This window comes from Amycolatopsis azurea DSM 43854 (assembly GCF_001995215.1).
Classification (GTDB): Bacteria; Actinomycetota; Actinomycetes; order Mycobacteriales; family Pseudonocardiaceae; genus Amycolatopsis; species Amycolatopsis azurea.
The window spans coordinates 71,334-126,180 of the sequence record NZ_MUXN01000008.1 but is presented as its reverse complement, the minus strand read 5'-3'; the positions used below and the strand labels follow the sequence as shown (position 1 = coordinate 126,180).

56 protein-coding genes (2 of these 56 only partly in view) are annotated in these 54,847 nt (G+C 68.1%); 25 read left to right on the top strand and 31 right to left on the bottom strand.

The window, feature by feature from the left end:
* From B0293_RS12410 to B0293_RS12395, 4 genes are all read right to left on the bottom strand, one after another.
* Nucleotides 1-940: the 5' portion of a hypothetical protein gene (locus B0293_RS12410; RefSeq protein ID WP_005165510.1), read on the bottom strand. 338 nt of this gene lie to the left of the window's left edge; the window shows 940 of its 1,278 coding nt (coding positions 1-940); its start codon is at nt 938-940; its stop codon lies off the left edge, out of view.
* Nucleotides 937-1,530, bottom strand: coding sequence for an RNA polymerase sigma factor (locus B0293_RS12405; RefSeq protein ID WP_005165511.1), 594 nt, complete (start codon nt 1,528-1,530; stop codon nt 937-939). The genes B0293_RS12410 and B0293_RS12405 overlap by 4 nt, the downstream gene beginning before the upstream one ends.
* A gap of 145 nt (nt 1,531-1,675) precedes the next feature.
* Nucleotides 1,676-2,299, bottom strand: coding sequence for a uracil phosphoribosyltransferase (gene upp / locus B0293_RS12400; RefSeq protein WP_005165512.1), 624 nt, complete (start codon nt 2,297-2,299; stop codon nt 1,676-1,678).
* A gap of 18 nt (nt 2,300-2,317) precedes the next feature.
* The gene (locus tag B0293_RS12395) at nt 2,318-2,761 is read right to left on the bottom strand and encodes a protein-tyrosine phosphatase family protein (protein WP_052014582.1); all 444 of its coding nucleotides are present in this window, start codon (nt 2,759-2,761) and stop codon (nt 2,318-2,320) included.
* 105 nt (nt 2,762-2,866) lie between these two features.
* Here B0293_RS12395 and B0293_RS12390 point away from each other — a divergent pair, with 105 nt between their 5' ends.
* From B0293_RS12390 to B0293_RS12370, 5 genes are read left to right on the top strand one after another with little or no spacing between them, the layout of a single operon-like run.
* Complete coding sequence (locus tag B0293_RS12390; protein ID WP_005165514.1) at nt 2,867-3,478, top strand: DUF1707 SHOCT-like domain-containing protein; 612 nt, start codon at nt 2,867-2,869, stop codon at nt 3,476-3,478.
* A 22-nt stretch (nt 3,479-3,500) separates the two neighbouring features.
* Nucleotides 3,501-4,664 (top strand): serine hydrolase domain-containing protein, encoded by a 1,164-nt coding sequence (locus tag B0293_RS12385; RefSeq protein WP_005165516.1) that lies wholly within the window; start codon nt 3,501-3,503, stop codon nt 4,662-4,664.
* A 19-nt stretch (nt 4,665-4,683) separates the two neighbouring features.
* Nucleotides 4,684-5,658 (top strand): deoxyribose-phosphate aldolase, encoded by a 975-nt coding sequence (gene deoC / locus B0293_RS12380; protein ID WP_005165517.1) that lies wholly within the window; start codon nt 4,684-4,686, stop codon nt 5,656-5,658.
* A gap of 3 nt (nt 5,659-5,661) precedes the next feature.
* Nucleotides 5,662-7,095, top strand: a complete 1,434-nt coding sequence (locus B0293_RS12375) for an aldehyde dehydrogenase family protein (protein ID WP_005165518.1) — start codon at nt 5,662-5,664, stop codon at nt 7,093-7,095.
* Nucleotides 7,088-7,954 carry an aldehyde dehydrogenase family protein gene (locus tag B0293_RS12370; RefSeq protein ID WP_039919423.1) on the top strand — a complete coding sequence of 289 codons (867 nt, stop codon included), beginning with the start codon at nt 7,088-7,090 and terminating at the stop codon, nt 7,952-7,954. The genes B0293_RS12375 and B0293_RS12370 overlap by 8 nt, the downstream gene beginning before the upstream one ends.
* Before the next feature lie 73 nt (nt 7,955-8,027).
* On the opposite strand, the gene B0293_RS12365 is transcribed toward B0293_RS12370, so the two are convergent.
* Complete coding sequence (locus B0293_RS12365; RefSeq protein ID WP_005165519.1) at nt 8,028-8,663, bottom strand: TetR/AcrR family transcriptional regulator; 636 nt, start codon at nt 8,661-8,663, stop codon at nt 8,028-8,030.
* 218 nt (nt 8,664-8,881) lie between these two features.
* Between B0293_RS12365 and B0293_RS12360 the strand changes: the two genes are divergently transcribed.
* A complete protein-coding gene (locus B0293_RS12360; protein ID WP_005165520.1) occupies nt 8,882-10,096 on the top strand; it encodes a cytochrome P450 in 1,215 nt (404 codons plus the stop codon).
* Between the two features lie 8 nt (nt 10,097-10,104).
* The gene (locus B0293_RS12355) at nt 10,105-10,299 is read left to right on the top strand and encodes a ferredoxin (protein ID WP_005165521.1); all 195 of its coding nucleotides are present in this window, start codon (nt 10,105-10,107) and stop codon (nt 10,297-10,299) included.
* Nucleotides 10,300-10,372: 73 nt separating this feature from the next.
* Here B0293_RS12355 and B0293_RS12350 read toward each other — a convergent pair whose 3' ends face one another.
* The 4 genes from B0293_RS12350 to B0293_RS12335 are packed head-to-tail and all read right to left on the bottom strand — an operon-like array spanning nt 10,373 to nt 14,457.
* The gene (locus B0293_RS12350; protein WP_005165522.1) at nt 10,373-11,188 is read right to left on the bottom strand and encodes a carbohydrate ABC transporter permease; all 816 of its coding nucleotides are present in this window, start codon (nt 11,186-11,188) and stop codon (nt 10,373-10,375) included.
* Nucleotides 11,185-12,120, bottom strand: a complete 936-nt coding sequence (locus B0293_RS12345; protein ID WP_039919425.1) for a carbohydrate ABC transporter permease — start codon at nt 12,118-12,120, stop codon at nt 11,185-11,187. The genes B0293_RS12350 and B0293_RS12345 overlap by 4 nt, the downstream gene beginning before the upstream one ends.
* Nucleotides 12,120-13,460, bottom strand: a complete 1,341-nt coding sequence (locus B0293_RS12340; RefSeq protein WP_005165524.1) for an ABC transporter substrate-binding protein — start codon at nt 13,458-13,460, stop codon at nt 12,120-12,122. The genes B0293_RS12345 and B0293_RS12340 overlap by 1 nt, the downstream gene beginning before the upstream one ends.
* The gene (locus B0293_RS12335; RefSeq protein ID WP_005165525.1) at nt 13,453-14,457 is read right to left on the bottom strand and encodes a zinc-dependent alcohol dehydrogenase family protein; all 1,005 of its coding nucleotides are present in this window, start codon (nt 14,455-14,457) and stop codon (nt 13,453-13,455) included. The genes B0293_RS12340 and B0293_RS12335 overlap by 8 nt, the downstream gene beginning before the upstream one ends.
* Nucleotides 14,458-14,588: 131 nt before the next feature.
* On the opposite strand from B0293_RS12335, the gene B0293_RS12330 reads away from it, so the two are divergent.
* On the top strand, nt 14,589-15,572 hold the full coding sequence (locus B0293_RS12330) for a sugar-binding transcriptional regulator (RefSeq protein WP_005165526.1): 984 nt from the start codon (nt 14,589-14,591) through the stop codon (nt 15,570-15,572).
* Between the two features lie 75 nt (nt 15,573-15,647).
* On the opposite strand, the gene B0293_RS12325 is transcribed toward B0293_RS12330, so the two are convergent.
* Nucleotides 15,648-15,992: a winged helix-turn-helix transcriptional regulator gene (locus B0293_RS12325; RefSeq protein ID WP_005165527.1), complete on the bottom strand. Its 345-nt coding sequence runs from the start codon at nt 15,990-15,992 to the stop codon at nt 15,648-15,650.
* Nucleotides 15,993-16,069: 77 nt separating this feature from the next.
* On the opposite strand from B0293_RS12325, the gene B0293_RS12320 reads away from it, so the two are divergent.
* A complete protein-coding gene (locus tag B0293_RS12320; protein ID WP_005165528.1) occupies nt 16,070-16,666 on the top strand; it encodes an NADPH-dependent F420 reductase in 597 nt (198 codons plus the stop codon).
* 54 nt (nt 16,667-16,720) lie between these two features.
* Complete coding sequence (locus B0293_RS12315; protein ID WP_005165529.1) at nt 16,721-17,365, top strand: hypothetical protein; 645 nt, start codon at nt 16,721-16,723, stop codon at nt 17,363-17,365.
* Between the two features lie 79 nt (nt 17,366-17,444).
* On the opposite strand, the gene B0293_RS12310 is transcribed toward B0293_RS12315, so the two are convergent.
* Nucleotides 17,445-19,949, bottom strand: a complete 2,505-nt coding sequence (locus B0293_RS12310) for a DEAD/DEAH box helicase (protein WP_005165530.1) — start codon at nt 19,947-19,949, stop codon at nt 17,445-17,447.
* Between the two features lie 153 nt (nt 19,950-20,102).
* Between B0293_RS12310 and B0293_RS12305 the strand changes: the two genes are divergently transcribed.
* A complete protein-coding gene (locus B0293_RS12305) occupies nt 20,103-21,347 on the top strand; it encodes a hypothetical protein (RefSeq protein ID WP_005165531.1) in 1,245 nt (414 codons plus the stop codon).
* A gap of 21 nt (nt 21,348-21,368) precedes the next feature.
* Here B0293_RS12305 and B0293_RS12300 read toward each other — a convergent pair whose 3' ends face one another.
* Both B0293_RS12300 and B0293_RS12295 read right to left on the bottom strand, forming a co-directional pair.
* Nucleotides 21,369-22,595, bottom strand: coding sequence for an MFS transporter (locus B0293_RS12300; protein WP_052014584.1), 1,227 nt, complete (start codon nt 22,593-22,595; stop codon nt 21,369-21,371).
* Nucleotides 22,596-22,660: 65 nt separating this feature from the next.
* Nucleotides 22,661-23,761, bottom strand: a complete 1,101-nt coding sequence (locus B0293_RS12295; RefSeq protein ID WP_005165534.1) for an adenosine deaminase — start codon at nt 23,759-23,761, stop codon at nt 22,661-22,663.
* Nucleotides 23,762-23,970: 209 nt separating this feature from the next.
* Between B0293_RS12295 and B0293_RS12290 the strand changes: the two genes are divergently transcribed.
* On the top strand, nt 23,971-25,059 hold the full coding sequence (locus B0293_RS12290) for a hypothetical protein (RefSeq protein ID WP_005165536.1): 1,089 nt from the start codon (nt 23,971-23,973) through the stop codon (nt 25,057-25,059).
* 312 nt (nt 25,060-25,371) lie between these two features.
* Here B0293_RS12290 and B0293_RS12285 read toward each other — a convergent pair whose 3' ends face one another.
* From B0293_RS12285 to B0293_RS12260, 6 genes are all read right to left on the bottom strand, one after another.
* Entirely contained in the window at nt 25,372-26,652 is a 1,281-nt protein-coding gene (locus tag B0293_RS12285; protein WP_005165539.1) for a thymidine phosphorylase, read from the bottom strand.
* A complete protein-coding gene (locus tag B0293_RS12280; RefSeq protein ID WP_005165541.1) occupies nt 26,649-27,038 on the bottom strand; it encodes a cytidine deaminase in 390 nt (129 codons plus the stop codon). The genes B0293_RS12285 and B0293_RS12280 overlap by 4 nt, the downstream gene beginning before the upstream one ends.
* Before the next feature lies 1 nt (nt 27,039).
* Entirely contained in the window at nt 27,040-28,314 is a 1,275-nt protein-coding gene (locus B0293_RS12275; RefSeq protein WP_005165543.1) for an ABC transporter permease, read from the bottom strand.
* The gene (locus B0293_RS12270; RefSeq protein WP_005165544.1) at nt 28,311-29,399 is read right to left on the bottom strand and encodes an ABC transporter permease; all 1,089 of its coding nucleotides are present in this window, start codon (nt 29,397-29,399) and stop codon (nt 28,311-28,313) included. The genes B0293_RS12275 and B0293_RS12270 overlap by 4 nt, the downstream gene beginning before the upstream one ends.
* Nucleotides 29,396-30,976, bottom strand: a complete 1,581-nt coding sequence (locus B0293_RS12265; protein ID WP_005165546.1) for an ABC transporter ATP-binding protein — start codon at nt 30,974-30,976, stop codon at nt 29,396-29,398. Before B0293_RS12265 ends, B0293_RS12270 begins: the two co-directional genes overlap by 4 nt.
* A gap of 78 nt (nt 30,977-31,054) precedes the next feature.
* Nucleotides 31,055-32,194, bottom strand: a complete 1,140-nt coding sequence (locus tag B0293_RS12260) for a BMP family lipoprotein (protein WP_039919428.1) — start codon at nt 32,192-32,194, stop codon at nt 31,055-31,057.
* Nucleotides 32,195-32,749: 555 nt separating this feature from the next.
* On the opposite strand from B0293_RS12260, the gene sdhC reads away from it, so the two are divergent.
* The 5 genes from sdhC to B0293_RS12235 all read left to right on the top strand — a co-directional run bounded on the left by sdhC (nt 32,750) and on the right by B0293_RS12235 (nt 37,291).
* A complete protein-coding gene (sdhC, locus tag B0293_RS12255; RefSeq protein WP_073847418.1) occupies nt 32,750-33,193 on the top strand; it encodes a succinate dehydrogenase, cytochrome b556 subunit in 444 nt (147 codons plus the stop codon).
* 2 nt (nt 33,194-33,195) lie between these two features.
* Nucleotides 33,196-33,609 carry a succinate dehydrogenase hydrophobic membrane anchor subunit gene (locus B0293_RS12250; RefSeq protein ID WP_005165555.1) on the top strand — a complete coding sequence of 138 codons (414 nt, stop codon included), beginning with the start codon at nt 33,196-33,198 and terminating at the stop codon, nt 33,607-33,609.
* A gap of 29 nt (nt 33,610-33,638) precedes the next feature.
* Nucleotides 33,639-35,393: a succinate dehydrogenase flavoprotein subunit gene (gene sdhA, locus B0293_RS12245; protein ID WP_005165557.1), complete on the top strand. Its 1,755-nt coding sequence runs from the start codon at nt 33,639-33,641 to the stop codon at nt 35,391-35,393.
* A complete protein-coding gene (locus tag B0293_RS12240; RefSeq protein ID WP_005165560.1) occupies nt 35,393-36,163 on the top strand; it encodes a succinate dehydrogenase iron-sulfur subunit in 771 nt (256 codons plus the stop codon). The genes sdhA and B0293_RS12240 overlap by 1 nt, the downstream gene beginning before the upstream one ends.
* 156 nt (nt 36,164-36,319) lie before the next feature.
* Nucleotides 36,320-37,291, top strand: coding sequence for a hypothetical protein (locus B0293_RS12235; protein ID WP_052014607.1), 972 nt, complete (start codon nt 36,320-36,322; stop codon nt 37,289-37,291).
* 65 nt (nt 37,292-37,356) lie between these two features.
* Here B0293_RS12235 and B0293_RS12230 read toward each other — a convergent pair whose 3' ends face one another.
* Together B0293_RS12230 and B0293_RS12225 are read right to left on the bottom strand one after the other, a co-directional pair.
* A complete protein-coding gene (locus tag B0293_RS12230) occupies nt 37,357-38,769 on the bottom strand; it encodes a S8 family peptidase (protein WP_005166462.1) in 1,413 nt (470 codons plus the stop codon).
* Between the two features lie 78 nt (nt 38,770-38,847).
* Nucleotides 38,848-39,102: an SCO4848 family membrane protein gene (locus B0293_RS12225; protein ID WP_026467335.1), complete on the bottom strand. Its 255-nt coding sequence runs from the start codon at nt 39,100-39,102 to the stop codon at nt 38,848-38,850.
* 43 nt (nt 39,103-39,145) lie between these two features.
* Between B0293_RS12225 and B0293_RS12220 the strand changes: the two genes are divergently transcribed.
* The gene (locus tag B0293_RS12220; RefSeq protein ID WP_039919616.1) at nt 39,146-40,384 is read left to right on the top strand and encodes a D-alanyl-D-alanine carboxypeptidase family protein; all 1,239 of its coding nucleotides are present in this window, start codon (nt 39,146-39,148) and stop codon (nt 40,382-40,384) included.
* A gap of 4 nt (nt 40,385-40,388) precedes the next feature.
* Here B0293_RS12220 and B0293_RS12215 read toward each other — a convergent pair whose 3' ends face one another.
* Complete coding sequence (locus tag B0293_RS12215) at nt 40,389-41,414, bottom strand: YhjD/YihY/BrkB family envelope integrity protein (protein ID WP_005166469.1); 1,026 nt, start codon at nt 41,412-41,414, stop codon at nt 40,389-40,391.
* Between the two features lie 38 nt (nt 41,415-41,452).
* Complete coding sequence (gene trpS, locus B0293_RS12210) at nt 41,453-42,472, bottom strand: tryptophan--tRNA ligase (RefSeq protein WP_005166470.1); 1,020 nt, start codon at nt 42,470-42,472, stop codon at nt 41,453-41,455.
* A gap of 163 nt (nt 42,473-42,635) precedes the next feature.
* Between trpS and B0293_RS12205 the strand changes: the two genes are divergently transcribed.
* Complete coding sequence (locus tag B0293_RS12205) at nt 42,636-43,382, top strand: S1 family peptidase (RefSeq protein ID WP_005166471.1); 747 nt, start codon at nt 42,636-42,638, stop codon at nt 43,380-43,382.
* A gap of 505 nt (nt 43,383-43,887) precedes the next feature.
* Here the strand turns inward: B0293_RS12205 and B0293_RS12195 are convergent.
* Entirely contained in the window at nt 43,888-44,217 is a 330-nt protein-coding gene (locus tag B0293_RS12195; protein WP_039919617.1) for a hypothetical protein, read from the bottom strand.
* A 399-nt stretch (nt 44,218-44,616) separates the two neighbouring features.
* Here B0293_RS12195 and B0293_RS12190 point away from each other — a divergent pair, with 399 nt between their 5' ends.
* Nucleotides 44,617-45,504: a glycoside hydrolase family 19 protein gene (locus tag B0293_RS12190; RefSeq protein WP_005166474.1), complete on the top strand. Its 888-nt coding sequence runs from the start codon at nt 44,617-44,619 to the stop codon at nt 45,502-45,504.
* 59 nt (nt 45,505-45,563) lie between these two features.
* Here B0293_RS12190 and B0293_RS12185 read toward each other — a convergent pair whose 3' ends face one another.
* A complete protein-coding gene (locus B0293_RS12185; RefSeq protein WP_005166476.1) occupies nt 45,564-46,061 on the bottom strand; it encodes a MarR family winged helix-turn-helix transcriptional regulator in 498 nt (165 codons plus the stop codon).
* Between the two features lie 65 nt (nt 46,062-46,126).
* Here B0293_RS12185 and B0293_RS12180 point away from each other — a divergent pair, with 65 nt between their 5' ends.
* The gene (locus B0293_RS12180) at nt 46,127-46,627 is read left to right on the top strand and encodes a cupin domain-containing protein (RefSeq protein WP_005166478.1); all 501 of its coding nucleotides are present in this window, start codon (nt 46,127-46,129) and stop codon (nt 46,625-46,627) included.
* Here B0293_RS12180 and B0293_RS12175 read toward each other — a convergent pair.
* Both B0293_RS12175 and B0293_RS12170 read right to left on the bottom strand, forming a co-directional pair.
* Nucleotides 46,621-47,532, bottom strand: a complete 912-nt coding sequence (locus B0293_RS12175; RefSeq protein WP_039919618.1) for a hypothetical protein — start codon at nt 47,530-47,532, stop codon at nt 46,621-46,623. The two genes, B0293_RS12180 and B0293_RS12175, sit on opposite strands and share 7 nt — an antisense overlap.
* A gap of 25 nt (nt 47,533-47,557) precedes the next feature.
* Complete coding sequence (locus B0293_RS12170) at nt 47,558-48,364, bottom strand: exodeoxyribonuclease III (protein WP_005166482.1); 807 nt, start codon at nt 48,362-48,364, stop codon at nt 47,558-47,560.
* Nucleotides 48,365-48,420: 56 nt separating this feature from the next.
* On the opposite strand from B0293_RS12170, the gene B0293_RS12165 reads away from it, so the two are divergent.
* Nucleotides 48,421-49,164, top strand: a complete 744-nt coding sequence (locus tag B0293_RS12165) for an MBL fold metallo-hydrolase (RefSeq protein ID WP_005166484.1) — start codon at nt 48,421-48,423, stop codon at nt 49,162-49,164.
* Nucleotides 49,165-49,317: 153 nt separating this feature from the next.
* Here the strand turns inward: B0293_RS12165 and B0293_RS12160 are convergent, their stop codons facing one another.
* Both B0293_RS12160 and B0293_RS12155 read right to left on the bottom strand, forming a co-directional pair.
* Entirely contained in the window at nt 49,318-49,623 is a 306-nt protein-coding gene (locus B0293_RS12160) for a hypothetical protein (RefSeq protein ID WP_005166486.1), read from the bottom strand.
* A gap of 183 nt (nt 49,624-49,806) precedes the next feature.
* Entirely contained in the window at nt 49,807-51,030 is a 1,224-nt protein-coding gene (locus B0293_RS12155; RefSeq protein ID WP_005166487.1) for an NADP-dependent isocitrate dehydrogenase, read from the bottom strand.
* Nucleotides 51,031-51,280: 250 nt separating this feature from the next.
* Between B0293_RS12155 and B0293_RS12150 the strand changes: the two genes are divergently transcribed.
* The 3 genes from B0293_RS12150 (at nt 51,281) to B0293_RS44855 (ending at nt 53,480) form a co-directional block, all read left to right on the top strand.
* A complete protein-coding gene (locus B0293_RS12150) occupies nt 51,281-51,790 on the top strand; it encodes a hypothetical protein (RefSeq protein ID WP_245192131.1) in 510 nt (169 codons plus the stop codon).
* An 82-nt stretch (nt 51,791-51,872) separates the two neighbouring features.
* Entirely contained in the window at nt 51,873-52,463 is a 591-nt protein-coding gene (locus tag B0293_RS12145; RefSeq protein ID WP_005166489.1) for a hypothetical protein, read from the top strand.
* A gap of 21 nt (nt 52,464-52,484) precedes the next feature.
* Nucleotides 52,485-53,480 carry a DUF2203 family protein gene (locus B0293_RS44855; RefSeq protein ID WP_005166490.1) on the top strand — a complete coding sequence of 332 codons (996 nt, stop codon included), beginning with the start codon at nt 52,485-52,487 and terminating at the stop codon, nt 53,478-53,480.
* A gap of 13 nt (nt 53,481-53,493) precedes the next feature.
* Here B0293_RS44855 and B0293_RS12135 read toward each other — a convergent pair whose 3' ends face one another.
* Both B0293_RS12135 and B0293_RS12130 read right to left on the bottom strand, forming a co-directional pair.
* Nucleotides 53,494-54,381 carry an esterase/lipase family protein gene (locus tag B0293_RS12135; protein ID WP_005166491.1) on the bottom strand — a complete coding sequence of 296 codons (888 nt, stop codon included), beginning with the start codon at nt 54,379-54,381 and terminating at the stop codon, nt 53,494-53,496.
* A gap of 119 nt (nt 54,382-54,500) precedes the next feature.
* Nucleotides 54,501-54,847, bottom strand: partial view of a LysE/ArgO family amino acid transporter gene (locus tag B0293_RS12130; protein WP_005166493.1) — the 3' portion only. Its footprint extends 268 nt past the window's final position; the window shows 347 of its 615 coding nt (coding positions 269-615); its start codon lies off the right edge, out of view; its stop codon occupies nt 54,501-54,503.

The following is a 54,847-nucleotide window of genomic DNA, read 5'->3' as shown; positions in this document are numbered from 1 at the left end:
CGTATCCGAGTCCGCCCTGGCACACGATGGTCCGGCCGCCGAGGCGGGCGACGACGACTCCGACATCCTCACCTTCGAGCAGCGCGCCGACCTCGTAGGCGTCGTCGTCCGACAGCGCTTCGGACGCCGCCCTCGTGCACGTGGTGAAGAACTCGCCCGCCGGCGTGGCCCGGTCGGGCACCGGGAACACCGGCTTGTCCAACACGGTCGCGGCCGGCTCCGGCGCGGGCCGAAGGAGATAGGGAGCTCGGTAGTGGAGCGGGCGGGACTGCTCTCCGGGTGTCGGCCCGACCGCGTAGGTGGTCCGCGACGGCTTCATCGGCGCGATGTGCACGAACAGATTCCCTGGCCGGAAGACCGGGATGTCCCGCAAGGACGACGACGCCTCGTTCTGGCCCGACACCTCCAGTTTCGGCCATTCGGGATCGACGACGCCCGCGACCGTTCCGGACCGGGTCATCAGCAGGGCCGCGGTCCCGCCGTGCGTGTAGGGCGGAGCGGCATCCGGGTCGGACACGGTCGCCGTCATCAGCGTGGTCTCGCAGAAGAGCGGTTTGCCGCCCGCCATCACCGCGACGACGGTGATCTCCCACGAGGTGACAGTGAACTGCGGGACCCATTCGTCCCGCGCCGGGAAGCTCGCCGCCCTGCTCCCGGACTGGACGGCGGCCCAGCAGCGGTCCATCGCCGCCACGGCCTTCGGCCAGTCGAGGGAGAAGTCAGGGTTCGCGACGACGGGACCCGGCCGGTCCGGCTCACGGATGACGACGGTCGCCACCAGTGCGCCCGCGAGGACCAGGACGACGGCGGCCGCGGCGGCGAAGACCGGCCAGCGCCGCCGCACGGGTTTTCCCATTCCCTCCCGCAGCGACATCCGCAGGCTGTCCAGCACTTCCGGGGGGAGTTCACGCCTGCCGGGCAGGCCGAGGTCGTCGGTCATTTCTCCTCCAGGGCGGTCCGCAGCTGCGCACGGGCCCGCGAGATGTGGGCGCGAACGGTCACCTCGGCGACGCCGAGCAGTTCGGCGGCGTCGGCAGGGGAAAGATCCCCGAGAAGGCAGAGTTCGACCGCCTGCCGCTGCGACTTCGGCAGCTTCGCGACCAAGGCGAGCACCCGGTGGAGACGCTCTTCGCCGTCGAGCTGGTCGACGACGGTGTCGGCGTGGTCGGACACCGACCGGGGTTCCGGCAGCCGCCGGACGAGCCGGAGCCGCCGTCCGGAGCTGCGCTTCTCACTGCGCGCGAGGTTCCCCGCGACCGTGTACAGCCAGGGCAGCGCGCTGTCGCGGATGAGCGTGACGTCCGCCCGGCGCCGCCAGGCGGTGAGGAAGGTCGCCGACGTCAGGTCTTCGGCCGACGCCCAAGACCCCGTCAGCCGATACGCGTGGTTCCACACCGACTGGACGTGGCGTTCGAACAGCTCGGTGAACGCGGTGTGATCACCGCCCGCCGCCGCTCGCCAAAGCTCCGTGTCACTCCTGCCGGGAGGAGGTCCGCACGAGTCCACCGGCACCCCCGCCGATCCGGTCACTGTTCTGGTCACATCCGTCAGTGCCCGGCACCCGCCGAGATGTTGCGACCGGGGCCCACCCGACCTGCGTTTAGCCCCCTAATCGCGATCCCGGGCACGACCTGCGTTTAGCGGGCTAAACGCGATCCGGTCGCGATCCGGCAGGTCAGACCGCGCCGTACTGCCGGTCCCCCGCGTCCCCGAGCCCGGGCACGATGAACCCGGAGTCGTTCAGCCGCTCGTCGATGCTCGCGGTCACCACGCGCAACGGCAGCCCGGTCTTCTCCAGGTGCGCGATGCCCTCGGGCGCCGCCAGCGCGCAGATCGCGGTGACGTCGGTGGCGCCCCGGTCGGTCAGCAGCCGGATCGTGTACTCCATGGACCCACCGGTCGCCAGCATCGGGTCGAGCACCAGCACCGGCCGGTCGGCGAGCGATTCCGGCAGCGACTCGAGGTACGGCGTCGGCTTGAGCGTCTCTTCGTCGCGGGCGAGGCCGACGAAGCCCATCTGGGCGTCCGGGATCAGCTTGTGCGCCTGGTCCGCCATGCCCAGCCCGGCCCGCAGCACGGGCACCAGCAGCGGCGGGCTCGCCAGCGCGTAGCCGTCGGTGCGCGCCACCGGCGTGTGGATCCGCTCGATCCGCACGGGCATTTCCCGCGTGGCTTCGTAGACCAGCATGACGGTCAGCTCGTGCAGCGCCGCGCGGAAGGCGGCGCTGTCGGTGCGCGCGTCGCGCATGGTGGAGAGCCTGGCCTTGGCCAGCGGGTGATCAACGACGTGCACATCCATGCCGGTCAATTTAGCTCTTCACGCCTGCCGCGCGAACCAGCCGACCCAGCGGCGCTGCCACGGCGTCTCCACCGAACGCTTGTCGTGGTTCGCCCGCGCCCAGGCCACGGCCTCGTCGGCGGTCAGCCCGCCGAGCGTGGCCAGGCAGGACAGCACGGTGCCGGTCCGGCCGACCCCGCCGTAGCAGGCGACCTCGACGCCTTCCCCGGCCGCGGCCCGCTCGTGCAGGTCCACGATCCGCCGTCGCGCGTCCGCCCAGTCGGTCGGCAGCAGGAAGTCGGGCCAGCGGATCCACGCCCGCTCCCAGTCCATTTTGTGATCGTGCTTCCGGCGCAGCTTCGCGCCGCCCAGATACAACCCGAAATCCGGCGAAGGTCCTTCCGGCCACGGGCGACCCAGGCCCCGTCCGCGTACCTTCACCCCGTCCGGCAGCTCCACGGCGCCGGGTAGTGAGTTCCCCATCACGGGAGAATGCCACTGTCGGCCGGAAGGTGGACGCCCAGCCCCGCCACCGGCGCTAGGCTCCCGCACGTGAGCGAAGAGCCGGCCTTGCCAGGACCCGAACAGATGCGCATCTCCGACGCCGACCGCGAGCAGGTCGCGCAGGTGCTGCACGCGGCGATGTCCGAGGGGCGTATCACCATCAACGAGCTGGAAGAACGGCTCACCGTCGTCTACGCGGCCAAGACCGTCGGGGATCTGAAGCCGGTCACCGCGGACCTGCCGCGGCAGTCGCGGTCGGCGATCGAGCCCGCGACGTCGCGCGCGCTCGGCCTGCCCGACGACCGCATCGGCGGCCACCCGGGATCCGGCGCCTCGATCGCCGTCATGTCCGGCGCGTCGCGCAAGGGCAGCTGGGTGGTCCCGCCGCAGCACAACAGTTTCGCGTTCTGGGGTGGGACCGACATCGACCTGCGGCACGCGCGCTTCGCCGAGAAGAACACGACGATCACCGCGGTCGCGATCATGGGCGGGATCGACATCATCGTGCCCGACGACATCAACGTGGACGTCACCGGAATCGGCTTCATGGGGGCCTTCGAACTGGAGGACCGCGCCGGGACGCCCGCCGCGCCGCCGACCGCGCCGACGGTGAAGATCACCGGCCTCGCGTTCTGGGGTGCCGTCGTCGTCAAGCGGAAACCGCGTAAGAAGGAAGTACCTGAAATCGAGATCTGAGCCGAATTGGGGGATTCGCCTGATGCGCCGAAGTTTCGTCGCCATCACTTGTGCCGCACTGCTTTCCGTCACCGCCTTCCCGGCGGCGGCCGCCGAGAGGACCGATCCGCGCCAGGCCGCGATGGACGCGGCGGTCGCCGCGGGTATCCCCGGGATGGTCTCCGTCGCCGACGATTTCCGCGGCGCCAGCGGCGTCGCGAAGATCGATCGGCCGGGTAAGCCCGACGCGTCGGGCCGTTGGCGGGTCGCGAGCGTTTCCAAGGTGTTCGTCGCGACGCTCGTCCTCCAGCTCGTGGCCGAAAAGCGCCTCGGGCTGGACGAGCCCGTGCAGCGCTACCTGCCGGGACTGCTGCCGTATCCGGAGCCGATCACCGTCCGCCAGCTGCTGCAGCACACCAGCGGCCTGCCGCGTGACCTCGCCCCCGAGGACACCTGGGCGTCCGGTCCCGAGATCGACACCGAACGCTTCGAGCACTTCGACAGCGAAGACCAGATCCGCCTGAGCGTGACGAAGCAGCCGCTCCAGTTCAAACCCGGGACGAGCTGGGCGTACTCCAACACCGGCTACAACGTCCTCGGCCTGCTGGTCGAGAAGACCACCCGCAAGCCGCTCGAGCGGGCACTGGCCGAGCGCATCACCGGACCGCTGCACCTGCGCGACACCTCGCTGCCGCGCGACTTCCCGTTCCTGATCGGCCCGGCCGCCCACGGCTACGAGCAGCTGTACGACGCGCCGCGCGGTCTCACCGACGTCACCACCTACAACTACTCGCGCTACTTCGGCGCGGGCGGCGTCGTCTCTTCGGGCAAGGACCTCAACCGGTTCTTCGAGGCCCTGTTCGGCGGGCGTCTGCTGCCCGCGGACCTGGTGAAGCAGATGAAGACGACCGTCCCGGCGGGCGGCGGCATGGAGTACGGCCTCGGCCTGATGAAGCTGAACCTCAAGACCGCCGGCGCCTGTGCGGAGGACCACGTCATCTGGGGGCACGCCGGCGACCTGCCGGGCTTCAACACCCTGAGCTTCCACGACGAGTCCGGCAAGAACATCTCCACGCTGGCCACGGTGGACCTCACCGCGTCGCCGGACGCCTCGCTCAAGCGGCAGCTGCCGATGGTCACTGAGTTCTGCACCCCGGTGGTGCCCTCGGCCAGGGCCGCCGCCCAGGCCCCGGTGCCCAGCTTGTAGGCCGCTTACACTCACCCGTATGACAGCTACGACCAGCTCGCCGGCGGCGACGGCAACCCCGTCGCCGCTGGCGGACGCGACTCGCGACGAGGCGAGCCTGCGCCGGTTCCTGCACGGGCTGCCTGGTGTCGACCAGGTCGGCGTCGAGCAGCGGGCCGCGGGCCTCGGCACGCGCAGCATCAAGAAGGCCGCCAAGCTCTGGGCGATCGACACCGCCATTTCGATGGTCGACCTGACGACCCTCGAAGGCGCCGACACGCAGGGCAAGGTCCGCGCGCTCGCGGCGAAGGCCAAGCGGCCCGACCCGGAACGCCCGGACACCCCGCAGGTCGCGGCCGTGTGCGTGTACCCGGACATGGTCGAGACGGCTGTCGAGGCGCTTCGCGGCACCGGCATCCACGTCGCGAGTGTCGCCACCGGCTTCCCCGCCGGGCGCACGAGCCGCGAGATCAAGCTGGCCGACACCAAGATCGCCGTCGACGCCGGGGCCGCCGAGATCGACATGGTGATCGACCGCGGCGCGTTCCTCCAGGGCCGCTACCTGGAGGTCTTCGAGGAGATCCAGGCGATCAAGGCCGCCTGTGGCAGCGCTCACCTCAAGGTGATCCTCGAAACCGGTGAGCTGGCCACCTACGACAACGTCCGCCGCGCCTCCTGGCTCGCGCTGCTGGCAGGCGGCGACTTCATCAAGACCTCCACCGGCAAGGTGTCGCCCGCCGCGACGCTGCCGGTCACCCACGTCATGCTGCAGGCCGTCCGCGACTGGTTCGTCCAGACCGGTGAACTGCGCGGCGTCAAACCGGCCGGTGGCATCCGGACGACCAAGGACGCGATCAAGTACCTGGTCGCGGTGCACGAGGTCGCCGGCGAGCAGTGGCTGACCCCGGATCTGTTCCGGTTCGGGGCGTCCAGCCTGCTCAACGACCTCCTGCTGCAGCGCCGCACCCAGGCCGACGGCCACTACAGCGGTCCCGACTACGTGACGGTGGACTGATCCATGGGCATCTTCGAGTACGCGCCCGCGCCCGAATCGCGCGACCTCGCGAACCTCAAACCGCACTACCGGCCGTTCGTGAACGGCGAATTCGTCGACGGCTCGGGTGAGCCGCTCAAGACGATCAACCCGGCCACCGAAGAGGTGCTCGCCGAGGTCGGCACCGCGTCGGTGTCCGATGTGGACATCGCGGTGAAGGGCGCACGCAAGGCGTACACAGGCGTCTGGTCCAAGATGCCGGGCTCGGAACGCGCCAAGTACCTGTTCCGCATCGCGCGCCTGATCCAGGAGCGGTCGCGGGAGCTGGCCGTCCTGGAAAGCCTCGACAACGGCAAGCCGATCAAGGAATCGCGCGATTCCGACGTGCCGACGGCCGCCGCGCACTTCTTCTACCACGCCGGTTGGGCCGACAAGCTCGACTACGCGGGCTACGGACCGAACCCGAAGCCGCTCGGCGTCGCGGGCCAGGTCATCCCGTGGAACTTCCCGCTGCTCATGCTGGCGTGGAAGATCGCGCCCGCGCTGGCCACCGGCAACACCGTGGTGCTCAAGCCGGCGGAGACCACGCCGCTGACCGCGCTGGTGTTCGCGGAGATCTGTCAGCAGGCCGAACTGCCGCCCGGCGTGGTCAACATCCTGCCCGGCGCCGGGGACATCGGCGCCGCGCTGGTCGGCCACGGCGACGTGAACAAGGTCGCCTTCACCGGATCGACCGAGGTCGGCAAGGCCATCCAGCGCCAGATCGCGGGCACCGCGAAGAAGCTGACGCTGGAACTGGGCGGCAAGGCGGCGAACGTCGTCTTCGATGACGCCCCGCTGGACCAGGCCGTCGAGGGGATCGTCAACGGGATCTTCTTCAACCAGGGCCACGTCTGCTGCGCGGGATCACGCCTGCTGGTGCAGGAGTCCGTCGCCGAGGAGGTCCTCGAAAAGCTGCGCCACCGCGTCTCGACGCTGCGGCTGGGCGACCCGCTGGACAAGAACACCGACATCGGCGCGATCAACTCCGCCGAGCAGCTCGCGAAGATCAAGGGACTGGTGGAGTCCGGCGACGCCGAGGGCGCGGAGCGCTGGACCAGTCCGTGCCCGGTGCCGGAACGTGGTTTCTTCTTCGCTCCCACGGTGTTCTCGGACGTCCAGCAGTCGATGCGCATCGCCCGCGAGGAGATCTTCGGGCCGGTGCTTTCGGTGCTGACCTTCCGCACGCCGGACGAGGCCGTCACCAAGGCGAACAACACGCCGTACGGGCTTTCGGCCGGTATCTGGACCGAGAAGGGCTCGCGCATCCTGTGGATGGCGAACCAGCTCCGCGCCGGTGTCGTCTGGGCCAACACGTTCAACCGCTTCGATCCCGCCGCGCCGTTCGGCGGCTACCAGGAGTCGGGTTTCGGCCGCGAAGGCGGACGCACCGGACTGGAGGCTTACCTCGATGTCTGACCGTATTTCGGTAGCCAAGACCTACAAGCTCTACATCGGCGGCAAGTTCCCGCGCTCGGAGTCGGGTCGCGTGTACCCGGTCACCGACGGCAAGGGCAAGTTCCTGGCGAACGCCTCGCACGCGTCCCGCAAGGACGTCCGTGACGCGGTTTCCGCCGCACGCAAGGCTTTCGGCGGCTGGTCGGCGGCGACGGCGTACAACCGCGGCCAGGTGCTGTACCGGGTGGCGGAGATGCTGGAAGGCCGTCGCGAGCAGTTCGTCGCGGAGGTTTCCGCGTCCGAAGGCGTCGCGGCGAAGAAGGCTCAGTCCCTTGTGGACGCTTCGATCGACCGCTGGGTCTGGTACGCGGGCTGGACGGACAAGATCGCGACCGTGCTCGGCGCGGCCAACCCGGTCGCGGGACCGTACTTCTCCTTCACCGTGCCCGAGCCGACCGGTGTCGTCGGTGTGCTGGCGCCGCAGCAGTCGTCGCTGCTGGGTCTGGTGAGCGTGCTGGCCCCGGTGCTGGCGACCGGCTCGACCGCGGTGGTCGTCTCCAGCGCGGACAGGCCGCTGCCCGCGATCACGCTCTCGGAGGTCCTGGCGACGTCCGACCTGCCCGGCGGGGTCGCGAACATCCTGACCGGACGCGCGTCGGAGCTGGGCTCGTGGCTCGCGTCGCACGGCGACGTCAACGCCCTCGACCCGACCGGTGCGGAGCCCTCCGCGCGGGCGGACCTGGCGCGCGACGCCGCCGGAACCGTGAAGCGCGTCCTAACCGTCCCGGACACCGAGCCGGACTGGACGACCGACGCCGACATCTCTCGGCTGCGGCGGTACCTGGAAGCGAAGACCGTCTGGCACCCGCTGGGCGTCTGACCTCCGCATTTCGTCTTGTCAGTGCGTGCCCATCCGGCCGGATCGCGTTTAGCCCGCTAAACGCGATCCGGTCTCAGGGGTCGAGGTCGGCCCCGGTCAGCGCCCGGCCGGGGAGCGGCTCGTTCTGCCCGGCCCGCAGGCCGTCGATCATGATGCCGATGCACCGCCGCATCGCGATCCGTGCGACCTCTTCGCCCTTGCCCGGCATCTGCCGCAGCAATGTCGCGAACAACATCGCGACATCCCCGGTGCCGACGTCCTCGCGAAGCCGGCCCTCCGCCTGAGCGCCCTGGACGAAGCCGCTCAGCACCACCAGCAGCTCGTCACGCAGGGCTTTGATCGCGGGGTCGCTCCTGAGGATCACCAGCGCTCGCGGGGACACCATCGCGAGCTGGATGCTCAGCTGCAGCTCCATCGACTGGTGCAGCAGCCGGATCAGGGCGTCCCAGTCCGAGGACTCCTGGTCCTTCGCGGCCTTCGCGTCCCTCAGTACCCGGTCGAAGTTGTCGACGGCGACCGCCCGGATCAGCGCGTCGCGGTCCGGGAACCGCCGGTAGAGGGTGCCGACGCCGACGCCCGCCGAGCGCGCGATCTCCTCCATCGGGACCTCGGCGCCCTGGGCGGCGAAAATCAGTCTCGCGGCGGCCAGGATCTGATCCCGGTTCCGGCGCGCGTCGGCACGCAAGCGGGTCTCGGGGTCGGCAGTCATGGTCCTCGCCTCTCGAAGGTCCTTCAGGGCCGTGATTCTCGCACGTAAGGGAGTGCCCTTCACGCTTCCCGGGAAACCACCCCTTCGCGAGTGGACGACCCGCCTCCACTTGAGTACCTTGGATGTCATAAGCGGAATGAAACCATCCGCATACGTTTTGGGGCCCCCTGTCCGATATCGCCCGAACCCACCCGACATTCTGGGGAAGGACAAACCCGATGACTGACGTCGAGGAAACCACCGCGAACTTGCCGCTGATGCGCAAGTGCCCGTTTTCCCCGCCACCGGAATACGAGAAGCTTCGCGCGGAAAGTCCGATTTCCCGGGTCGGTCTGCCTTCCGGGCAAACCGCTTGGGCGCTCACCAGGCTCGACGACATCCGCGAAATGCTGAGCAGCCCGCATTTCAGCTCCGACCGGCAGAATCCGGATTTCCCGCTGATGGTCAAGCGGCAGATCCGGCGCGAGGACAAGCCGTTCCGCGCGTCCCTCATCTCGATGGACCCGCCGGAACACAGCCAGGCCCGGCGTGACGTCGTCGGAGAATTCACGGTCAAGCGCATGAAAGCGCTCCAGCCGCGAATCCAGCAGATCGTCGACGAACACATCGACGCCCTGCTCGCGGGCCCCCAGCCCGCCGATCTCGTCCAGGCGCTGTCCCTGCCGGTTCCCTCTTTGGTGATCTGCGAACTGCTCGGTGTCCCCTATTCGGACCACGAGTTCTTCCAGGGATGCAGTTCCAAGATGCTCAGCCGGGAAATCAGCGCCGAAGACCGGATGGTGGCGTTCGAGAAGCTCGAGGGCTACCTCGACGAACTCGTCACCAAGAAGGAAGCGGACGCGACCGAAGACGACCTCCTCGGACGTCAGATCTTGAAGCAGCGGGAAACGGGCGACGCCGACCACGACGAACTCGTCGGCTTGGCATTCCTGCTGCTCATCGCCGGTCACGAGACGACGGCGAACATGATTTCGCTGGGCACCGTGACCTTGCTGCAGAACCCCGAGCAGCTGGAGAAGATCAAGGCGGACCCGGACAAGACCCTCGCCGCGATCGAGGAACTCCTGCGGGTCTTCACCATCGCCGAGACGGCGACCTCACGGGTCGCGACGGCGGACGTCGAGATCGGCGGCACGCTCATCCGTGCGGGTGAAGGCGTCGTCGGCCTGAGCAACGCGGGCAATCACGACCCGAACGGCTTCGAGAACCCCGACGACTTCGACATCGAGCGCGGCGCGCGGCACCACGTCGCGTTCGGGTTCGGGGTGCACCAGTGCCTCGGCCAGAACCTCGCGCGGATGGAACTCCAGATCGTGTTCGATACGTTGTTCCGTCGTATGCCGGGGATCAAGGTCGCCGTTCCGGTCGACGAGCTGCAGTTCAAGCACGACTCGACGATCTACGGCCTCCACGCCCTCCCGGTCACCTGGTAGGAGGAGCCATGAAGATCATCGCGGACACCGGGAAATGCGTGGGCGCGGGCCAGTGCGTGCTCACCGATCCCGATCTGTTCGACCAGAGCGAGGACGACGGCACGGTCATCGTGCTGAACGCCGAGCCCGAGGGGGACGAGGCAGAGGAGAACGCACACACCGCCGTGCACATCTGCCCTGGTCAGGCGCTGTCGCTCGCGTAAGTCCGTGAAGGCCTCCTTGAGGGACTCTGGGTCCCTCAAGGAGGCCTTCACGGACCATCACGACGCCCGAGACCTACTTGACCGCGCCCATGGAAAGGCCGCGGACCAGGTGGTTCTGCGCGATCCAGCCGACGATCATCACCGGCAGGGACGCGAGCAGCGCGGCCGCGGAAAGCTGCGCCCAGTACAGGCCCTCGCTGGTGATGAACCCGACCAGGAACACCGGCACCGTCCCGGCCCGCGCGGCGGTCAGGTTGACCGAGTAGAAGAACTCGGTCCACGAGAAGATCACGCAGATCAGCGCGGTCGCGGCCACCCCGGGCGCGACGACCGGCATGATGATCTTCCGCAGCAGCACCGGCAGGGTCGCGCCGTCGATCCGGCCCGCCTCGATCATCTCGTGCGGCACTTCCAGGAAGAACGACCGCATCATCCAGATGGCCAGCGGCAGGTTCATCGACGTGTACAGGATGATCAGCGCCCACACGTTGTCCAGCAGCTGGGTGTTCTGCGAGATCACGTACAGCGGGATGATCGCCGCCACGATCGGCAGCATCTTCGTCGACAGGAAGAACCCGAGCGCGTTGCTCGTCCCCTTCACCGGCGCCAGCGAGAGCGCGTACGCCGCCGGGATTCCCAGCAGCAGCACAAAAATCGTCGAAACGACGGTGACGAACGCCGAGTTCGACAGGTACGGCAGGAAACCGCGTTCGAGCACTCCGGCGAACTGGTCGAGCGTCGGGGTGAAGACCAGCCGCGGCGGATCGGTGTAGGCGTCGGCCTCCTGTTTGAAGGCCGTGAGGATCATCCACAGCAACGGGAACACGAACAGGATCGCGATCACCCAGGTCACGACCGTGAGCGAACCCGCGCCGAGCCGGCCTTTCATTTCGCGCCTCCCTGGACCGAGAACGTGCGGAACATCAGGCGCAGCGCGAAGGTCGCGACGATCATCGTCAGGATCACGACGATCACGCCCATCGCGGACGACTGCCCGACGTCGAACCCTTGGAACGCCCGCTGGTAGATGTAGAACGGCAGGTTCGTGCTGGCCGTCCCCGGACCACCCTGTGTCATCAGGAAGATCGCGTCGAAGCTGTTCACGATGTAGATCGCGCCCAGCAGCGTCGCCAGCTGCAGGAACCGGCTCAGATGCGGCAGCGTGATCGCGGTGAACGTCCGCCAGCGGCCGGCGCCGTCGACCGACGCGGCCTCCAGCACGTCCTTCGGCTGGCTCTGCAGCCCGGCCAGGATCAGCAGCATCATGAACGGCGTCCACTGCCAGACGACCTGGGCCATCACGGCGGCCAGCGGGAACTCCGAAAGCCAGTCGACGTCGGTGCCGAAGACGAAGTGCAGCAACCCGTAGGTCGGGTCGAACATCGTCGTCTTCCACAGCAGCGCGCCCGCCGCGGGCAGGATCAGGAACGGCGTGATCAGCAGGGTCCGCACCACACCGCGGCCGAGGAACTTGCGGTCCAGCAGGATCGCCAGCCCCAGGCCGAGCAGTAGCGAGAAGAACACGCAGACCACCGTGAGCACGACGGTGTTCAGCAGCGCGCCGAGGAACGTCGAATCGGCGAAGACGTCGATGTAGTTCTGCAACCCGACGAAATGCCGCGAACCCGGCCGCACCAGGTTCCACGACTGGAACGAGTAGAACACCGTCAGCACGAACGGAAGCTGTGTCACGGCGACGACGAACAGCAGAGCGGGCAACAGCGGTAGCCGTCGTTTGAACGGCGTGTCGGTGCCGCGCTTCGGAGCCGCCGTCTTCGCGTGGGCGGGCTCGGTGCGGGCGGGAGCGGAGAGCGTGGCCATCACTGCACCTCCTGATACGACTTGCCGACGGTCTGCGCGTACTCCTGGGACTGCTTCAGGGCTTCGTCCACGGTGACCTGGCCCGCGATCGCCGCCGAAAGCTGCTGGCTCACCCGGGTGCCGAGATCCTGGAACTCGGGGATGCCGACGAACTGGATCCCGGGGTAGGGCACCGGATTCGCCATCGCCTTGCGCTGGTCGGCGTCCGCGATCCCGTCCAGCGTCGGCTGCGCGTAGGCCTTGGCGGCCTCGCGGTACTGAGGAATGTCGTAGGTCGACTTCCGCACGCCCGGCGGCACGCGGTTCCAGTCGCCGAACTCCTTGGCGACCCGCTGCACGTAGGCCTTGTCCGTCATCCAGGACATGAACTTGAAGGCGGCGTCCTTGTCCTTCGCGACCTTCGGGATCGCCAGCGCCCAGGTGTAGAGCCAGCCGCTCGCCTGCGTCTTCTCCACCGGCGCCGGGGCGTAACCGGACTTCCCGACGACCTTGCTGGCCGACGGGTCCTCGTTCGTGCCCGCCATGACCGTGGCGTCGTACCACATCGCGGCCTGGCCCTGGGTGTACCGCGTGCCGCATTCGGAGAAGCCCGCGCTCGACGCGCCGACCTCGCCGTGGTTCCGCACGAGGTTCACGTAGAACTCGGCGGCCGCCTTGAATTCGGGGCTGGTCAGCTTGGCGTTCCAGTCCTTGTCGAACCACTGCGCGCCGAAGGTGTTGGCGACCGTGGTGAACGGCGCGAGGCTCTCACCCCAGCCGGGCTTGCCGCGCAGGCAGATCCCGGCGACGCCCTTCGCCTTGTCGTCGAGTTTCGCGGCGTACTCGGCGATCTGCGACCACGTCGGCTTGGCGGGCATCGTGATTCCGGCCTGCTCGAACAGATCCTTGCGGTAGGCCAGGAAGGACGACTCGCCGTAGAACGGCACCGCGTAGAGCGATCCGTTGTACGACAAGGATTCCTTGATGCTCGGGATGAAGTCGCCCGCGTCGTAGGAGGGATTGGCCGCGATATGCGGTTCGAGGTTTTCGAGCCAGCCGTTCGCGGCCCACTGCGGCGCCTCGTAGTTGCTGATCATGACGACGTCGAACTCGCCGCCCTCGGTGGCCGTCGACGCGGTGATCTTCGCGCGGGCCTGGTTTTCCGGCAGGGAGACGAACTTGAGGGTGACGCCGGGGTTCGCCTTCTCGAACTCGCCGGAAAGCTCGATGGCGTCCTTCATCTGCGGGTTCGCGACGATCCCGACGACGAGCGTCCGGTCACCGGTTCCGAGCGCGCCCGCACCGGCGCATCCGGTGAGGCCCAGCAGGAGAACCGCGAGCAGGGCGGCTGCTTTACGCACTTTCGCCTCCCGGTATTACCTGCACCTTCAAGCCGGCGCCGCTGCGCATGAGGTCGAGAGCCTCGGGGTACCGCTCCAGCGGCAGGGTGTCGGTGAGCAGCGCGCCCGTGTCGACGGCGCCACTGGCGACGAGGTCGAGCGCCGCACCGAAGCTGTTCATGACGGCCATCGAGCCGACGACGGTGATCTCGTCGTTGTAGATCCGGAACGGCGAAAGCGCGACGCGCGCTTCCTCGGGCGCGACGCCGAAGACCAGCAAGCGGCCTCCGCGCTGAAGCGAGTCGAAGGCGGCTTCGATCGCGGGAGCGGCACCGGTGCAGTCCGCGGCGGCTTCGAACTTCTCGTCGTCCAGATCCTTCACGTCACCCGCGACCGCGACCGCGCCGAGGTCCATCGCCCGGCCCAGGCGGGCGGTGTTGCGGTCGACCACCGTGACCTGCGCGCCCGCGCGCTGCAACAGCTGCTGCATGATCAGGCCCATCGTGCCCGCGCCGACGACGAGGAACCGCTCCCCCGCCTCGACGCCGATCCGGCGCACGCCGTGGACCGCGCAGGAGACCGGTTCGACGAGGGCGCCCTGTTCCCAGGTCATCGTGTCCGGCATGCGGTAGCAGTTCGCGGAGGGAACGGCGACGTACTCGGCGAAAGCGCCGTTCACCGTGTCGCCGGTCGCGTTCCAGTTCTCGCAGAGGTTGCCGCGGCCGGACCGGCAAGGCTTGCAGTAGCCGCAGAACAGCGACGGGTCGACCGCCACCCGGTCGCCGACCTTCCAGCCACCCGGCACGTCGGCGCCGAGTTCGACGATCTCACCGGCGAATTCGTGGCCGGGGACGATCGGATAGGGCGTCGGCGGGAAGTGCCCGTCGGCGATGTGGAGGTCGGTCCCGCAGATCCCGCAGGCACCCACCTTGACGACGACCTGGCGATCCCCCGGTTTCGGATCGGGTACCTCGCCGACCCTGATCTCCCCGGGCTTGTCCACGATCGCGGCACGCATGCCAGCTCCTCTTCTCTCCGCTCAAATGAGCGGGGGTGGGCCTATGCTTCGGACTGCATGTCCCAGGCATGGTGAACTTTTCCCCAGTGTTACGTCAACCTTTCGGGTTGATTTCGCGCTATAGTGCTCAGATGAGCGGGAAGAAGCAGAGTCCCGGCCTGGTGGAATCGCTGCGTCTGGCCGCGGTGGCCCGGCGGTTCTACGAACAGGGCGCCTCGAAACTGGAAATCGCCGACGAGTTCGGGATCAGCCGGTTCAAGGTCGCCAGAATGCTGGACACCGCCAGGGAAACCGGCATCGTCACGGTCGAGTTCCGGCTGCCGGCGCCGGTCGATCTCGTGCTGTCGGAGGAAATCCGCTCCGCGTATCGGCTGGACCGGGTTCTCGTGCTCGAACGAGCGCCGGAGCCGGAATCCCGCGAAGTGGCGCGACGGAAGATCGGCTCGCTCGCCGCCCGCCTCCTGACCGAAATCGTCACTCCGGGCGACGTCATCGGCCTGTCCTGGGCACGTTCCGTGAACGCGATGACCGAGGCGATCGAGTCGCTGCCGAAATGCCCGGTCGTGCAGCTGTGCGGAGTGCAGGCGGGCATGGACATGCGGGACCGGTCGGTGGAGACGGTCAGCCGGGTCGCGTCGGTGTCCGGCGGCGAGGCGTACCCGATCTTCGGGCCGCTCGTCCTCCCCGACCGCCGCACCACCGAGACCCTGCGCAGGCAACCCGGGATCGCGGAGACCTTCGGGCAGTTCAAGAACCTGACCAAGGCCGTCGTCAGCATCGGCGCGTGGAAACCCGAGGAGTCGACGGTCTACGACGCGCTCGACGAGACCGAGCGGAGCGCGATCGCGAAACGCGGTGCCAAAGCGGAGGTTTCCGCGCGCCTGTTCGACGCCGACGGGACGCCGATGTCCACCGGGCTGGCCCATCACGTGCTGGCCATAAGCGCCGAAGAGCTGCTGGCGGTCCCCGAGGTGATCGCGCTGGGCTACACGGAGCCGAAGGCCGAAGCCATAGACGCCGTCCTGCGGTCCGGCATGGTCTCGACGCTGATCACCGACGCCGCCGCGGCCGTCCCGTTGCTCAAGCTGGCCGGGGCCCGCCCGCTCCCGTCGTGACGCTGAAGGACGCTTTCCCCGCATGCCATGGGCGGAAAGCGTCCTTCACCGCGTGAGACGCAGGGAAAGTCCCCTTCAGCCCACGGCCTTGTCCTGGGCCGCCATCACCTCGTCGCCATGCCGGTGCGCCCACTCCCCGAACGCCTCGATGGGCCCGAGCAGGCTGACCCCGAGGTCCGTCAGCGAGTACTCGACCTTCGCCGTCCGCCCGCAGTCGCGCCGGTGGACCAGGCCGTTGAACTCCAGCCGCCGGACCGTTTCCGTGAGCACCTTCGTGCTGATCCCGCCCAGCCGTCGCCGCAGTTCCGCGGGCCGCGACGGCCCGTCGCGCAAGGCCCACAGGACGACCGGGTTCCACGTGTTCGCCATCAGGTCGAAGGCCAGCCGGGCCCGGCAGTCGGCGAGGAAGACGTCGTTCATGGGACCTCCGGTAACCACTTGGTACCCGCGCCGCTTTCTACGGTCGTGTCGTAACTCGATCTTAGGGAGCGAAACACATGCGTATCGGCATTTTCGGCGCGGGCGGGATGGCTGAGGCGCTCGGCGGCCAATGGTCCGGCGCCGGGCACGAGGTGATGGTCGCCGCGCGCGACCGGGCCAAGGCGGAGAAGATCTCCACCCGAGTGGGGACCTGGGCGGAAACCGCTCGCGCGAGCGACGCGATCCTGCTCGCCATCTCGGCGCCTTCGGTGACGGAGGTCGTTGCGGCGGCAGGGAATCTCGCCGGGAGGATCCTTATCGACTGCACCAACGCGGTCGGCCCCGGCGCCGTGCTCACGATCCCCGACCAGGCGGAACGGATCGCCGCCGCCGCGCCGGGCGCGCACGTGGTCAAGGCGTTCAACCTGTGCCACGTGGATGTCTGGCGGATGACTCCCCCGATGTTCGACGGCCGCCCGCTCGCGGTGCCGCTCTGCGGCCCGCCGGAGGCTGTCGAGGTGGTGAGTTCCCTGGTGCGCGACATCGGTTGCACGCCGCTGAACGCCGGCGGGCTCGACCGGGCACGGCTCATGGAGGCGACCATGGCGTTCACGGTCGGGCTGTGGTTCGGCGGCCACGACGCCCAGGCCTGCTTCCCGCCCCTTCCGGCCTGATTTCAGGGTCGTCCCGGATGTGGCGGGCGGGGTGGTCACGCGAACGTGTGCGGCATGGGGAAGAAGACCTGGCGGCAGTTGACCGTGTGGCTGCACGTCATCACTTCGGTGGGCTGGATGGGACAAGCCTTGGCGCTGTTCACCTTCCTGGTGATCAGCCGCACCACCGACGACGGCGCGATCCGCGTCGCCGCGACGTCCATGGCGCACGAGATCGACTCGCTCCTGCTGGCACCGCTCGCCAACGCGTCGGCCTTCACCGGCTTCATGCTCGCCGCGGCGACCGCCTGGGGGTTCACCCGGCACTGGTGGGTGCTGGCGAAGTTCGTGATCACGCTCGTGCAGCTCTACGCCGGGATCTTCCTGCTGTCGGGCGCTTTGCGGGATTCGGTCGTGGCGGCGCGGGCCGGTGATCCGGAGCCCGCGCCGCTGGCGCTGGCCGCCGGGACCGCGCTGATGGCGAGCGCGTTGGCCTTCCAGGCCTGGCTTTCGGTGGCGAAACCGTGGGGCAAGGCGCGCACCGGCCCGAAACTGCCGGTGGCGCCGACGTGGGTGTTCGTCGCCGCTGTCGCGGCACCGGTCGCCGACATCACGGTGGGCCTGCTGCTCGGGTACCCGCTGCCCGCGCTCTCGCTGATCGTGCTGATCGTCCAACTGGTTCGGCGCCGGCGGGAACTGCGCCCGGTGCCCGTCGGCTGAAGGGGACTTTCCCCGCATCGCACGCGGCGAAGGGCGCTTTCACCACGTCGCATGCGGTGAAAGCGTCCTTCAGCCCCCGTCAGAGCTGGTCCACCGCCGTGATCCGGATGACGGCCGAACCCGCTTCGTCCGAAGCCGCCAGATCGACCTCCGCGCTGATGCCCCAGTCGTGATCGCCCGCTGGATCGTCGAAGATCTGCCGCACCCGCCAGATCTCCGTCTCCTTCTCGATGATCAGCAGCTTGGGCCCGCGCGCGTCCGGTCCGATGCCGAGCGTTTCGTGCTCGTCGAAGTAGTCCTCGATGGCGTCTTCCCACGCGTCCGCGTCCCAGCCCGAAGCGGCGTCCAGCTCGCCGAGCGTCCCGTAGGAACGCCGGGCGGCGAGCTCGACCCGGCGGAACAGTTCGTTCCGCACGAGCACCCGGAAAGCCCGCTCGTTCCGCGTGACCGCGGGCGGTTCGGACGGCGGCCGCGCCGAAACCGGGCCCTCCTCTTCGGGATGCCGCAAGGCTTCCCACTCGTCGAGGAGGCTGGAGTCGACCTGTCGCACGAGTTCGCCCAGCCATTCGATGAGGTCCTGCAGCCCCTCGTCCTTGGCCTCGTCGGGAACCGTGTGCCGGAGCGAGTCGTAGGTGTCGGTGAGGTACCGCAGCACCAGCCCTTCCGAGCGGGCGAGCTGGTAGAAACCGATGTACTCCACGAAGTTCATCGCGCGCTCGTACATGTCGCGCACGACCGACTTCGGCTTGAGCTCGTAGTCCTCGACCCACGGATGCCCTTGCCGGTAGCGGGAATACGCCGCCTCCAGCAGTTCCTCCAGCGGCTTCGGATACGTGACGTTTTCGAGCAGTTCCATCCGCTCGTCGTATTCGATGCCCTCGGCCTTCATCGCCTGGACGGCCTCGCCGCGCGCCTTGAACTGCTGCTGCGACAGCACCGGACGAGGATTGTCCACAGTGGATTCCACAATGGACACCACGTCGAGCGGATACGACGGCGATTCGACGTCGAGGAGTTCGATCGCGGCCAGCGCGAACGGCGAAAGCGGCTGGTTCAGCGCGAAATCGAACTGCAGGTCCACGGTGAGCCGGACGATCCGGCCCTGTTCGTCGGGCTCGTCGAGCCGCTCCACGACACCTGCCGCGAGCAGCGCGCGGTAGATCGCGATCGCGCGCAGGATCAGCTTCCGCTGGGCGGGACGGTCGGAATGGTTGTCCTCCAGCAGATGCCGCATCGAGTCGAACGCGTTCCCTGGCCGGGAGACGACGTTCAGCAACATCGAGTGGCTGACGTGGAAGCTTGACGTCAGTGGCTCCGGCTCGGCCGCGATCAGCCGGTCGAAGGTGCTCTCCGTCCAGTTGACGAACCCTTCGGGCGCCTTCTTGCGGACGATCTTCTTTTTCTTCTTGGGATCGTCGCCCGCCTTCTCCAGCGCCTTGGCGTTTTCGACGACGTGGTCCGGTGCCTGCACGACGACGTAGCCGTCGGTGTCGTACCCGGCCCGGCCCGCGCGCCCGGCGATCTGGTGGAACTCACGCGCCTTGAGATGCCGCTGCCGCACGCCGTCGTACTTCGTCAGCGCGGAGAAGACCACTGTGCGGATAGGTACGTTGATGCCGACGCCGAGCGTGTCGGTCCCGCAGATCACCTTCAGCAGCCCGGCTTGCGCGAGCTGTTCGACCAGGCGCCGGTACTTCGGCAGCATCCCGGCGTGGTGCACGCCGATGCCGTGCCGGACCAGCCGGGACAACGTCTTCCCGAACCCGGCCGAGAACCGGAAGTCGCCGAGCATCTCGGCGATGGCCTCCTTCTCCGCCTTCGAGGTGACGTTGATGCTCATCAGCGTCTGCGCGCGCTCGATCGCCGCGGCCTGCGAGAAGTGCACGACGTAGACCGGCGACTGACCGCCGTTGAGCAGCTCGGACATCGTCTCGTGCAACGGTGTCAGCGCGTAGCGGAAGGTGAGCGGCACCGGCCGCTCCGCCGAGGTGACCACCGCGGTCGGGCGGCCCGTGCGCCTGGTGAGATCTTTTTCGAAGAACGAGACGTCGCCCAGCGTCGCCGACATCAGCACGAACTGCGCCTTCGGCAGTTCCAGCAGCGGCACCTGCCAGGCCCAGCCGCGATCCGGTTCCGAGTAGAAGTGGAACTCGTCCGCGATGACCTGGCCGACCGGCGCGTCGGCGCCGAACCGCAACGCCATGTTCGCCAGGATTTCCGCCGTGCAGCAGATGATCGGCGCGTCGGCGTTCACCGCCGAGTCCCCGGTCATCATGCCGACGTTCTCCGCGCCGAAGATCTCGATGAGCTGGAAGAACTTCTCCGAGACCAGGGCTTTGATGGGCGCCGTGTAGTAGCTGCGGCGGCCGTGCGCGAGCGCGGTGAAGTGGGCCCCGACGGCGACCAGGCTCTTTCCCGAGCCCGTCGGCGTCGACAGGATCAGGTTCGCCCCGGAGACCACCTCGATGATGGCCTCCTCCTGCGCGGGGTACAGCTCTAACCCGCGCTCGGCTGTCCAGGTCGAGAAGGCTTCGAACAGCGAGTCGGGGTCGGGAGCCGCAGGCAGGAGGTCTGTAAGTGTCATCAGAAGGCCTATCGTGCCATCCGTTGGTCGCTTCTTGCCCAGGGGTGATCGCGCCCATCGGCGGAAACCCGTAGGCTTCGCGGTACCGCGCACTCATCGGGCAAGCATCGCCCGGCCGCGCGCACACAGGCGGTAATCCGAGAGGGCTAAGGAATGGCACAGGACATCATCCCGATCGAACTCGGCCTGCCACAGGGTGACGTCGTCACTCTCTGGGCGCCGCGCTGGCGGGAGGACGGCGAGGAGTGGGAAGCCTTCCTCGGCGACGAGGAAGACCTGTACGCCTTCCCGGACGCCGCGCACCTCGCCGCATTCGTGCGGACCTCCGAGCAGCACGACCTGCTCGACCACCCCGCGTGGGAGGTCGTGCCGGCGCTGAACGTGCCCGAGCTGATCCCGGACGACGACCACACCTACGACCTGGTGGGCGTCCCCGAGCTGGTCGCCGAGAAGCCGGACCAGTGGACGCTGGGCGAGCTGGCCGAGATCATCGGCATCGTGCGTTCGCTCGCGGACGTGTGCGAGCTCGACGAGGTCCACGAGGTCCTCGACGCGCACGAGAGCTTCTCGCTGCTGGACCAGGGCACGCTGCCCTTCTCCGGCCGTGACGGCGAGCGTCTCTGGGCGGACCTGTCCGAGGCGGTCTCCGAGAAGTGGGACACCGTGCTCGACGCGATCGACGGTCTGGTGACCGTCCCCGACGTCGACGAGAAGGTGCTGGAGCAGACGGCGGAGGAGCTCGCGACCTTCCTCGCGGAGTCCGCCGAAGCCGAGGCCGCCGCGGCCGAGGACCTCGAAGACGTCGACGCGGACGACGATGAGGACGAGGACGACGAGCCCGTCGGCTTCTGGGGCGAGGTCGGCATCGACCCGATCAAGATCATCACCTCGGGCGCCGAGTACTACACGCTGCGCTGCTACCTCGACGACAAGCCGATCTTCCTCGGCAGCGAAGGCGAGATCGACGTCTTCACCTCCGAGAAGGCCCTCATCCGCGCGCTCGCGGACGGCAAGGAGCTGGCGGGCAACGACCTCGCCCAAGTGTCCACTTGGGACGAGGTGACCACGAAGGCCACCGCGGGCGAGCTCGAGATCGACGTCGACACCGAGAACACCTACGTGCTGAACGGCATCGCCGACGACATCGCCGAAGGCCCGGAGTCGATCGACCCGACCCAGCTGGAGCTGGCCGTCGAGCTGATCACCGACGCCGCCGAATGGGCCGAAGACGACAGCGTCGAAACCGCGCTGGCCGCCAACGAAAGCCTCGGCTGGCTGGTGTCGTTCGTGCTGCGGCCGGACCCCACGCGGCTCGAGCCGAGCGCTCCGTTCGACGCCGAGCAGTCCGAGTGGCGCAAGCTCGTCGAGACCTTCGAGAACCGCCTCACGGTCGTCTGATCCACCCCGTGAAAGGGCCCCTCAGGTTCGTCCTGAGGGGCCCTTTTCGTCTCTGACGGGCACCTCGTCTTTGACGGGCACCAGGGCCACGGCCAGCGCCGGGAAGATCGCGGCGACGCAGAAGGCCAGGGCGTACCGCGCATCGCCGATCACCAGGCCCAGCATCGGCGGAGTCAAGGCCGCGGCGATGTTCTGACCGGTGTTCTGCGTGCCCATCGCCCGCCCGGCCCAGGCGAGCCCGGCCATTTCGGCCGACGCCGTGAAGCCGAGTCCGTTGTCGGACACGGTGATCACCGCGGCCAGCACGAGCGCGAGCAGCACCAGCCACGGCCAGGTCGCGTCCCCGACGGCGACGAGGAGCATGACCGCGGCGCTCGCGATCGCCAGCTGCCGCATCGGGCGCAACCGGCTGCCGACGCGGTCGGACCAGCGGCCCGAAACGAGCCTGCCCAGCGCGCCCAGGATCTGGACGGCGCCGACGAACCAGCCCGCCGACGCGGCCGTCCAATGGTGCACGGACACGAGGTACACGGGCGTGAACGCGGAGACGGTGAACTGCGGGACGACGAGCAGCGCGCTCGCGCCGTGGACCCGCCACAGCGCCGGCTTCCGGTACGGCGACGGCGGCTTCTCCCCCGTGGCGGCCCCGGACTCCGGACGCGGCGGGTCGACCAGGAGCCAGGCCACCAGGAGCGCGACGACGACCGCGGCCAGCGCGGGCAGCATGAGCGAGACCTGGAAACCCCAGCGGTCCGCGAGCGGCGGAAGACCGAAGGCGGCGACCCCGACGCCGAGGGGCTGGGCCATCTGGCGGATGCCCATCGCGAAGCCGCGTTCGGCCGGGCCGAACCAGCCGAGGACGGCCCGGCCGCTCGCGGCGTTCACTGACGCGGTGCTCGCACCGGCGAGCAGGAACACTCCAAAGAGAGTCCCGAGCGAGTGATCGCCGATGGCCGCGTACACGAGGAGTAACCCCGAGACGCCGAGTCCGAGAGCCATTACCAAACGCTCTCCGTAACGGTCGGCGGCCGCACCCCACAGGATCAAGGTGAACAACAGGCCAAGACTCGGCGCCGCGACCACCGTTCCCGCTTCGGCGAGCGTGAGGCCCTCCGCACGCTGCATGGACGGCACCAGGAACGGGAGCCCGTAGAGGAACGAACAGCTCGCGGTCTGCGCGGCGAGGCCGAGCGCGAGGATGAGCCAGCGTCGTTTGCCGCCGATCCCCACGTCCACGACCTGCGCCATCTTCGCCACCGTTTCACTATTTGAGATGCCACTCCTACATAGTGAACGATAGTTGCCGGTGCTAACTAACGCAAGGCCGCGTACCCGGGCTTGATGACCGTGTTGATGATGTCGAGCCGCTGATCGAAATCGAGGAACGCGGATTTCATCGCATTGATGGTGAACCACTCGAGATCGGCCAGGCCGAAGCCGAAGGCCTCCGCCAGGGCGGCGAATTCGCTGGTCATGGAGCAGCCGCTCATCAGCCGGTTGTCGGTGTTGACGGTGACCCGGAAGCGCAGCCGGGCGAGCAGGCCGATGGGGTGTTCGCCGATCGAGCGGGCCGCTCCCGTCTGGACATTGGACGTGGGGCAGATCTCCAGCGGGATCCGCCGGTCGCGGACGTAGGCGGCCAACCGTCCCAAATGGACCGTGCCGTCACTGTCGGTCTTGATGTCGTCGACGATGCGCACGCCGTGGCCGAGGCGCTCCGCACCGCAATGCTGAATCGCCTCCCAAATCGACGCGAGCCCGAACGCTTCACCGGCATGAATCGTGAAATGCGCATTATTCGTCCGCAGAAACTCGAATGCGTCGAGATTTCTGGTAGGCGGAAATCCGTCTTCCGGTCCGGCGATGTCGAACCCGACCACGCCAGCGTCGCGGTAGCGGACGGCGAGCCCCGCGATCTCGAGCGCCCTGGCGTGCTGGCGCATCGCGCAGAGCAACGTCCCGACGCGGATCCGGCCGCCCGCGGCCGCCACTCTCCGTTCACCTTCCTCGAACCCGGCCTGAACGGCCTCGACCACCGCATCGAGTGACAGTCCGCGTTCGACGAAGAGTTCGGGCGCGTACCGGACCTCGGCGTAGACGACGCCGTCGGCCGCGAGGTCTTCGACAGCTTCGGCGGCCACTCTGACCAGCGCTTCCTCCGTCTGCATCACGCCGCAGGTATGCGCGAACGTCTCAAGGTACGAGACGAGGGAGCCGGAATCGGCGGCGTCGCGGAACCATCGTCCGAGTGCGACGGGATCGGTGGCGGGAAGGGCCTGGTACCCCGTCTGTTCGGCGAGCTCGGCGACCGTGCCGGGCCGGAGGCCGCCGTCCAGATGGTCGTGCAGGAGGACCTTGGGAGCGCGGGCCAGTACCGCCTCCGGGATGCGGGAACTACTGCTTTCAGAGGACATACGTAACGGTAACCAGGCTGTCATTCCCCTACATGGCGGTAAGTCTCATGCTTGACTTAACCCTCAGCTTTGTGGATCACCGGCTGAATCGGCCATCAGGGCAGAGCTCGGCATTGTCCGATACCCGGGGGCCATACGCACAGCAATTTCGCAATGGATAAGCTTCACGGCACGTCCCTCCCATTTCCCCGCCCACGAAGGACACCGCAGTGACCACTGACAACCACATTGCAGCCCCGTCCTTCGACCGGATGCGCAACATGCTGGTGCGCGCGGCCGAAGTGCGTGAGAGCGAACAGCAGCAGATCTTCGACGCGCTCGACGACATCTACGCACGTCTGGCGCCGGTCGACTCGCTCGGCGCGGTCCGCAAGCGCCTCTCGGAGATGCCCGACCGCACCGAGACCAGCGTGCTCGCCGAGCGGCTCGACGAGACCATGTCGCGGCTCGAAGCGCAGGACACCGCGATCGCCGCGCTGACCCGCGCCGTGGAAAGCATCGTCGACAAGCTGGCCAAGCCGTTCGCCCAGCTCGACGGCCGCCTCGACGGCATGGCCGCGCGTCTCGAAGGCGTCGGGGGCCGGATGGACGGGCTCGAGGACAAGCTGCAGAACATCCACCGTCGTCTCGACGAGCTCGGCGCGCACCTCGACAAGCAGGACGTGAAGACCGACTCGCTGCCGCAGTCGGTGATCGGCCCGGTGCGCGAGCGCGTCGAGCAGGCCGAGTCGACCCTGCGCGACCGCGTCGACACCGTCGACCGCGAGCTGCGCACGCGCGTCGAGAACCTCGACAAGGCCACCAAGGACAGCCTCACCGCGAACACCGAAGCGCTGAAGACCGCGCTGACCGAGACCGGCGAGATGATCGACGCCTCGGAGCGCCTCGACGGCCTCGGCGACCGCCTCGAGAAGGTCACCTCGCGGCTGGACGACCTGGCGGAGCGGCTCGACAAGGTCGAGGACGGCTTCACCGGGCGTCTCGGCGACCTCGACGGCTCGATCCGCAGCGGCCTGTCGAAGGTCGAGAGCACGCTGCAGAAGCAGCCGGACACCGACTCGGTCGACACGCTGGTGCGCAAGAGCAACGACGAGTCCGTCCGCCGCATCGGCGGTCAGCTGGACGAGGCCATGGCGACCTTCGCGGAGCTGATGCTCGGCGGTGGCCCGGCCGTGCAGCAGATCGCCCCGCCGCCGCCCGCCCCGCGTCAGCCGCGTCGCAGCTCGCGCAACGGCCGCGCCCCCAAGGCGGCCGACGCCAAGGCCAAGGCCGACGGCACCGACGAGACCACCGACTGACGCTCTCCCCCTCCCGCGTTTCGTCCTCTGGTTGCGGTAGTTCGCACTACGCACTTCCGCAACCAGAGGACTACACGCGACTCTCTCCTATAGCGCGTGAAGGCCCCCTTCCCTCGGCTGAGCCGAGGGAAGGGGGCCTTCACGCTTCCCCGTCCAGACTCCCCCGCGCCGACCTGCGTTTAGCCCCCTAATCGCGATCCGCCCACCCCCTGCGTTTCGTCCTCCGGATGCGGTAGATGCACGCGCAAGTACCGCATCCAGAGGACGAAACGCGGGCGACCACCGGATCGCGTTTAGCCCGCTAAACGCAGGTCAGCCGCGCACGGTCTCCAGGACGAGCGGAGCGGAGTCCGGCGCCGAGGAGCCGACAGCGTAGGCGCCTTCGAGCGCAGCGAGAGCCGAAGGGACGGCGTCCGGAGTGTCCGTGTGCAGCTCCAGCAGCGGCTGCCCGGCCGACACCGGGTCGCCCGGCTTCGCCAGGCACAGCACGCCGGCAGCGGCCTGCACCGGATCCTCCTTGCGCGCCCGCCCGGCCCCGAGCCGCCAAGCGGCGACCCCGACCGAATACGCGTCCAGCGAAGCCAAGACACCAGACGACGGCGCCGAGACGATGTGGACGTGCTTAGGCCGCGGCAGAGCGGCTTCGGGATCCCCGCCCTGTGCGGCGATCATCCGGCACCAGGTCTCGTAAGCCTTGCCGGACGCGAGCACCGAAGCCGGGTCCACATCGGACAGCCCGGCCAGCGCCAGCATCTCCCGCGCCAAAGCCACGGTCAGCTCGACGACGTCCGCCGGACCGCCGCCGCGCAGCACCTCGACCGACTCCGCGACCTCGATCGCGTTGCCGACGGCGTTCCCGAGCGGCACGTTCATGTCCGTGATCAGCGCCGTCGTCGCGACGCCGTGCGCGGTCCCGATCTCCACCAGGGTCCGCGCGAGCTCTCGCGCCTGCGGCAGCGTCTTCATGAACGCGCCCGAACCGGTCTTCACGTCGAGGACCAGCCCGGCCGAACCCTCGGCGATCTTCTTGCTCATGATCGAACTCGCGATCAGCGGGATCGACTCCACCGTGGACGTCACATCGCGCAGCGCGTACAGCTTCTTGTCCGCCGGAGCCAATCCTTCAGTGGCCGCGCAGACCACCGCGCCGACGTCGTCGAGCTGCCGGATGATCTCCGACGTCGACAGCGCGGCGCGCCAGCCCGGGATCGACTCCAGTTTGTCCAGCGTCCCGCCGGTGTGCCCGAGCCCGCGCCCGGACAGCTGCGGCACGGCAGCGCCGCAGGCCGCGACGAGCGGCGCCAGCGGCAGCGTGATCTTGTCGCCGACCCCGCCCGTCGAATGCTTGTCGATGGTCGGACGGCTGACCTTCAGGTCCAGCCGCTCCCCCGATTCGATCATCGCGCCGGTCCACCGCGCGATCTCGCCGGAATCCATCCCCCGCAGGAAGATGGCCATCGCGAGCGCGGCCATCTGTTCCTCGGCGAGGTCGCCGCGCGTGTACGCGTCGATCGTCCAGTCGATCTGCTCGTCGGACAGCCGTCCACCGTCCCGCTTCGCGCGGATGACGTCGACGGCGGCGAACGCGCTCATGGCAGATCGTCCGGGCCGAAGGCGTCCGGCAGCACCGACGACATCGGCAGGATGCCGCTCGGGGTGTCCACCAGGCAGTCGGAACCGCCGTGCTCGAACAGGATCTGACGGCAGCGCCCGCACGGCATCAGCAAATCACCGGAGCCGCTGCGGCACGCGACGGCGACGAGCTTGCCGCCGCCGGTCAGCCGCAGCTGGCCCGCCATCGTGCATTCCGCGCACATTCCCAAGCCGTACGAAGCGTTTTCGACGTTGCAGCCGACGACGATCCTGCCGTCGTCCACCACGGCCGCGACACCGACGTGCAGACCCGAGTAGGGCGCGTACGCCGACTTCGCCGCTTCGACGGCTTGAGCCCGCAGAGATTCCCAGTCGTACTCAGCCATGTCAGTCCTCACCTCGCCGGTACAGCGCGCCATCGGCCTTGGGCGGCCGCAGTCGCTGCGAAGCCACCGCCAGCACGATCAGCGTCACGAAGTGCGCCGTGTACGGGATGAGGTCGCTGGGCAGGTCGTCGTTGGTCCAGTAGATCGCGTAGAGCAGAGCCGCGCCGAAGACACCGAGGGCGGCCGCGATCCACTGACGGCGGAACAGCTGCACGGCCACGATCACGGCCAGCAGGATCACCGCGCCGTACAGCAGCGCGAGCACCGCGGTACCGCCACCGGCGAGCTGGAGACCGTCCGCGTACCCGAACAGCGCGGCGCCGCCGAGCAGGCCACCCGGCCGCCAGTTGCCGAAGATCATCGCCGCGAGGCCGATGTACCCGCGGTTGTTGGTCTGGTTCTCCAGGTAGTCCGCGCCGCCGGCGAGCAGCACGAGCGACGCGCCACCCATCCCGGCGAGCCCGCCGGAGATGATCATGGCGACGTACTTGTGCAGGTAGACGTTCACGCCGAGGGACTCGGCCGCGACCGGGTTCTCACCGCAGGACCGCAGCCGCAGGCCGAACCGCGTGCGCCACAGCACCAGGTAGCTGATCGGGACCAGCGCGATCGCGATCATCGTCAGCGGCGCGACCTCGGTGACCAGGCCGTTGAGGATGCCGGCGAGGTCGGAGATGAAGACGCGCTGCATCTTTTCCAGGTCCGACAACCAGTCCGAGAGGAACGTCGCCGAATAGGTGTCGAACTTCGGGACCGGCGGCGACTGGCGCGGGTTCCCCGAAAGCGGGGTGAACACCAGGTTCGCCAGGTACTTCGCGACACCGAGACCCAGCAGGTTGATCGCCACACCGGAGACGATGTGGTTGACGTTGAAGGTCACCGTCGCGACGGCGTGCAGCAGACCGCCGAGCGCGCCGAACACGACCGCCGAGATCAGCCCGGCCCAGACCCCGCCGTGGTACGCGCCCCACGCGGCGCCCCAGGTGCCGAGGATCATCATGCCTTCGAGGCCGATGTTGATCACGCCCGCGCGTTCGGCCCACAGCCCGCCGAGCGCGCACAGCAGGATCGGCAGCGCCAGCCGCAACGCGGTGTGCGCGGTGTTGGTCGAGGTCAGCGTGTTGACGCCGGTGGCGTACGACGCGATCGCGAGCACGCCGACCGCCAGCAGCCCCCAGATGGCGCCCTTGAGCCAGCCGGGGATACGCCGCTTCGGCGGCTTCACCGGCATGGTGGTCCCGCCCGTGTTGGGCGAAAGAACGTCCGCGGTGGTCACACCGCACCTCCCTCGGACACGCTGGAACCCTTGCCCGCCAGCGCGCGACCCACGCGACGCTGTTCGGCGGCCAGGTCCGCGCGGCGCACGATCTCGTACGCGATGACGACCGACAGCACGATCACACCCTGCATGATCGTGGCGATCTCTTTGGACACGTTGATCTGCTCCAGCGACACCGCGGACCGGTCGAGGAACGCCCACAGCAGGGCGCCCAGCGCGATCCCGGCCGGGTGGTTGCGGCCGAGCAGCGCGACGGCGATGCCCGTGAAGCCGTACATCTGGGTCGAGGTGATGCCGTAGGTGAAGTCGCGGCCGAGCAGTTCCGGCATCGCGATCAGACCGGCGACACCACCGGAGAGCAGCATCGCGATCAGCGTCATCTTCTTGGCGTTGACCCCGCCGGCCGCGGCCGCCGTCGTCGATTCGCCGGACGCCTTCAGCTCGAACCCGAACCGGGTCCGGTTGAGCATGAACCAGTAGGCCGCGCCGATCAGCGCCGCGATGATCACGAAGCCGAACAGCTCACCCGAACCGATCGGGATACCGGGGATCCGGCCGGTTTCGGCGATCTCGCGGGTGGCGATGTTGTTGCCGGTCTGCACGCCGAACTGGTCGGCGTTGACCAGGAACGCCACGATGCCGCCGACGATCGCGTTCAGCATGATCGTCGAGATGACCTCGGAAACGCCTCGGGTCACCTTCAGCACCGCGGGGATCGCCGCGTAGAGCATGCCGCTGGCGACGGCGACGACCAGGATCGCGAGCACGTGGATCACCGGCGGCAGCTGCAGCGCCCCGCCGATGATGGCGGTGACGATGGCGGCGAACCGGTACTGGCCCTCGACGCCGATGTTGAAGAGGTTCATCTGGAAGCCGATGGCGACCGCGAGCCCGGACAGGTAGTAGACCGTCGCGAGGTTCACCGTGTCGACGGCGGTCGAGCCCTTGAAGAGCTGGCCGATCATCGTGCCGTAGGCCTGGAGCGGGTCCGCGCCCGAGATGATCAGCGCGATGGCGGTCAGGATGACCGCGAAAACGATCGCGAGCAGAGGCGGTAGCAGCCTCGTACGCCAAGAACTCACGCTGCACCGTCCTCGTCGGAATCTTCGGAAGCACCCGTCATGGCGGAGCCCAGTTGCTGCGGGGTCACGGTCGCGGGGTCGGCCTCGCCGACCAGCCGTCCGCGGAGCATGACCTGAATGGTGTCGGAAAGCCCGATCAGCTCGTCGAGGTCGGCGGACACCAGCAGCACGGCCAGCCCGGCCGCGCGCGCCTGGCGGATCTGTTCCCAGATCAGCGCCTGCGCGCCGACGTCGACACCGCGAGTCGGATGCGAAGCGATCAGCAGGACCGGGTTGCCGGAGAGCTCACGCCCGACGATCAGCTTCTGCTGGTTACCGCCGGAAAGCGCGGCGGCGGGGACGTCGATGCCCGGCGTGCGGACGTCGTAGTCCTCGACGATGCGGCGGGTGTCCTCCCGCGCGCCGTCGATGTCGAGCAACTGTCCTTTCGCGACCGGCTTGCGCGTCTGGTAACCGAGGATCCGGTTGACCCACAAGGGTTGCGTGAGCAGCAGGCTGTGCCGCGTGCGGTCTTCGGCGATGTAGCCGATCCCGGCCTCGCGGCGGGCGAGCGTCCCCAGTTTGTGCAGTTCGACGACCTTGCCGTCGGCCTCGGTCAGTTCGATCCGGCCGCCGCCCTTGCGCATGCCCATGATCGTCTCGACGAGCTCGGTCTGGCCGTTGCCCTCGACGCCGGCGATGCCGAGCACCTCACCCGCGTGCACGGTGAAGGAGATGTGGTCGAGCACGTTCCGCTCGGAACCCTCGACGCTCAGGCAGACGTCGTCCAGGCGCAGCACGTCCCGCTCGGTCACGGTGGACTCGCGGGTCTCCGGGCTCGGCAGCTCCGAACCGACCATCATCTCGGCCAGCTGGCGCGAGGTGATCGTCTTCGGGTCCGCCGTGCCGACCGTGGTGCCGCGCCGGATCACGGTGACCGTGTCGGCGATCGCGCGCACCTCGTCGAGCTTGTGCGAGATGAAGATGAAGGTGAAGCCGTCCTTCTGCATGGCACGGACGGTCTCGAACAGCGCGTCGACCTCCTGCGGCACGAGCACCGCGGTGGGCTCGTCGAGAATGATGATCCGCGCGCCGCGGTAGAGCACTTTGACGATCTCCACGCGCTGGCGGTCGGCGACGCCGAGCTCTTCCAGCAGCGCGTCCGGGCGGGCGTGCAGGCCGACGCGTCCGGCGAGTTCCGCCAGCTTGGCCCTCGCCGCGCGGCCGATGCCGTGCAGGTTCTCCGCGCCGAGGAAGACGTTCTCCCCGACGGTCAGGTTGTCGGCCAGCATGAAGTGCTGGTGGACCATCCCGATCCCGGTCTTGATGGCGTCCTGCGGGTTGCGCAGTTTCACCGGTTCGCCGTTGATCGCGATGTCGCCCTCGTCCGGCTGCTGCATGCCGTAGAGGATCTTCATCAGGGTCGATTTGCCCGCGCCGTTCTCGCCGCAGACGGCGTGCACCTCGCCCTTGGTGACGGTGAGGTTGACGTCGGAGTTGGCCACGACACCGGGGAATCGCTTCGTGATCCCGGTCAGCTGCACGGCCGGTTCACCCCGGTCGGGGGCGTCGGTGACCTCGGCCTGGGGAGCGCTCATGAAAAAGCCATCCAGTTCTGGGTAAACAGGTGAGGGCTCGGAAGGGTCGTCCTTCCGAGCCCTGCTACCTGGTGGAGCTTACTTCTGCGGCTTGTCCGAGACGGTGATCGCCCCGGAGACGATCTGCGCCTTGTAGCCGTCGAGGACGTCCTTGATGTCGTCGATCTTGCCACCGGAGGTGGCGTAGCCGACGCCGTCGACCTTGAGGTCGAAGCGCTTCGGCAGCGACGTCAGGTCACCCTTGGCCAGCGCGCGCAGGTAGTCGAACACCGCCACGTCGACGCGCTTGAGCATCGAGGTGATGATGACGTCCTTCGACGCCTCGACCGTCTTCTGGTTGTACTGGTCGGAGTCGACGCCGATGGCGAGCGCGTTGTTCGTCTTCGCGGCCTCGAAAACGCCCTTACCGGAGGCGCCGGCGGCGTGGTAGACGACGTCCGCGCCCTTGGCGATCTGGGCGGCGGCCTTCACGTTGCCCTTCGCCGGGTCCTGGAACCCGGAGAAGTCACCGGCCGGGGTGAGGTACTCGTCCTCGATCTTGGCCTTGGACGAAGCGGCCTTCACACCCTGCAGGAAGCCGGCCTCGAACTTCTGGATCAGCGGCGTGTTCACGCCACCGACGAAGCCGACGTGGCACTTCTTCGACTTGTAGGCGGCGGCGACACCGGCCAGGAAGGAGCCCTGCTCCTCGGCGAAGACCAGCGGGGTGACGTTCGGCGCCTTGACGGAGTCGTCGTCGACGATCGCGAACTGGGTGTTCGGGTACTTCGGCGCGATGGCGCCGACGGCCTTGGCGTAGGCGAAGCCGACCGCGATGACCGGGCTGAAGCCCTGCGACGCGAGCTGGTCGAGACGCTGCGACTTGGCGGCCTCGTCCTCGGTCGCGGCGGCGGTGCTTTCGGTGACCGCGGTGACGCCGAGCTCGCTCTTGGCCTTGTCGGTACCGGCGGCGGCGGAGTCGTTGAACGACGCGTCGCCACGGCCGCCGACGTCGAAGGCCAGCGCGACCTTCAGCTTGCTGCCGTCGACCTTCTCACCGGTCTGCGCGGAGCTGGTGGAGGCGGCTGCAGCGGCGGGCGGCTTGGGCGCCGTCACGCAGCTGGCGGACTGGTCCCCAGAGCTCGCGTTGTTGTTGTTCCCCGCACCCGAATCCTTCGCGCACCCGGCAAGTACCAGTGCACCGGCCATGGCGGCGGCGGCCAGCGCGGTTCCACGCATGCGACGCAACGTGTGTCTCCCTCCCCGCTGATCCAGCGGATGGTCCGAAGAAAGCGACCCGGCGACGCTGCCGGGTTCGACCGAGAGACGGTACCTAACGGCCGCTTTGCTGCCATAGGAAAGGCACGCTACGTAACACAAACGTTTACTCATGAGTCGTAAGCGCGACGAATGGAGTACTCACAGTGATCGCAATGGAGTAATCGCAGGCCGTGCCCGGCCCTCTGACCTCGTGGGTGCCGCGTGATCGTCACGCACTGTTCAGAGCACTCCGATGCGCGGCCCGGGGGCGATCGGGGCGTCCACAGTGGACGAACCGGTGAGTTACCGGCCCGCGTCACCCGATCGTGCGGGGCCCTCGATGTCTGGTCCATCACACAGAGGAACCCGGAGGTGAGCCCACCGTGAGGTGCGGGTCTAGCATCCTTTTCATCCACGCTCGATGACCATGATCTCGGCACCGTCGCCGGAGCCGTCCCCAGGTGGACGACCCGGCGCAGGCGCGGAAACCAGCGGTCAGCGGGCCCAAGCCATGACGTTGGAGGCCGTTCACCGATGTCCACCACGGCTAGCACCGCCACCGAGGCGGCCGCGAGCGATCGGGCGGGTGCCTCACGCCGGCAAGGGACCTTCTACCGGGGCGACCCCGGTATGTGGTCCTGGGTGCTGCACCGCATCACCGGCGTGCTGACATTCTTCTTTCTCTTCGTGCACGTGCTCGACACCGCGCTCGTGCGCGTGTCGCCCGACACGTACAACGAGGTCATCGAGACCTACAAGACCCCGCTGGTCAACCTCCTCGAGGTCGGCCTCGTCGGCGCGGTGCTGTTCCACGCGCTCAACGGCATCCGGGTCATGCTGGTCGACTTCTGGGAGAAGGGACCGAAGTTCCAGAAGCCGATGCTCTGGACCATCCTGGCCATCTGGGTCGTGGTGATGATTCCCGGTGCCTTCTTCATGATGAAGCGCACCGTCGAGACGCTGTTCGGGGGTAACTGACCATGGCTGAACTCGCTCTCGAGCGCCCGCGCGCCCCGAAGCGCGCCGCCGCCCGCCGCAGCAACTTCGAGCTCTACAGCTGGCTGTTCATGCGCATCTCGGGCCTCGCCCTGATCGTGCTGGTGCTCGGCCACCTGTTCATCATGAACATCCTCGACGGCGGCGTGCACCGCATCAACTGGGGCTTCGTCGCCGGCCGCTGGGCCTCGCCGTTCTGGCAGTTCTGGGACCTGTCGATGCTGTGGCTCGCCGAGATCCACGGCGGCAACGGGCTGCGCACGATCATCGACGACTACGCCCGCAAGGACAGCACCCGGTTCTGGCTGAAGATCGTGCTCTACGTCTCGATGGTGCTGATCCTCGCCGTCGGCACGATGGTGATCTTCACCTTCGATCCCGGCATCTCGGCCAACTGACGCCCACCACACGTTAAGCGGAGTCATCCATGCAGTTCCACAAGTACGACGTGGTGATCGTCGGCGCCGGTGGCGCCGGCATGCGCGCGGCCATCGAGTCCGGCCAGCGTGCCCGCACCGCGGTCCTCACCAAGCTCTACCCGACGCGTTCGCACACCGGCGCCGCCCAGGGCGGCATGTGCGCCGCGCTGGCGAACGTCGAAGAGGACAACTGGGAGTGGCACACCTTCGACACGATCAAGGGCGGCGACTACCTGGTCGACCAGGACGCCGCCGAGATCATGGCGAAGGAAGCCATCGACGCGGTCCTCGACCTCGAAAAGATGGGCCTGCCGTTCAACCGGACGCCCGAAGGCAAGATCGACCAGCGCCGCTTCGGCGGGCACACCCGTGACCACGGCAAGGCCGCGGTGCGCCGCGCCTGCTACGCCGCGGACCGCACCGGGCACATGATCCTGCAGACGCTGTACCAAAACTGTGTCAAGCACGGCACCGAGTTCTTCAACGAGTTCTACGTGCTCGACCTGGTCCTGACCCCGGACGAGAACGGCAACCCGGCCGCGTCCGGCGTCGTCGCCTACGAGCTGGCGACCGGCGAGCTGCACGTCTTCCAGGCGAAGTCGATCGTGTTCGCCACCGGCGGCGCGGGCAAGATCTTCAAGACGACGTCGAACGCGCACACCCTCACCGGTGACGGCCTCGGCATCATCTTCCGCAAGGGCCTGCCGCTGGAGGACATGGAGTTCTTCCAGTTCCACCCGACAGGTCTGGCCGGGCTCGGCATCCTCATCTCCGAGGCCGTGCGCGGTGAAGGCGGCATCCTCCGCAACGCCGACGGCGAGCGGTTCATGGAGCGCTACGCCCCCACCATCAAGGACCTCGCGCCGCGTGACATCGTCGCCCGGTCGATGGTGCAGGAAGTGCTCCAGGGCCGCGGTTGCGGGCCGAACAAGGACTACGTCGTCCTCGACGTCACGCACATCCCGGAAGAGACGCTGAACGCGAAGCTCCCGGACATCATGGAGTTCTCGCGGACGTACCTGGGCGTCGACCCGGTGACGGAGCCGGTGCCGGTGTTCCCGACCTGCCACTACGTGATGGGCGGAATCCCGACCAACATCCACGGCGAAGCGTTGCGGGACAACGAAAACGTCATCCCCGGCCTGTACGCCGCCGGCGAGGTGGCGTGCGTGTCCGTGCACGGCTCGAACCGGCTCGGCACCAACTCGCTGCTGGACATCAACGTCTTCGGCCGTCGCGCCGGCATCGCCGCCGCGGAGTACGCGCTGGCGCACGAGCACATCGAGCTGCCGGAGAACCCGACTCGCGTGGTGGAGGAGCAGCTGTCGCTGCTGCTTTCGGAGCACGGTGACGAGCGCGTCGCCGACATCCGCACCGAGCTGCAGAAGACGATGGACTCGCACGCTTCGGTGTACCGCACCGAGGACACGCTGAAGCAGGCGCTGACCGACGTGCAGGCGCTGAAGGAGCGCTACGAGCGGATCACCGTGTCGGACAAGGGGAAGCGGTACAACACCGACGTCCTCGAAGCCGTCGAGCTGGGCTTCCTGCTCGAACTCGCCGAGGTCCTGGTCGTCGGCGCCCTGGCGCGCAAGGAATCCCGCGGCGGGCACGCGCGCGAGGACTACCCGAACCGCGACGACACGAACTTCATGCGGCACACCATGGCCTACAAGCAGGGCGACGGCCTGTCGGCGGACGTCCGGCTCGACTACAAGCCGGTGACCTTCACCCGCTACGAACCGATGGAGCGGAAGTACTGATGACCACGGCCACCCCCGAGAAGTCGGAGGCCGTGTCCTCCGACCACACGCCGATCACCGTCACGCTGAAGATCCTCCGGTTCAACCCCGAGGTCGACACCGAGCCGCACTGGGAGTCCTACGACGTCCCGGCGCAGCGCACCGACCGGCTGCTGAACCTGCTCTTCTACGTGAAGGACTACATCGACGGGACGTTCTCGTTCCGCCGCTCGTGCGCGCACGGCGTCTGCGGGTCCGACGCGATGCAGATCAACGGCATCAACCGGCTGGCGTGCAAGGTCCTGATGAAGGACCTGCTGTCGCAGGACGGCAAGAAGACCACGATCACCATCGCGCCGATCAAGGGTCTGACCACGCTCAAGGACCTTTACGTCGACATGGACCCGTTCTTCGAGGCGTACCGTGCGGTGAAGCCGTACCTGATCGCCTACGGGAACGAGCCCACGCGCGAGCGGATCCAGTCGCAGGCCGACCGCGACCGGTTCGACGACACGACCAAGTGCATCCTGTGCGCCTGCTGCACGTCCTCGTGCCCGGTGTACTGGAACGACGGCTCGTACTTCGGCCCGGCCGCGATCGTCAACGCGCACCGGTTCATCTTCGACTCGCGTGACGAAGGCGCCGAAGAGCGGCTCGACATCCTGAACGACTCCGAGGGTGTCTGGCGCTGCCGCACGACCTTCAACTGCACCGACGCCTGCCCGCGCGGTATCCAGGTCACTAAAGCGATCCAAGAGGTTAAGCGCGCCCTGCTCTTCAAGCGCGTCTAAGGCTGCCGCTTTGCGCGTGAAGGCCCCCTTCCCTCGGCTGAGCCGAGGGAAGGGGGCCTTCACGCGCTTCAGGAGTTATCCACAGGGAGCGGGTTATCCACAGGTCTGGGTAGAGGGTCTGGCGCGGAGGCCGGCACCGGGCCCATCCTGAGTTTCATGGTCAACAGGGGGAGATGGGCTCAGCATCCCGAACTGCTGCTGGAGCGAAGTCGCAACGGCGTCATCCGGGTCGCAGACCTGGAATCCGAGGACATGAGCAGCAGCACGATCTACGCGCGCTGCCTGCCAGGTGGTCCCTGGCAACGACTGCTACCGGGCATCGTGCTTCTGCACAACACAGAACCGAGACCGGAAGAACTGATATCCGCAGCGTTGCTCTACAGCGGCGGTAAAAGCATGCTCACCGGCGTCGCGGCCTGCCTTCAGCACGGATTGCGCCCTGCGGCGCTCCCCCAAGGCAACGATCTGCACATGCTCATTCCGCATGAACGCAAGGTCCGCAGTACCGGATTCGTCACCATGGAGCGGACGATCAGGTTTCCGAAGCCGAGGGCGATAAAAGGGGTACCAACGGCGCCTCTCGTTCGCGCGACCACAGACGCGGTCCGGCGACTTCGCGAATCCGGCCCCGTGGAAGAAGTACTGATCGAAGCCGTCCAAAGTGGTCGTTGTTCACCGCAAGCCCTGCTAGGGGAACTCAACAGCGGTACTCAACGGGGAACCGCGATCCCCCGGCGGCTGCTTTCGAGCTGGATCGATATCCGCTCGATGGCCGAATCACGTGCGCGCACCCTCAGCCGCCGCTTGCCCACACCACCGAGCCATTGGAATTGCAAGGTCCTGGATCATCGTGGCGAGTACCTGGGGCGCCCGGACGCGTGGTGGGACGATATCGCCCTCGCCTGGGAGATCGACTCGTTCGATTTCCATTTCCGGCGGGCCGACTACTCGCGAACCTTGAACCGGAACACCCGCTATACCGCTGCCGGAATCCTCGTCGTGCAGACGCTTCCCTCACGGCTCCGAGACGATCCCGCCGGCGTGATCGGGGAACTGATCGCCGCGCACGAAGTCGCTTCCGCTCGCCCACGCCCCACTGTCCACGTCACCGACGCCAACGCCGCGTGAAGGCCCCCTTCCCTCGGCTGAGCCGAGGGAAGGGGGCCTTCACGCGCAATCACTTACTTAGCGAGCTACTTCACCGCGTCCAGGGCGTTGACACGGCCATGCCCGTAGTAGGAGTTGTCCTTCGCCGGGCCTTCACAGACCGGCGCGGCGGTACCGCATTCGACGGTGTCGGCCTGGTGCTCCAGCAGCCAGGTCAGCAGCCGCGGCGGAGCGTGGCGGTACTTGGAAGCCAGCAGCGCGGCGACACCGGCGGCGTGCGGGGACGCCATCGACGTGCCGCACTTGGTGCCGTACGCGCCGTTGAAGATGGTCGACAGCGGGCAACCGGCACCCTGGCCGGTGGGCGGCAGCTGGGCGCGGTCGCCGCCGGGAGCGGTGACCGAGACGTCGTTGCCGTAGTTGCTGTACGACGACTTCGAGCCCGCGTAGCCGATGGCCGAAACGGTCACGACGCCGTCGATGGCCTTGGGCAGGATGCCGCAGCTCGAGTCGACCGGGTGCGGCCGGTTCGGGTCGACGGTCTGCTTGTCCGGGTCGAAGCCGCTGTTGCCGGCGGCGGCGACGTTCAGCACGCCACGGCCGGTCGAGTAGGTCACCGCACGGCGGACGGCCTCGTACGCGGCCGCGTCGCCCGGCTCCTTCGAGCAGTAGAACATGCCCGGGTCGATGTAGTAGCTGTTGTTCGTGACCGGGAAGCGGTGCTTCGCCGCCCACATGAACCCGCACACGGCGGCTTCGGGGAGGATCAGGCCGTCGTCGTTCACGACCTTCACCGACGCCAGCTTGACGCCGGGCGCGACGCCCGTGAAGCCGCGCGCGGTGTCCTTGCCCGCGATGGTGCCGGCGACGTGGGTGCCGTGGTCGGAGTTCGTCGGCGCCCACGCGGCGGGCGTCGTGTCGGGCGCGCCGGTGTTGCAGCCCGCGGACGTCTTCGGGTCCAGGGCCGCCTTCAGCGCGGGGTGGGTGGGCTCGATGCCCGAGTCCAGCACGCCGACGGTCACCGAGCGGCTGCCACCGGAGACTTTGTTCGCCTCGGGAGCCTGGATCGCCCGCATGTCCCACTGCTGGGCCGAGAGGTCGTCCTCGACCGCGACGCTGGTGGTCTCTTCGCTCTCCTTGGTGTCGACCACGGCGGAGCGGGTCGAACGGGCCGAGGCCGCCGGCGGGAACGCCACGTCACGGCCGCCCGAGTAGGCGCGGAAGACGCCGATCTTCTCCTGGAAGTCGGCGTTGCGCGAGGTCGCCACCGCGACCCCGATCTCCGGGTAGTACGCGACCTTCTCGCCGCACTTCGCGCGCAGCTCGCTGTCGACCTTGCGCTCCGGGGTACGCGGGTTGTAGAGCACCACGTAGTTGAACGGCGCGCTCGCGGTGTCGCACTGCGGCGCGGGCGCGGCGCCGGCCGACGGGGCCACGAACACACTTCCCGCCGCCGCCACGACGAGCGCGGGGACGAGCAGGCGTCTGATCCGGGACATTCCACCTCCATGATTCGGTGGAGTGAACGTAAGCGAGCCGAAGCCCGCCCACCACCGTCAAAAGGACGACAAACCGGATCAGGCGTCAGCCTTTTCCGCATCCCGTGACTTGGCGCCACGAAGCGTGCGCAGACCGATCAGGCCGATGATGGTGCCGAGCACGAACGAGACGACCGTCAGCACCGCGTGCACGATGAAGTAGGCGGTGGGCGAACCGTCGGCCGCCCAGGCGCGGTCGCTGTCCCAGAGGTTCTTGGCGAACGTGATCCAGATGATCCACGACCACACGCCGAAACCCAGCAGGAACATCGAAGTACCTCGCGAAATGCGCATGCCCCTGAGTATGCAGCGAGCCCGGCGACGCTACATTGCTCGGGTGCACAGCGCTATCTCCCGGTCGCTCATGGTCCTCGTTTCCGGTGTGCTCGCCCTCGCGGTGACGCCGGTGGCCACAGCCGCCCCGAAGCCACCTGCCCAGGCGCAGCCGTGCGCGAACAAGACGACGCCTCCCGCGCCGATCGACACCTCCGAGAAGCCACGCCCCGGAGAGGCCGTGCCCGCGCCGTTGCCGGTCCCGCCGGTCCCGGTGGGCGGCGACCGGATGGCCGAATGCGGGCTCGTGCTGCCGAAGCGCGCGCTGAACCCGCCGGACGGCGACACCTCCGCGTCCTGGGTGCTGCAAGACCTCGAAAACGGCGACGTCATCGCCGCGAAGGATCCGCACGCCCGTCAGCGGCCGGCGTCGCTGATCAAGGTCCTGCTGGGACTGGTCGTGGTCACCGAGCTCAAGCCGGAAACGATCATCACCCCGACCAAAGAGGACGCCGAGCAGGAGTGCACCTGCGTCGGCATCGGCGCCGGCGGTCAGTACACAGTGGACCAACTGCTGCACGGACTGCTGATGCACTCCGGCAACGACGCGGCGCACGCGCTCTCCACCGTGCTCGGCGGCGTCGACGCCACGGTCGCGAAGATGAACGCGCTGGCCACCCGCATCGGCGCCACGGACACCCGCGCCGCGACACCGTCCGGGCTCGACGGCCCGGGGATGTCGACCTCGGCCTACGACATGAGCCTGATCTTCCACTACGCGATGAAGAAGCCGGAATTCGCGCAGGTGGTCAAGACCAAGAGCTTCGAAATCCCGCCCACCGCGGGAAAGCCGGTCATCACGATCTACAACGACAACAAGCTCCTCGGCTCCTACCCCGGGTTCATCGGCGGCAAGACCGGCTTCACCGACGACGCGCGGCACACCTACGTCGGCGGCGCGCTCCAGAACGGTCACCGGGTCGCGGTCGTGATGCTCCGCGCCGAACAGCGCCCGACGCGCGTCGTCGAACAGGCGGCGAAGCTCCTCGACTACGGCATCGCGCTGCGCGAGGCCAAGGCCGAATCGGTCGGGCGTATCGACTACAAGCCGACGGAAGCCGTGGACGCGGGCCAGGCGTCGGCCGCGCCGAACGCCGACAACGCGTCGAACAGCGGTGCCGCGGCGGCGGCCGAAGACCCGTTCGGGGTGACCGGCTGGATCATCACGCTGGTCGTCTTCCTGATCATCGTGGCGTCGTTCGTCATCGGTCACCAGCGCAAGAAGGCCATGGTGGGCGAGTAGGAGATCAGGACTTTCGGCGGCCGAACCAGCCCAAAAGCGCTCCGGTCGCGAAAGCCCCGCCGACCGCACCGAGCCCCGGCCCTTGCTGAACGGTCACCCTCGGGTGGATCAGCACCGGGGCCGGCGGCTCGATGACCGTCCGCATGTTCTCCTTCGCCGTCGCCGTCCACGCGGTGACGAACAGCAGGAACCGCGAAACGAGATTCGCGAACACGAGCAGGCCGATCACCGGGCCGAACAACGTGAACGCCGGCGACTTCGTGACACTGCCGAGGTAAACGGTCGCGGCCTGCTGGAGCACGATGAACCCGACGGCGGCGAAGATCGCGCCCTTGACCGCGCTGCGCAGCGCGACGTGCTCGCGGGGCAGCCTCGCGATGACCCACAGGAAGACCAGGGTGTTCGCGAGCAGGCCGAGCAGAATGGTCGCGACCTTCAGCAGGAACTTGGCCCAGCTCTGCTCTTCCAAGCCGACCAGTTCGAGCAGGAAGCGTCCGACACCGCTGCCCGCGGCGGTGAGGCCGAACGACACCACCAGCGCGAGGCCGAGGCCGATCAGTGACAGCAGGTCCTTGATCGTCGTCGACACCAGCGGCAACTGCTGCTTTTCCTGGCCCCACTGGGCGGTCAGCGCGTCACGCAGGTTCGTCATCCAGCCGATGCCGGAGTACAGCGCGAGCAGCAGACCGAACACCCCGATACCGCCGCCGGACTCCAGCGCGGCCTTGATGATGCTGCCGACCAGATCGCTCAGTCCGGCCGGGACCGACTTCTGGATCCCATCGACGAGCTGGTTCGTCACCGCGGTGTCGCCACGGAGCACGATCCCGATGACCGCGAAAGCGACCATCAGGATCGGGATCACCGAAAGCACACTGAAGTAGGTGATGGCGGCGGCGTAGTGGTTGCCGTAGCGCTCGGTGAAGGCGTCGTTGGCCCGGATGAGGTGATCGAGCCAGCCGTACTTCCGCCTCAGGCGAGGTAACAGCTTGTCCTCTTCCGGCTTCGCGCCGTCATCTTTCGCCACCATGAAACGCTAACCACGCGGCGGCGACATCGCAGCGCGAATCAACCTGCCGGGGGAAGGAACCCGATGTTCTCGTAGACGTTCCGCAGCGTCACCGAAGCGACTTCCCGCGCCCGTTGCGCGCCGAGGGCCAACGCCTTGTCGAGCTCGGCGACGTCGTCCATGTAGGACTGGACGCGTTCCTGCACCGGCGTGACCCACTCGACGAACGCCTCGCCGACGCCCTTCTTCAGGTCGCCGTAGCCCTTGCCCTCGTACGCGGTGACGAGCGCGTCGACCGGCTCGTCGGTCAGCGCGGAGAGGATCGTCAGCAGGTTCGAGACACCCGGCTTGTTCTCGGTGTCGAAGATGATCTCGCGGCCGGTGTCGGTGACCGCCGACCGGACCTTCTTCGCCGACTTCTTCGGGTCTTCGAGCAGCTCGATGAGGCCGTTGCCGGTCGACGAGGACTTGCTCATCTTCGCGGTCGGGTCCTGCAGGTCGTAGATCTTCGCCGTGTCCTTGACGATATGCGCCTCCGGCACGGTGAACGTCTTGCCGTAGCGGTTGTTGAACCGCTGCGCGAGGTTGCGCGTCAGCTCCAGGTGCTGCCGCTGGTCCTCGCCGACGGGGACCTCGTTCGCCTGGTACAGCAGGATGTCCGCGGCCTGCAGGACCGGGTAGGTGAACAGGCCGACGCTGGCGCGATCCGTGCCCTGTTTCGCGGCCTTGTCCTTGAACTGCGTCATCCGGCCGGCTTCGCCGAACCCGGTCTGGCACTCCAGCACCCAGCTCAGCTGGGCGTGCTCGGGCACCTGGCTCTGGACGAACAGCGCGCTGCGGGCCGGGTCGACGCCGAGCGCGAGCAACTGCGCGGCCGAGCGGCGCGTGCGGTCGCGCAGCACCTTCGGGTCCTGCTCGACGGTGATCGCGTGCAGGTCGACGACCATGTAGAAGGTCTCGTGGGTGTCCTGCAGCCGCACCCATTGCCGCAGCGCACCCAGGTAGTTGCCCAGGTGGAACGAGTCGGCGGTCGGCTGGATCCCGGAGAGCACCCGCGGGCGCTTCAGTTCGTCGGACACGCCCGGATTCTGTCAGGCCGCGTCGCGGCGGGTCATCGGAGGTCGGTCCCGCCAAACGGTCTAAACGGTTAAACGACACATACTTCCGACGGTTCTGGGCGCGGTGTCCGATTCCTAGCGTTCATGGCACCGGATCTTCCGGCCACACCGAAGGAGAACCCAGATGAAGGCACGATCCCTGCTGATGGGCTTGGCCATCGCGGCTGCGGCCGTGTTCACGCTTCCCGGGGTCGCCACGGCGGCTGAGCCCACCGGCGGCGTCCAGCCGAACATCGTCGGCGGCGGCAACGCGACCCAGGTCTACTCGTTCATGGTGTCCCAGCAGTCGAGCTCCGGTGGGCACCAGTGTGGTGGCTCACTGATCAGCGCGACCTGGGTGGTCACCGCGAAGCACTGTGGCACGCCGGCTCAGGTGCGCGTCGGCACCACGAACCGCACCAGCGGCGGCACCGTGGCCCGCGTGGCCCAGCGGATCGCCCACCCGAGCGCCGACCTGGCGCTGCTGCGCCTCTCGACGTCGGTTTCGCAGGCGCCGGTCACGATCGCCGACGCGTCCGGGGCCGTCGGCACCGCGACGCGGATCATCGGCTGGGGCCAGACCTGCGCCCCGCAGGGCGGCTGCGGTGCCCCGATCACCCTGCAGCAGCTGGACACCTCGATCGTCGCCGACAACAAGTGTCTCGGGATCAGCGGCGCGAGCGAGATCTGCACCAACAACCCCGGCGGGAACAAGGGCGCCTGCTACGGCGACTCGGGCGGCCCGCAGGTGAAGCAGGTCAACGGTGTCTGGCAGCTGATCGGCGCCACCAGCCGCGCCGGGAACAACAGCAGCACCTGCGCGACCGGGCCGTCGATCTACGTGGACGTCCCCTACTTCCGCAGCTGGATCCGCAGCAACTCCGGAGTCTGACCCGGGTCCCGCGTCGCCCCACCGCCCCCTGGGGCGGCGCGGTCCCAGCCGGTTCAGCAAGGAACCGTGCGGAAGTTCGAAGAGCCGCTCCAGCAGTGCGACCGCCTTCAGGGAGTCGCATCGCTCGGGGCGGCTTCTTCCTGTCCGCCAGTAGCTCAAGGTCGCGACACTGATCCGGACGCCCTGCCGGGCGAGCCGGTGGCGGATCCGGTCGAGTCCGAGACCGCTGTCCGCGATCGCCTGGTCCAGGGCCCGGGGGAACGGATCACCGGGCCGGCTGCGACGTTGCGTCACCGTCATGCACCCGAGCGTGGCGATCGCCGCGTACCTAAACAATCCGGGCCGGACTAGGTGTCCCTACCCAAGAAATCCGCACTTCGCCTTTAGCGGCCTAAGTGCGATCCGCCGTTTCCGGGCGCCGACCTGCGTTTAGCGGGCTAATCGCGATCCGGGGCCGACCTGCGTTTCGCCCCCTAAACGCGATCCGGGGCGGAGAGGGCGCAGGTCAGGGGCGCCGCTGGCGAGCGAGGGCGTCGTCGGTGAGGACGGCCTCCGCCATCGCGGCGACGTGCGGGGTGGTGGGCTGGGCCGGGGCGGCGGGAGCGGGGGTGGCCGCGGCCGCGCGGGCCTTCCGGCGCTGACGGAACACACCGAAGGCCATGCCGACGATGCCGAGCGCGACGGCGATCAGGCCGACCGGGCCCAGAAGACCGAACGCCATCTCCGAGCGTGACGTCGCCTCCGCGGCCGACGCCGGGACAGCGCCCGCGACGAGCAGCGCGACCGGGATCGCGATGACCGCCGTGGCCCTGGCCGCGGGCAGGGCCGAGCGCATCAGGAGATGAACTGGGTTCCGCACCGGAGTGCCTCCCGTGACGTGACTTTGCCGAACCGGAACGCTAACCCGAAAGAGTGAGCATTTCCAGGCTGCTGGTCAAAAAACTACCGAGCGTGTCAAGACCTGTGGGTTCTGATCAACTCGGGGCACGACACTAGCCCCTCACAGGGGGGATCTTTCGAGCACCCCTCTTCTCAGAGTTGTCGCGTACGAAATGGGTTTCCGACAAAACCGGACAGCATTAGGCCGTTCGGATGTCACCACACGGCCGAACAGGCACGATCCGACTTTCCCCGGTTGGTTTCTTGTGCGCAATGGTCTATACCTGTTGGCCATACCCCTTAAAAGGTATAGACCAATCTCCCTGCATGGTCCCCTCGTACGAAGGAGCCACCGATGTCTCTTCGACGTATTCTCGCGGCGGTCGCCGCCACCTTCGCCGCCACGACGGTCGCCGTGGTCGTCCCGGCCCAGTCCGCCTCGGCCGCGGACTGCACGACGCCGTGGAACGCGAGCTCGGTCTACTGGGGAGGCAACACCGCCTCCCACAACGGGCACAACTGGTCCGCGAAGTGGTGGACGCAGAACGAAACCCCAGGTACAGCGCAGGTTTGGGCTGATCAGGGCGCCTGCGGCGGCGGCACGACCAACCCGCCGAACCCGTCCGGCTTCGTGGTCAGCGAAGCACAGTTCAACCAGATGTTCCCGAGCCGGAACGCCTTCTACACCTACAACGGCCTGGTCACCGCCCTCAGCGCATACCCGGCCTTCGCCGGCACGGGCAGTGACACCGTGAAGAAGCAGGAAGCGGCCGCCTTCCTGGCGAACGTCAGCCACGAGACCGGCGGCCTGGTCTACGTGGTCGAGCAGAACGAAGCAAACTACCCGCACTACTGCGACACGAGCCAGTCCTACGGCTGTCCGGCGGGCAACGCCGCGTACTACGGCCGCGGCCCGATCCAGCTGAGCTGGAACTTCAACTACAAGGCCGCCGGCGACGCGCTGGGCCTGCCGCTGCTGACCAACCCGTGGCTGGTGCAGAACGACGCGGCGGTCGCCTGGAAGACCGGCATCTGGTACTGGATGACCCAGAACGGTCCGGGCACGATGACCCCGCACGACGCGATGGTCAACAGCCGCGGCTTCGGTGAGACCATCCGCAGCATCAACGGCAGCCTCGAGTGCAACGGTGGCAACCCCGGCCAGGTGCAGAGCCGCGTGAGCAAGTACAAGCAGTTCACCGGGATCCTCGGGGTCGACCCCGGCGGCAACCTGTCCTGCTGATCCATCCATGGACCGAAGGGGCCCTTCGCCGCAGGTGACGCGGCGAAGGGCCCCTTTCGTCATTCGAGAGAACCCAGCAGCCTGCGCAGCGCTCCGTCCAGGACTTCGAGGTCGCCGCCCAGCGGCGAGAGCAGCTTCGCGACATTCGCCGTGTGTTCGGTCATCGCGGCGTCGACGACTTCGAACCCGCGCTCGGTCAGCGTGACCCGGAAGCTGCGCCGGTCCTCGGGGTCGAGCGCCCGCTCGACCAGACCGGCCGTCTCCAGCCTGTCGATCCGGCTGGTCATCCCGGCCCGGGACATCATCAGCGTCGCGGACAGCTCGGACGGGATCAGCGTGTACGGCTTCCCGGATCGCCTGAGCGCCGCCAGCACGTCGAACTCGCCCTGTTTCAAGCCGTGCTTCGCGAACACGGCCTCCACCATCGGCGTGGTCAGCAGGACCACGCGCCCGAGTCGCCCGGCGACCCCGATCGCGGTCAGGTCCAGTTCCGGTCGTTCCCGCCGCCAGGCGCCGACCACGTGGTCGATCGCGTCGACGTTCTGCTCTTCACTCACGTCCCGCAGTCTATTCGACAGGAGATAGTTTGACAGCGAACTATCAGCAGTGGAACTATCGAGGCATGACACAGAGCATCGAAGCCCGCGAACCCGTCCTCGTCCGCGCCGCCGAAGCCGAGACCGTCGGCGCGGCCCCCACGCTCGTCACCCTGCTCGCCGACGTCTCGACGACAGGCGGGGTCATGAGCAGCGCGAGAACACAGCTAGGCGTCGGCGCCGATGGAGCGGCGCCGCACTACCACACCGGCTCCTCCGAGATGTTCTTCATGCTCAGCGGGAAGCTGGAAGTCCTTGTGGGAGAAGAGATCGTCACCGTTTCCGAGGGCGACATGCTCGTCGTCCCGCCGCTGACCACGCACGCGTTCCGCGCGGCCGTGGACTCGGCCGCGGACGTGCTGATCGTGTTCATCCCCGGCGTGGAACGGTTCGACTACTTCCGCCTGCTGGAAAAAGTCGGCCACGGCGAGGCGACCGTCCAGGATCTCTTGGACAGCCAGGAGAAATTCGACAACCACTTCGTCGAAAGTCCAGTGTGGACGGAGAGCGCGAAGTCCCGTCAGTAACCGCGCGGCGGATATCCCGGCGGCGGCCCGTACGGACCCGGCTGCGGATGGCCATGCGGCGGATACCCGGGCTGCGGGTATTGAGGTTGTGGGTACTGCGGTTGCGGATATCCCGGCTGCTGCGGCGGATACGGCGGCTGGCCGTACTGCGGCGGAGGCGGATACTGCTGCTGATAGCCGGGGTTCTGCTGCGGATACGGCTGTTGCGGGTACTGCATCTGTTGCGGGTACTGGGGCTGTTGCGGCGCCGGCGCGGCGGGCTGCCCGCCACCGAGGTGGAACGGCAGCAGCGACACCAGCTTCCCGAGGTGTCCCAACGTCAAGAGCACGTCGTCCGGCTTGGTCCGGCCGAACGTCGGATTCTCGACGTAGACCAGTTCCGAGCCCACCAGCGACCAGGTGTGCAGCTTCGACGACCGCATCGTGGCGGCGACCTGCGGGGTCAGCACACCGATCGCGACGTTCGGGTCGGTGTCGATCAGCTTGTACCAGCGGTTGAACTTCCGGTCCGCCGTGGCGGGCTCGGGGTACTGATCGACGTCCCAGGCGGCTTCGATGCTCGACACGATCTGGAAGTTCGGCATCGGCGCGGGCAGGGTGATCACCCAGACCGTGTCGATCGAGATCGTGTCGAGTTCGTTGACCTTCTTGTTGGTCCATCGCGTGTGCACGCTCGTGACCGTCGGACGGCGGTGGTAGTCGAAGACGCTGAACTGAAGCCCGTTGTACGCGCCGCTCAGCGCGCCGAACGCCATCCGCTTGTCGCCGCGCTGGTTGAACGGCAGCACCGTCCAGCGCTCCAAGAGGTTCGGCGCGTCCGGGCTGAACTCCCACCCGTACTGGCCGGACATCGCGTAGCGCTCGGCGTTCGTCGCCTCGATCCGCCTGGCTTCGTTCGTCTCCATCACAGCCCCCAGAGCTTCCGGCGGGTCAGCCGGAGTAGGTCGCCGTCACCGGCGCGTGGTCCGACCAGCGCTGATCGTAGGACTCGGCGCGCTCGACCACGACCGATGTGCACCGCTCGGCCAGGCCGGGCGTGGCGATCTGGCAGTCGATGCGCCAGCCCGAGTCGTTGTCGAACGCCTTCCCGCGGTACGACCACCAGGTATACGGGCCGGGGCCTTCCGGGTCGAGTTTGCGCTGCACGTCGACGTAACCGGCCTCGCTGAACACGCGGCCGAGCCACTCCCGTTCCTCCGGCAGGAAGCCCGAGCTCTTCTGGTTCCCGCGCCAGTTCTTCAGGTCGGTCTTGTCGTAGGCGATGTTCCAGTCCCCCACGACGACGACCTCGCGGCCGCCGGCCTCGGCCTTGGCGCGCAGGTCGGCGAGGTACGGGAGGAACGCCGCCATGAAGCGCTCTTTCTCGTCCTGGCGAGGGGTGCCGACGTCGCCGCTGGGCAGGTACAGGCTCGCGACCACGACGTTCGGCAGGTGGATCTCGGCATAGCGGCCGCTGTCCTCGAATTCGGGCTCGCCGAAACCGATACGGACCTCGTCCGGCTCGGTCCGGCTGAAGAGCATGACGCCGTTGCGCCCCTTCTGCACTGACGGCGCGTGCACCACGTGCCAGCCTTCGGGCGCGGCGGCACCGGCCGGCAGCTCCTTGAGCTCGGCCCGGACCTCCTGGCAGGCGACGACGTCGGCCTTCGTCGAGCCCAGCCACTCGACGAAGCCTTTTTTCGCGGCGGCACGGAGGCCGTTGACATTCACAGTGGAGACGGTCAGCACGCTCCGCACGCTACCCGGAGGGTCCGACAGAACTCTCAGGGAGTTCGCTCTGCGAGACTGCGCGCATGAGTGAGCTGACCGTGCTGGGCAGCTGCGGCGCCTGGCCGGAACCGAGACGGGCCTGCGCCGGGTTCCTCCTGGTCCACGAAGGTTTCAAGCTGGTGCTCGACCTCGGCTACGGGGCCGCGTCACGGCTGTTCGAACACGCCCCCGATGGCCGGGTCGACGCGGTGGTGGTGACGCATGAACATCCCGATCACTGCGCCGACGTGAGCGCGCTCGGCCGTGCCCGCGCCTACGGGCTGCCGGACGAGCCGAGGATCCCGCTGCACTGCACGCCGGGGACGGTGCGGCGGCTCGAAGCGATGGAACCGCGTCCGCATCCGACGACGATCTTCGACGTGGCCGACCTCGGCCCGCCGCGCGAGGTCGGGCCGTTCCGGATGACGACGTTCCTACTGCCGCACCACGTGCCGAACTACGGTGTCCGGCTGAGCGCGCCCGGGCTCACCGTCGCGTACACCGGCGACAGCGGGCCCAGCCCGATCCTGGCCGAGCTGGCACGCGACGCGGATCTGCTCATCGCCGACGCCACGTTGCAGGGTCCGCCCCCCGACGAGACGCCGCGGCTCGTGTCGACGGCGGGCGAGGCCGGGTACTGGGCCCAGCGCGGCGGCGCCCGGCGGCTGCTGCTGACCCACTTCTGGCCCGGCTCCGACCGCGAGGTCTCAGTGGCCGAGGCGCGGGCGGAGTTCCGGGGCGAGGTACTGGCGGCCGAGGAAGGCACCCACTTGCGTTTAGCCCCCTAATCGCGATCCCGCCGACCAGACCCGCCCACCTGCGTTTCGCGGGCTAAACGCGATCCCGCCGGCCGGAGGCGCGCACTTGCGTTTCGCGGGCTAATCGCGAAGCGGCAGGTCAGGGGCGCGTCGCGGTTAGCGGGCTAAACGCGAAGCCGCAGGTCACGGGCCGCATTTGGAGCCTTCGACCGGGCGCGCGAACTCGGCCGAGACCCACTTGCCCTCGGCGATCTTGCGGAAGCCGTTCTCGACCACCGGCTGCGCGTCGATCTTCGCGTCCTTGACGTACTTGCCGACGATCTTCTGTCCGCCGGGGAGGTCGCGCGCGTTGAGCACGTCGGCCGTCACCACGACCTGGCAACCGGTCGGGCTCGATGCGCTCGACTCCCTGTCTTGTCCCGAGATGGCGACGACGACGATCAGCGCCGCACCGGCGCCGAGGAACAAGACCGGTTTCGAGATGGCCATGATGGTCACTCCTCGAACAAGGGAATCGTTTTCTGTCCGGTCCAGAGTGGCAGAAGCCGGGGCGGTCGCCCAGATCCCGGATTGCCAACCACCCGGAGGCGCCAACCGGAAAGTGGCCGTACTACCCAGGGTCACGACGCGAAAAGGCCCCCTTCCGCGAGGAAGGGGGCCTTCAAGCGAGACTCAGCCCTGGGCGATCTTCTTGGCCAGGTTCTCGTCCAGCGTCGCGAGGAACTCCTCGGTGGTCTGGAACGCCTGCTCCTTGCTGATCAGCAGCGCGAGGTCCTTGGTCATCTTGCCGCTCTCGACGGTCTCGATGACGACCTGCTCCAGCTTGTTCGCGAACCCGATCAGCTCCGGGTTCGAGTCCAGCTTGCCGCGGTGCTCGAGGCCCCGGGTCCACGCGAAGATCGACGCGATCGGGTTGGTCGAGGTCGGCTTGCCCTGCTGGTGCTGACGGTAGTGCCGGGTGACCGTGCCGTGCGCGGCCTCGGCCTCGACGGTCTTGCCGTCCGGGGTGCGCAGCACGGACGTCATCAGGCCCAGCGAGCCGAAGCCCTGCGCGACCGTGTCGGACTGCACGTCACCGTCGTAGTTCTTGCAGGCCCAGACGTAGCCGCCCTCCCACTTCATCGCCGCGGCGACCATGTCGTCGATCAGGCGGTGCTCGTAGGAGATGCCCTTGGCGTCGAAGTCGGCCTTGAACTCGGCCTGGTAGATCTCCTCGAACACGTCCTTGAACATGCCGTCGTAGGCCTTGAGGATGGTGTTCTTGGTCGACATGTAGACCGGGTACTCACGGTCGAGGCCGTACTGCAGCGAGGCGCGCGCGAAGTCCTCGATGGACTTGCGGTAGTTGTACATGCCCATGGCGACGCCGCCGCCCTCGGGGAACTTCGCGACGTCGAACTGCATCGGCTCGGAGCCGTCGTCCGGGGTGTAGCTGATGGTCAGCGTGCCGGGACCCGGGACCTTGAAGTTGGTCGCCTTGTACTGGTCGCCGTGCGCGTGACGGCCGATGATGATCGGCTTGGTCCAGCCGGGGACCAGACGCGGGATGTTCTGGATGACGATCGGCTCGCGGAAGATCACGCCGCCGAGGATGTTGCGGATCGTGCCGTTGGGCGAGAGCCACATCTTCTTCAGGCCGAACTCTTCGACGCGCGCCTCGTCCGGCGTGATGGTGGCGCACTTGACGCCGACGCCGTGCTTCTTGATCGCGTTGGCGGAGTCGATGGTGATCTGGTCGTCGGTGCGATCCCGCTCCTCGATGCCCAGGTCGTAGTACTCCAGGTCCACGTCCAGGTACGGGTGGATCAGCCTGTCCTTGATGAACTGCCAAATGATGCGGGTCATCTCATCGCCGTCGAGCTCGACGACGGTGCCCTGGACCTTGATCTTGGCCATGAGCAGCGGTGCTCCTTCCGCGGATCTTCGCGTTCTTCTTCAGTCTCTCCGGTAGCGGTACAAGCGTACTGCTTTACGGTCCTGGATGGTTCCAGTAGTGGTCGGTATCAAGTCTCCACGAGGCCGTTGTGACCGACGTCACCCGGTCGGACGACGGCCATCCGGCCGTCACGGGATCCTCGGAGACCGCGCCATCATCGAACCGCACTCCATTTTCGGCACAGCCGGCCACCGGAAGGGCGGTCCCCACATGTCCACCAACCCCTACGCCGTGCCGCCGCATGAGCAGCCGTCGATGCCGGAGCCTTACCTGCAGCCTAGGCAAAGCGGCCGTGCCGTGCCTCGGGTGATCAGCGCGCTCGGCGGTCTTCTGCTCTCGCCGGTCGCGCTCGGCCTGGTGATCTACGGCGGCTCACGGCTGCAGCGGACCTACGCGCAGGCCTACAGCGTCGGCGAAGACCCGCTGGGCTTGATCCTGCTGATCGTCGGCGGCCTTCTCCTGCTCGGCGTCGCGCTTCTCGGCGCGTTGTCCGGGCTCGGGCCGGTGCTCGGCGGGCTGATCTGGGGAGTGATCCCGGGACTGACCACGCTCCTGGGCGGGACGAGCGTCATGAGCACCATGTACGACGTCGGCGGCCGCGAACTCGGCGTCGGGCTGGTGACCTGGCTGGTGATGGGCGCCCTGTTCGCGAGCGGGTTCCTGCTGATCGGAGCCGGCCTGGTCGGGACCCTGACCCGGCGCCGCTCAAATCGCGTTTAGCGGGCTAAACGCGCTCCGCGAAGATCGAAGTGAACCGAAGGGGCTTCGCGTCCGTAGTCCGGTTCAGGGAGGTGGCCCGCCCATGTCATCGCACCGGTACGTCGCGGAGTACGACGACGAGGACTACCAGGAGTACGGCGAGTACGAGCAGCAGCAGCCCAAGGACCCGCGAAGGCCGTATGAGGACGTCGAGTCGTACGAACCGTACGAGCCCTTCGAGGACGACCCGGGCTCCGAAGACCCCCGCGCGGGCCGAGGAGTGCGACGAGTCCTCAGCGGCGCGGGCGGCCTGATCCTGACGCCGGTCGCCCTCGGCCTGCTGTCGTGGGGCGGCCTGCGGCAGCAGATGCTCATCCAGGCGACGCTGAGCACCCAGCGTGACGTCCTCGGCATCAGCCTGCTGGCGGGCGGCGGGATCCTGCTGCTGGCGGTCGGCCTGCTCGGCGCGCTCTCGGCGACCGGCCCGATCCTCGGCGGTCTCGTCTGGGGCGTCGCACCCGGCGTGGCCGCCGCGGCGGTCCCCGAATGGGGCTTCCGGCTCATGAAGTACCTGCCGCAGAACGACGTCACCTACGGCGTCACGAGCTGGCTGTTCATCGGCGGCCTGCTCGGGACGGGCTTCCTGTTGGTCGGCGCGGGCCTCGCGTCGAGACTCGCCCGGCGGCGCCGCTGAGCGGGCTGGGACGATCGGCGCATGGGATTGTTCACCGTTCCTGAAGCCCGCGCCGAACTCGCCCGGCTACGCCCCGTGCTCGACGAGCTCGTCCGCCTCCGCGCCGACGCGGCCGAGCTCGCCGCGTCCCTGCGCCCGGGCGGCCGGGAGACCGCGCTCGGCGGGATGCCGGAGTGGAAGGCCGCGCAGGCCCGGCTGGACGATCTGATGACCACCGTCCAGCGGACGGGCGCGGAGCTGAAGGGGTTCGCCCCGCTCCTGATCGATTTCCCCGCCGAACTCGACGGCGCCGACGTCCTGCTGTGCTGGCTCGAAGGCGATCCCGAACTGTGCTGGTATCACCGCGTCGACCTGGGTTTCGCCGGGCGGCGCCGGCTGCCGGACAGGGTCGCCGTCGTGACCGAGGAGATCGCGGCCGGACTGTTCGACGGCATGGCCGCTCACTACGACGAAGACACCTTTCACGGCCTCGTCGCCGAAGCGCTTGTCGACGGCCTCGGCAGCACGGCTCCCGAACGCGTTCTCGACGTCGCGACCGGTACCGGCGTGGCCGCGTTCGCCGCGCTGCGCCTGGAGCCGGGCGAAGTGCTCGCGATCGACATCTCGCCGGGCATGATCGCCCAGGCCGAGGCGAAGGCGGCGACGCGCGATCCCGGCAAGGTCATCACCTGGCAGGTCGCCTCGGCGGTTCCGTCGCCGGTGGAGGACGAAGGCGCCGACGCCGTGCTCTGCGCGTCCTCGCTGCACTTCCTGGGCGCGGCCGCGCTTCACGACTGGCTGCGGGCGCTGCGCCCGGGCGGCCGGGTCGGCTTCAGCCTGCCGCTGGCGTCGGCGTTCCGGCCGTCGGAGGCGTTCGCCGCGATCGTCCCCGCCGACCTGAAACTGCCGGAAACCGAGGACGACGCGGCGGAACTGGCCTCCGAAGCGGGCTTCACCGAGGTGACCGTGAAGCGCCTCGACGTCGAGTCCGAGGACAGGGTCCGGTCGGTGTTCGTGGTGCACGCGACCAAACCCTGAGCCCTGCGGCGTCCTACAGCGGTGCGAAGAACGGCACGCACTTCGGCACGGGCGCGCCTTCCGGGTCGAGCGCCTTGAGGATCAGGCTCGTCACGTTCGGGTCGATCGCCTGGCTCAGATGCCCGGAGACGTCCACGCCGCACTTGTCCTGCAGCACGATGTCGGTCGTGCCCGGCTCGCCGAGCACGCCGCTGGTGTACGGCGTGACCACTCGATCGTGGCGGCTCACGATGCTCGTGTAGGTCGGCCCCGGCACGCTCACGCCGCCGCGGGCGAGGTCGTCGAGGAAGTCCGACGGCGGGAGGTATTCGCGGCACGCGCCGCATACGCCGTCGGCGAGCAGGTCGATGCCGGGCAGCGAAAGCACGGCCTTGGCCAGCCCGGAAAGGCCGTTGAGAGACGTGCCCTTGAAGTTCGAGCCGAAGCCGACGAAGTGCTTCACCTTCTTCGCGCCGCCCTCGAACTTGAGGTAGTACGCGGGCATCGTCGTGCCCTCGGAGTGTCCGACGATGTCGACCTTGTCCGCGCCGGTGCTCGACCGCACGCGGTCCACGAACGCGCCGAGTTCGACGGCGCTCTTCCGCATCGAGGCCATTCCGCCGAACAACTGTCCACCCAGGACGGTGGCGCCGTAGGTCAGCGAGTAGACGCAGTAACCGGCGTTCTTGAGCTTCGGCGCGTGGTAGAACCAGTTGGTCGTCGCGTTGCCGCCGAGGCCGTGCACCAGCACGACAGGTTCGGGGTGATCCGCACTGGGCTTGCACGACCAGTCGTTCCAGCCGCTCGACGGCGCCGCGGTCGCCGCGGCCGGGACGGCGATCGTGAACGTCAAAGCCGCGACAAGCGTGGTGAGGATCCTCCTGGTCTTGGTGGCACCGCCGTTGGTGACCCGAGCCCGCATCCCTGCCTCCGGTTACTCGTCAGTATGTGATGCGAGTCATCATGCGTCACAAACCGGTGGCCGGAACCAGGAGAAGAACCAGACTTGCGCGCCGCCTCTTGTGACGGATCACAAGCGCTTCAGGCGCTGACCACCAGTGTCGCACCGAGGGCGATCATCGTCGCGGCGACCAAGCCGTCCAGCACCCGCCAGGACGACGGCTTGCGGAAGAACCCGCTGAGCAGCCTGGCGCCGAAGCCGAGCACGAGGAACCAGATCACGCTGGCCAGCACCGATCCGACGCCGAACGCCCACCGGCCGCCGCCGTGTCCCGCCGCGATGGCGCCGAGCAGGAGCAGGGTGTCGAGGTAGACGTGCGGATTCAGCCAGGTGAGCGCCAGCGTCGTCAAGACGATGCGGCGCAGCGATCCGCCGGTCTCCGGACCCCCGGTTTCCAGCGCGGCCGGCTTGAACGCGCGACGAGCCG

Excerpts from the sequence above, each read along its gene's own strand:
- B0293_RS12265 (WP_005165546.1), bottom strand. The coding sequence starts at position 30,976 with ATGAGCGCTCCCCAGGCCGAGGTCACCGACGCCCCCGACCGGGGTGAA.
- B0293_RS12310 (WP_005165530.1), bottom strand. The coding sequence starts at position 19,949 with ATGACACTTACAGACCTCCTGCCTGCGGCTCCCGACCCCGACTCGCTG.
- B0293_RS12160 (WP_005166486.1), bottom strand. The coding sequence starts at position 49,623 with ATGGCCATCTCGAAACCGGTCTTGTTCCTCGGCGCCGGTGCGGCGCTG.
- B0293_RS12325 (WP_005165527.1), bottom strand. The coding sequence starts at position 15,992 with ATGAACGACGTCTTCCTCGCCGACTGCCGGGCCCGGCTGGCCTTCGAC.
- B0293_RS12145 (WP_005166489.1), top strand. The coding sequence starts at position 51,873 with ATGTCATCGCACCGGTACGTCGCGGAGTACGACGACGAGGACTACCAG.
- B0293_RS12365 (WP_005165519.1), bottom strand. The coding sequence starts at position 8,663 with ATGACTGCCGACCCCGAGACCCGCTTGCGTGCCGACGCGCGCCGGAAC.
- B0293_RS12195 (WP_039919617.1), bottom strand. The coding sequence starts at position 44,217 with ATGCGCTCGGCCCTGCCCGCGGCCAGGGCCACGGCGGTCATCGCGATC.
- B0293_RS12250 (WP_005165555.1), top strand. The coding sequence starts at position 33,196 with ATGGCTGAACTCGCTCTCGAGCGCCCGCGCGCCCCGAAGCGCGCCGCC.
- B0293_RS12205 (WP_005166471.1), top strand. The coding sequence starts at position 42,636 with ATGAAGGCACGATCCCTGCTGATGGGCTTGGCCATCGCGGCTGCGGCC.
- B0293_RS12395 (WP_052014582.1), bottom strand. The coding sequence starts at position 2,761 with ATGGGGAACTCACTACCCGGCGCCGTGGAGCTGCCGGACGGGGTGAAG.
- B0293_RS12235 (WP_052014607.1), top strand. The coding sequence starts at position 36,320 with ATGGTCAACAGGGGGAGATGGGCTCAGCATCCCGAACTGCTGCTGGAG.
- B0293_RS12155 (WP_005166487.1), bottom strand. The coding sequence starts at position 51,030 with ATGGCCAAGATCAAGGTCCAGGGCACCGTCGTCGAGCTCGACGGCGAT.
- B0293_RS12260 (WP_039919428.1), bottom strand. The coding sequence starts at position 32,194 with ATGCGTGGAACCGCGCTGGCCGCCGCCGCCATGGCCGGTGCACTGGTA.
- B0293_RS12335 (WP_005165525.1), bottom strand. The coding sequence starts at position 14,457 with ATGCGTGCCGCGATCGTGGACAAGCCCGGGGAGATCAGGGTCGGCGAG.
- B0293_RS12345 (WP_039919425.1), bottom strand. The coding sequence starts at position 12,120 with ATGGCCACGCTCTCCGCTCCCGCCCGCACCGAGCCCGCCCACGCGAAG.
- sdhA (WP_005165557.1), top strand. The coding sequence starts at position 33,639 with ATGCAGTTCCACAAGTACGACGTGGTGATCGTCGGCGCCGGTGGCGCC.
- B0293_RS12150 (WP_245192131.1), top strand. The coding sequence starts at position 51,281 with ATGTCCACCAACCCCTACGCCGTGCCGCCGCATGAGCAGCCGTCGATG.
- B0293_RS12240 (WP_005165560.1), top strand. The coding sequence starts at position 35,393 with ATGACCACGGCCACCCCCGAGAAGTCGGAGGCCGTGTCCTCCGACCAC.
- B0293_RS12180 (WP_005166478.1), top strand. The coding sequence starts at position 46,127 with ATGACACAGAGCATCGAAGCCCGCGAACCCGTCCTCGTCCGCGCCGCC.
- B0293_RS12330 (WP_005165526.1), top strand. The coding sequence starts at position 14,589 with ATGAGCGGGAAGAAGCAGAGTCCCGGCCTGGTGGAATCGCTGCGTCTG.
- deoC (WP_005165517.1), top strand. The coding sequence starts at position 4,684 with ATGACAGCTACGACCAGCTCGCCGGCGGCGACGGCAACCCCGTCGCCG.
- B0293_RS12175 (WP_039919618.1), bottom strand. The coding sequence starts at position 47,532 with ATGGAGACGAACGAAGCCAGGCGGATCGAGGCGACGAACGCCGAGCGC.
- B0293_RS12305 (WP_005165531.1), top strand. The coding sequence starts at position 20,103 with ATGGCACAGGACATCATCCCGATCGAACTCGGCCTGCCACAGGGTGAC.
- B0293_RS12355 (WP_005165521.1), top strand. The coding sequence starts at position 10,105 with ATGAAGATCATCGCGGACACCGGGAAATGCGTGGGCGCGGGCCAGTGC.
- B0293_RS12165 (WP_005166484.1), top strand. The coding sequence starts at position 48,421 with ATGAGTGAGCTGACCGTGCTGGGCAGCTGCGGCGCCTGGCCGGAACCG.
- B0293_RS12190 (WP_005166474.1), top strand. The coding sequence starts at position 44,617 with ATGTCTCTTCGACGTATTCTCGCGGCGGTCGCCGCCACCTTCGCCGCC.
- B0293_RS12225 (WP_026467335.1), bottom strand. The coding sequence starts at position 39,102 with ATGCGCATTTCGCGAGGTACTTCGATGTTCCTGCTGGGTTTCGGCGTG.
- B0293_RS12375 (WP_005165518.1), top strand. The coding sequence starts at position 5,662 with ATGGGCATCTTCGAGTACGCGCCCGCGCCCGAATCGCGCGACCTCGCG.
- B0293_RS12360 (WP_005165520.1), top strand. The coding sequence starts at position 8,882 with ATGACTGACGTCGAGGAAACCACCGCGAACTTGCCGCTGATGCGCAAG.
- B0293_RS12315 (WP_005165529.1), top strand. The coding sequence starts at position 16,721 with ATGGGGAAGAAGACCTGGCGGCAGTTGACCGTGTGGCTGCACGTCATC.
- B0293_RS12300 (WP_052014584.1), bottom strand. The coding sequence starts at position 22,595 with ATGGCGCAGGTCGTGGACGTGGGGATCGGCGGCAAACGACGCTGGCTC.
- sdhC (WP_073847418.1), top strand. The coding sequence starts at position 32,750 with ATGTCCACCACGGCTAGCACCGCCACCGAGGCGGCCGCGAGCGATCGG.
- B0293_RS12285 (WP_005165539.1), bottom strand. The coding sequence starts at position 26,652 with ATGAGCGCGTTCGCCGCCGTCGACGTCATCCGCGCGAAGCGGGACGGT.
- B0293_RS12280 (WP_005165541.1), bottom strand. The coding sequence starts at position 27,038 with ATGGCTGAGTACGACTGGGAATCTCTGCGGGCTCAAGCCGTCGAAGCG.
- B0293_RS44855 (WP_005166490.1), top strand. The coding sequence starts at position 52,485 with ATGGGATTGTTCACCGTTCCTGAAGCCCGCGCCGAACTCGCCCGGCTA.
- B0293_RS12295 (WP_005165534.1), bottom strand. The coding sequence starts at position 23,761 with ATGTCCTCTGAAAGCAGTAGTTCCCGCATCCCGGAGGCGGTACTGGCC.
- B0293_RS12135 (WP_005166491.1), bottom strand. The coding sequence starts at position 54,381 with ATGCGGGCTCGGGTCACCAACGGCGGTGCCACCAAGACCAGGAGGATC.
- B0293_RS12385 (WP_005165516.1), top strand. The coding sequence starts at position 3,501 with ATGCGCCGAAGTTTCGTCGCCATCACTTGTGCCGCACTGCTTTCCGTC.
- B0293_RS12350 (WP_005165522.1), bottom strand. The coding sequence starts at position 11,188 with ATGAAAGGCCGGCTCGGCGCGGGTTCGCTCACGGTCGTGACCTGGGTG.
- B0293_RS12370 (WP_039919423.1), top strand. The coding sequence starts at position 7,088 with ATGTCTGACCGTATTTCGGTAGCCAAGACCTACAAGCTCTACATCGGC.
- B0293_RS12215 (WP_005166469.1), bottom strand. The coding sequence starts at position 41,414 with ATGGTGGCGAAAGATGACGGCGCGAAGCCGGAAGAGGACAAGCTGTTA.
- upp (WP_005165512.1), bottom strand. The coding sequence starts at position 2,299 with ATGGATGTGCACGTCGTTGATCACCCGCTGGCCAAGGCCAGGCTCTCC.
- B0293_RS12320 (WP_005165528.1), top strand. The coding sequence starts at position 16,070 with ATGCGTATCGGCATTTTCGGCGCGGGCGGGATGGCTGAGGCGCTCGGC.
- B0293_RS12390 (WP_005165514.1), top strand. The coding sequence starts at position 2,867 with ATGCGCATCTCCGACGCCGACCGCGAGCAGGTCGCGCAGGTGCTGCAC.
- B0293_RS12230 (WP_005166462.1), bottom strand. The coding sequence starts at position 38,769 with ATGTCCCGGATCAGACGCCTGCTCGTCCCCGCGCTCGTCGTGGCGGCG.